Here is a 55,502-nt window from a genome sequence, read left to right on the forward strand (position 1 = left end):
CAGCAGCCTCTGTTGCTGTCAAGCGGTTATTTTCCGAAGTTTTCAAAGTTTCCTTTGCAACTTCAACCACTTGCGCTTTCGATCTCTCGTTAGCGGGAGGCGAATTCTACAGCGTTACTCGCTGCTGTCAACACCTCTTTTACACCGCTTTCGACCGAGAAGATCGAATCGTCAATCAAGCTAAACCACCCTGCGTGACCGACTCCTTCTGGGCTTCGATGACCTGAAGCAACTCGCTGTCGAAAACCTCGTAACTCATTGTTTACCAAGGAGTTTTCCGTTTCGACTGCGCCGGAAGTGGGGCGAATTATAGACTTCCAGAATCTGTCGTCAACACCTATCTTCATAATTCTGTCATATAGATAAAAACAGCCCCTAAACGCAAAGGCCGGCCCCAAGGGGCCGGCCTTCTTCCCTTCTACTTACAAGCTAGGGAATGCGAACTGCGAAGCTTCATGGCTCGCCCGCTGTGGCCAGCGCTGGGTAATGGCCTTGCGACGGGTGTAGAAACGCACGCCATCCGGACCATACGCATGCAAGTCGCCGAACAACGAGCGCTTCCAGCCGCCAAAGCTGTGATAAGCCACCGGTACCGGCAGCGGTACGTTGACGCCGACCATACCGACTTCGATCTCGTCGCAGAACAAACGCGCCGCTTCCCCATCACGGGTAAAGATGCAGGTACCGTTGCCATACTCGTGATCGTTGATCAGCTGCATCGCCTCTTCCAGGCTGTTAACCCGGACAACGCACAGCACCGGTCCGAAGATCTCTTCTTTATAGATACGCATCTCCGGCGTGACGTTGTCGAACAGGCAGCCACCCAGGAAGAAACCTTCCTCATGACCGGCCACGCTCAGACCACGACCATCCACCACCAAGGTCGCACCAGAAGAAACACCGTCTTCTATATAGCCACTGACTTTATCGCGAGCCTGACCGGAAACCAGCGGCCCCATGTCCAGACCGCATGAAGTACCGGCACCGATTTTCAGCGCCTTGATCTGCGGTACCAGTTTGGCCACCAGCGCATCCGCCACCTGGTCACCGACGCACACAGCCACCGAGATCGCCATGCAACGTTCACCGCAAGAACCATAAGCCGCGCCCATCAATGCGCTGACCGCGTTATCCAGATCCGCATCCGGCATCAGCACCGCATGGTTCTTCGCGCCACCCAGTGCCTGAACGCGTTTGCCGCGCTTGGTACCTTCGGCGTAGATGTACTCGGCAATCGGCGTCGAACCAACAAAGCTCAACGCTTTGACTTCTGGCGCTTCGATCAGCGCATCCACCGCAGCCTTGTCACCATGCACAACACTCAGCACACCTTTAGGCAGACCGGCTTCCAGCAACAATTGAGCGATCAACAGCGTGGAGCTTGGATCACGCTCGGACGGCTTGAGGATAAAGCAGTTGCCGCAGACGATCGCCAGCGGATACATCCACAGCGGCACCATGGCCGGGAAGTTGAACGGCGTAATACCGGCCACCACGCCCAACGGCTGGAAGTCCGACCAGGCATCAATGTTCGGACCGACGTTACGGCTGTATTCACCCTTGAGGATTTCCGGTGCTGCACAAGCGAACTCAACGTTCTCGATACCGCGCTTCAATTCACCGGCAGCATCTTCCAGCGTCTTGCCGTGCTCTTCGCTGATCAGCTGAGCGATACGCGCTTCGTTCTGTTCCAGCAGTTGCTTGAAGCGGAACATCACCTGCGCACGCTTGGCGGGCGGAGTGTTACGCCAGGCCGGGAACGCAGCCTTGGCCGAGTCGATGGCTTTTTGAATGGTTTCGCGGCTGGCCAACGGCAGCTTGTGGATCGCCTGGCCGGTAGACGGGTTGAACACATCGGCCGTGCGACCTTCTTCGGTAACCAGTTCGCCATTGATCAAATGCGGGATAAGGCTCATGCAGCACTCCTGAAAAGTTGTCCACAGGCGCCCTTCAAAGGGCGCCTCTATATAGAGGGGAGAATCAGTCGATCTTGTTCAGCACTTCGCCGACCGCGTCGAACAGACGATCAAGGTCTTGCGGCTTGCTGTTGAAGGTTGGGCCGAACTGCAGGGTGTCGCCGCCAAAGCGCACGTAGAACCCGGCTTTCCACAGGGCCATGCCGGCTTCGAACGGACGCACGATGGCGTCGCCGTCACGCGGCGCGATCTGGATTGCACCGGCCAGGCCGTAGTTACGAATATCGATGATGTTTTTCGAGCCCTTCAGACCGTGCAGCGCATTTTCGAAATGCGGCGCGACTTCGGCCACGCTCTGCACCAGGTTTTCCTTTTGCAGCAGATCGAGTGCTGCCAGGCCAGCAGCGCAAGCCACCGGGTGCGCGGAATAGGTGTAGCCGTGCGGGAATTCCACCGCGTACTCAGGAGTCGCCTGGTTCATGAAGGTCTGGTAGATCTCGGAGCTGGCAATCACCGCGCCCATCGGAATCGCGCCGTTAGTGACTTGCTTGGCGATGCACATCAGGTCCGGGGTGACGCCAAAGGTATCGGCACCGAACATTTTGCCGGTACGGCCGAAACCGGTGATCACTTCGTCGAACACCAGCAGGATGTTGTGCTGATCGCAGATTTCGCGCAGACGCTTGAGGTAGCCCTGCGGCGGAACAAGCACGCCAGCGGATCCGGCCAGTGGCTCGACGAATACGGCGGCGATGTTCGACGCATCGTGCAGCTCGATCAACTTCAGCAGCTCGTCGGCCAAAGCAATACCACCCAACTCCGGCATGCCACGGGAGTAGGCATTGCTCGCCAGCAGCGTGTGCGGCAGGTGATCGACGTCCATCATCGCCTGACCGAACATTTTGCGGTTGCCGTTCACGCCGCCGAGGCTGGTACCGGCGATGTTCACGCCGTGATAGCCACGTGCACGACCGATCATCTTGGTCTTGGTCGCCTGGCCTTTCAGACGCCAGTAAGCACGCACCATCTTCACCGCCGTGTCAGCGCACTCGGAGCCCGAGTCAGTGAAAAACACATGATTCAGATTGCCCGGGGTCAGGTCGGTGATTTTCTCAGCCAGCTGGAACGACAGCGGATGGCCGTATTGGAAGCCTGGCGAGTAATCGAGGGTGCCCAATTGCTTGGCGACCGCTTCCTGAATTTCCTTGCGGGTATGCCCGGCGCCGCAGGTCCACAAACCGGAGAGCGAGTCGTAAACCCTGCGGCCCTTGTCATCGATCAGCCAACTGCCTTCAGCCGCCACGATCAGTCGCGGATCGCGCTGGAAATTACGGTTGGCGGTGTAGGGCATCCAGTGAGCATCGAGCTTGAGCTGGCTGGCCAGGGAAGTCGGGTTGTTTTCAGGCAAGTTCATGGGCAAAACCTCGCAGGGCAATAAGCGGCATAGAGATCAAAAGCGTTCTTGCAGCTAAATTGCCACGGGGATAAAGTCTGTGAAATCCAACTCTTCTAACGTTCAGTCAGGTCATCACTAAACTATGAGCAGCCGTCGCCCCGATCCGCTGGCGCAAGTCAGTGACTTTGATATCCGCCTGCTTCGGATTTTTCGCAGTGTGGTGGAGTGCGGCGGCTTCTCGGCAGCGGAGTCGGTGCTGGGGATCGGTCGCTCGGCCATCAGCCAGCAAATGAGCGATCTGGAACAGCGCCTCGGTCTGCGTTTATGCCAACGGGGTCGCGCCGGGTTTTCCCTGACCGAGGAAGGTCGCGAGGTCTATCAATCGGCGTTGCAGCTATTGAGTGCGCTGGAAAGTTTTCGGACCGAGGTCAATGGCCTGCACCAACATTTGCGGGGCGAATTGACCATCGGCCTGACCGACAACCTGGTCACCCTGCCCCACATGCGCATCACCCACGCCTTGGCGCAATTGAAGGAACGCGGGCCGGACGTGCAGATTCAGATCCGCATGATCGCGCCCAATGAAGTCGAACAAGGCGTGCTCGACGGTCGATTGCATGTCGGCGTGGTGCCGCAAGCCAGCGCGCTGTCGGGGTTGGAATATCAGCCGCTCTATAGTGAACGCTCGCTGCTGTATTGCGCGGTCGGTCATCCGTTGTTTTATGTCGACGATAAACAACTGGATGACGAGCGCCTCAATAGCCAGGACGCCATCGCGCCGACCTTCCGTTTGCCTGCGGAAATCCAGGCCCATTACCAAGCGCTCAATTGCACCGCCAGTGCCTCGGACCGTGAAGGCATGGCGTTCCTGATCCTGACCGGACGCTTCATCGGCTACCTGCCGGACCACTACGCCAGCCTCTGGGTACAGCAAGGCCGGTTGCGTGCGCTGAAACCAAAGGTGCGTTTTTATGACCTGAGCCTTGCATCGGTCACACGCAAGGGCCGTCGCCCGCATTTGGTGCTGGAAAGCTTTTTGGAGAGTCTGGCTGCGACACGCTAGGTTTTATCGCGTCAGGACTTGTCTGATGCCGGTGGGTGCGCTATCAACGCACTGGTTGCACCCACTCACTTGCTCGGAAGTGCCTATGACCTTTGAAGTCCCCGCTCACGGCGGCAAACCTGCCAGCCGCATTCGTCAGAAGAACGAAGAGACCATCATCAAAGCCGCCGAAGACGAGTTCGCCCGTCACGGGTTCAAAGGCACCAGCATGAACACCATCGCCCTGAACGCCGGGTTGCCCAAGGCGAACCTGCATTACTACTTCACCAACAAACTCGGTTTGTACGTGGCGGTGTTGAGCAACATCCTCCAGTTGTGGGACAGCACCTTCAACACCCTGACCTTTGATGATGATCCGGCCGAAGCGCTGACGCGTTACATCCGCGCCAAGATGGAATTCTCCCGTCGTCAGCCGCAAGCCTCGCGGATCTTCGCGATGGAAGTGATCAGCGGCGGCGAATGCCTGACCGAATACTTCAACCAGGATTATCGCGCCTGGTTCCAGGGCCGGGCGGGCGTGTTCCAAGCGTGGATCGACGCCGGCAAAATGGACCCGGTCGACCCGGTGAACCTGATCTTCCTGTTGTGGGGCAGCACTCAGCATTACGCGGATTTCGCCACACAGATCTGCCGTGTCAGCGGGCGCACCAAGCTCACCAAGCAGGACATGGAAGACGCCGGCAACAACCTGATCCGCATCATTCTCAAGGGCTGCGGCCTGACGCCCACGATCTAAGACACTTATGCCTTTTACCCTCAGCGGTTTTTGCGAGTACCGCGAAGAGATTCGCAAAAGCCGCTTCATCACTTTCGCCGCGCCGATCAGCAGCCCTGCTGAAGCCCAGGCGTTCATCGAACAGCACAGCGATTTGAATGCCTCGCACAATTGCTGGGCCTGGAAACTTGGCGACCAATACCGCAGCACTGACGATGGCGAGCCCGGCGGCACCGCTGGCCGGCCGATTCTGGCGGCAATCGACGCGCAGGATTGCGATCAAGTCGCGGTGCTGGTGATTCGTTGGTATGGCGGCATTCAACTCGGCACCGGTGGCCTCGCCCGGGCGTATGGCGGCGGCGCCAACAAGTGCCTGCAAGCAGCGGCAAAGGTTGAACTGATCAGTCGGGTGCCGGTGAGTTGTGCCTGTGCTTTTGGTGAGTTGCCGCTGGTGAAGCTTCGGGTGGCGGAACTGGGTGGATTGGTTGTGGAAGAAACGTTCACGGCCAATGGTGTAGAACTGCAATTGGCGATCGGCGAAAGCCAGATAGACACCCTGCAAACGCAGCTGGCGGGCTTGAGCCGCGGACGCATTTTGTTGCAGCACTAATCGCACCAACAACGTTCACCGCCCTTTCGTCGTACCAGTGCATTTGCCCACATCTACTGTGCACCCGGCTGTGGATAACCTGAGCACACCCGGCTGTAACCCTTCTGTCATGCGGCTTTGCGGGCTTTGCTCACTTTTCGTCCAATCTGCCATCAAAAAAACTAAATCCACGCAAAAACAATCAGTTAGCGCGGTTTATCACCTTTAGAAGAAAGCCACACAGTGCTTATGCCCGAGCTTCGGGCTTGCGCACAAATACTGTGGAGCAATCTGTGGATAACCCGTTCATGGCTGTCGCCGCCCCATGTCCGGCATGGCTTGCCGCCGGTTGCTCGTTTTTTGACCAAACACCCTGGGCAAAACCGGAGCCTGATCAACGGCTTTGCCCTCAAGTGGTGCCTGGTTCGGGATCGACATAGGGCGAGGCGCCGTCCTCAAAGCCTTTATCTGTAACGCATTTGATTTTTTCTGACTCAATGGCCAGGAAATTGCTGTGTCCACCGGCATCACTTCAATCGACCCGAGCCTGTCATGCCTAACCCCGTGCCGATCCCCGATCCAACACCTCGTCTGCAACTGCGCAACATCAGCAAGCGCTACCCCGGTTGCCTGGCCAACGATGCTATCGACTTGAGCATAGCCCCTGGCGAAATCCATGCCCTGCTTGGCGAAAACGGCGCGGGTAAAAGTACGCTGATGAAGATCATCTACGGCGTCACCCACGCGGACTCGGGTGAGATGAACTGGCAAGGGCAACGCGTGACTCTGCGCAACCCGGCTCAGGCTCGTAGCCTCGGGATCGGCATGGTGTTCCAGCATTTCTCGCTGTTCGAGACGCTGAGCGTGGCGCAGAACATTGCCTTGGCGATGGGCGCGGCGGCTGGCACACCGAAACAGCTTGAGCCAAAAATTCGTGAAGTCTCCCGGCGCTACGGCATGGCGCTGGAGCCGGAGCGACTTGTCCACAGCCTGTCGATCGGCGAACGCCAGCGGGTGGAAATCATTCGATGCCTGATGCAGGACATCCGCCTGCTGATTCTCGATGAGCCGACCTCGGTGCTGACTCCACAGGAGGCCGACGAATTGTTCGTCACCTTGCGCCGACTGGCGGCCGAGGGATGCAGCATTCTGTTTATCAGCCACAAACTCGGTGAAGTTCGCGCGTTATGTCACAGCGCCACGGTGTTGCGCGGCGGTCGGGTGGCCGGGCATTGCGTGCCGGCCGAATGCTCGGATCGGCAACTGGCGCAGTTGATGGTGGGTGAAGCGGCAGAGTTGATTACCGATTATCCGAAGGTGATCGGCAGTGATGTCTTCTTGAGTGTGAGCGGATTGTCCTGGCACAACCCGGACCCGTTCGGATGCTCGCTGAATGACATCGAGCTTGAAGTGCGCAGCGGTGAAATCGTCGGCATCGCCGGTGTCGCGGGCAATGGTCAGGATGAGTTGCTGGCCCTGCTCAGCGGCGAAGAACCGCTCAGCCGCAACGACGGCGCAACGATCAGTTTCGCCGGGCAACCGGTGGCGCATTTGCGGCCGGATGCACGGCGCAAACTGGGCCTGGCCTTCGTCCCCGCTGAACGTCTGGGTCACGGCGCGGTGCCGGACTTGAGCCTGGCGGACAACGCCCTGCTCACCGCCTTTCAACAAGGGCTGGTCAGCAATGGGCTGATCCAGCGCGGCAAAGTCGAAGCGCTGGCCGAAGAAATCATCCGTCGCTTCGGGGTGAAGACGCCCGACACCCAGACACCGGCCCGGAGCCTGTCCGGCGGCAACTTGCAGAAATTCATCCTCGGCCGGGAAATCCTGCAGCAACCGAAACTGCTGGTGGCCGCGCACCCGACCTGGGGCGTGGACGTCGGCGCTGCCGCGACCATTCACCGGGCGCTGATTGCCTTGCGCGACGCCGGCGCGGCGATTCTGGTGATCTCCGAAGACCTCGACGAACTGTTCCAGATCAGCGACCGCCTCGGCGCCTTGTGCGGTGGTCGATTGTCACCGCTCAAGCCCACGGTCGACACCCGCCTGATCGATGTCGGCGGCTGGATGGCCGGCCAGTTCGACGCTCCTCAATTACGTGCAATGGTTTAACGGAGTTTCACATGCTGCTTTCTCTCGAACCCCGTGGCCAGCAATCGCAACTGATGTTGTGGTGCTCGCCGTTGCTGGCGGCTGTCCTGACGTTGGGCTGTGGCTCGCTGCTGTTTATCGCGCTGGGGCATGACCCGTTACTGACCTTGCACACCTTGCTCATCGCACCGATCAGCGACCTGTATGGCGTCTCCGAACTGCTGGTCAAAGCGCTGCCGATTTTGCTCTGCGCGTTGGGGCTGGCGGTGGCGTATCAAGCGCGAATCTGGAATATCGGCGCCGAAGGTCAGTTGCTGCTTGGCGCGCTGGCCGGCAGTGCGCTGGCGGTGAACATCATCGACATGCAAAGCCGCTGGGCGCTGGTGTTGATCCTGCTTGTCGGCACCCTGGCCGGTGCCGCGTGGGCCGGGCTGACGGCGTGGTTGCGTACGCGATTCAACGCCAACGAAATCCTCACCAGCATCATGCTCAATTACATCGCCCTGAACCTGTTGCTGTTCTGCGTACATGGGCCGTTGAAGGATCCGGCGGGGTTCAACTTTCCCGAATCAGCGATGTTCGGTGATGCCAGCCGTTTGCCGCTGCTGATGGAGGACGGGCGGGTCCACATGGGCGTGTATTTCGCCTTGCTCGCGTTGGTGGCGGTGTGGGTGTTGCTGCAGAAAAGCTTTATCGGGTTCCAGATCAAAGTGCTCGGGCTGGACAAGCGCGCAGCGGGGTTCGTCGGCTTTCGCGAGAAGCGGCTGATCTGGCTGGCGCTGTTGATCAGCGGAGGATTGGCGGGGCTGGCCGGCGTGTGTGAAGTCACCGGGCCGATCGGCCAACTGGTGCCGCAAGTCTCGCCGGGTTACGGCTATGCCGCGATCACCGTGGCGTTTCTCGGACGGTTGAATCCCATTGGCATCCTGTTTTCCAGCCTGCTGATGGCACTGCTGTACATCGGTGGAGAGAGCGCGCAGATGAGCATGAATCTGCCCCAGGCAATCACCCAATTGTTCCAGGGAATGATGTTGTTTTTCCTGCTGGCCAGTGACGTGCTGATTCTCTACCGACCGCGTTTGAACCTGCGCTGGTCCCGTCGCGCACAAGCCACCGCCGTACAAGCAGGAGCGCTGTGATGGATATCGATCTGCTGAGCAATATTTTCTACGCCATGGTCCGCTGTGGTACGCCGTTGCTGTTGGTGGCTTTAGGTGAATTGGTCTGCGAGAAGAGCGGCGTTCTGAACCTCGGTCAGGAAGGCATGATGCTGTTTGGTGCGGTGATCGGTTTTATCGTCGCGTTGAGCAGCGGCAACCTGTGGCTCGGCGTGTTGCTGGCGATGCTTGCCGGGATGCTGTTGTCGTCCCTGTTTGCGCTGGTGGCGCTGGTGTTCAACGCCAATCAGGTGGCCACCGGGTTGGCGCTGACGATCTTCGGCGTGGGCCTGTCGACCTTTGTCGGCGCGGCATGGGTCGGTAAACCGCTGGCGGGTTTCGAGCCGGTGGCGATTCCTTATTTGAGTGAAATCCCGCTGATCGGGCGGATGCTGTTTGCGCAGGATCTGTTGGTGTACCTGTCGTTCGCGCTGTTTGCGCTGGTGGCCTGGGTGATTGTTAAAAGTCGCGTAGGGCTAATCATTCAGGCGATCGGGGAAAATCCGGATGCGGCCAGTGCCATGGGCTTGCCGGTGTTGGGCGTGCGCACGCTGGCTGTACTGTTTGGTGGGGCGATGGCTGGATTGGCCGGGGCTTATTTGTCGCTGGCTTATACGCCGATGTGGGCGGAGAACATGAGCGCCGGCCGGGGCTGGATTGCCCTGGCACTGGTGGTGTTTGCCAGTTGGCGGGTGTGGCGGTTGCTGCTGGGGGCGTATCTGTTCGGGCTCGCCAGCATTCTGCATTTGGTGGCGCAGGGGTTGGGGCTGGCGATTCCATCGAGTCTGTTGGCGATGCTGCCGTATGTCGCGACCATTGTGGTGTTGGTGCTGCTGTCGCGAGATGCGCTGCGTACGCGGTTGTATGCGCCGGTGTCGCTGGGGAAACCGTGGCAGGCTGGGCATTAGGGGTTGGCCGGACGGGCCTATTCGCGAGCAAGCCCGCTCCCACATTTGGACCGAGTCGAGCCTGGATTTTGTGATCAACCCACATCTACTGTGGGAGCGGGCTTGCTCGCGAAAGCGCCCGAACAGGCAACACCTGAGCTACGCCCCACGCCAATTCAAAGAACAGGAAAATCGCCAACAAAGAGCTGGCGCCATGGAGCAAGGCATAGAGCTGCCAAGCCGAAAACAAAAACCGCCCCACCGCGTCATACCGCCCAAACACCTGCTGCGGATCCCGAATCCGTAGCACCGCCCACACGCAGACAATCGACCCCAGCAAATTGGCCATCAGCATGTGCATCGGCTCAAACGGCGGCAGCTCGCCAGACAAGTTGAACGCCTGACTCACACTCAACAAAACGCCATGCAACGCCGCAAAACTCCACGGCGTGACAAACGCCACCATGACGATCAAGTCATACCAGGCGCTACCCTTCACCAACCGGCGATATTGCGTTGAAGTCCACATCCGTCTTGCTCCGTAAACTCAGGGAGCAACAAGGCTAAAGCCTGGAGTATGCTCCAGGGTCAAGCCCTCTCGAGACGTCATGATGCGCATTGGTGAATTAGCCCAGGCCAGCGCCGTCAGCCGCGACACGCTGCGCTTCTACGAGCATCGCGGGTTGATTGCGGCACAACGCAGCGCCAACGGTTACCGCGACTATCCGGCGGACATGGTGCAACTGGTGCAGTACATCAAGACCGCTCAGCGATTGGGCTTTACCCTCGGCGAGATCGGCAACAGCGTCGCCGCGATATGGCAGTCGCCCGATCCGGACAGCGCCGTCACGCAATTGCTGCAAGACAAACTCAAACTGATCGAAACCCGAATGGAAGAACTCGGCGCGCTGCGTCAGGAGTTGCAGCAACGGCTCGGCCAGCGTTGTCCATTAAATCCGTGATCCTCATTTTTCAAGGAAGCCACTTATGTCTACGGCAAAAACCGCACTCATCATCGGCGCCTCCCGGGGCCTGGGCCTCGGTCTGGTGAAAACCCTGCTGGCCGACGGTTGGCAGGTTACCGCCACCGTGCGCAACCCGCAGAACGCCGAAGCCTTGCAGGCCTTGGGCAAGGTGCGGATCGAAAAACTCGATATGGACGATCAGCAGGCGGTCATCGCCCTGAGCCAGCAGCTCAAGGGCGAAGTGTTTGATCTGCTGTTCGTGAATGCCGGGGTCAAAGGCCCGGAAGTTCAGACGCCGGGCGGCGCGACGCTGGCCGAGGTCGGCCAACTGTTCTTCACCAATGCGGTGGCGCCGATCAATCTGGCCCAGCGTTTTGTCGGGCAGATTCGTGCGGACAGCGGCGTGCTGGCCTTCATGAGTTCGGTACTCGGTAGCGTGACCATGCCGGACGCGCCGGAGCTGGCGTTGTACAAGGCCAGTAAAGCGGCGCTGAACTCGATGACCAGCAGCTTCGTCACTCAGTTGGGTGAGCAGAAACTCACCGTGCTGTCGCTGCATCCGGGTTGGGTGAAAACCGACATGGGCGGTGAAGGCGCTGACATTGATGTGGAAACCAGCACGCGTGGGTTGGTCGATCAGGTGAATGCGCATACCGGCAAGGGCGGGCATCATTTTGTGAATTACAGGGGTGAAACCATTCCCTGGTAACACCTCCCACAGGGATTTGTGTTGTCCTGTCGGGCGAGGCTTGTCTGCCGAGCTTTTTTGATTGAAACTCCGCACCTCGTCCGCGCGACGACCCTGGATCAGCAGACAGGGTAATCACTGAGCTGGCTAACCTGAACCCAACTTTCAGAGGAGCCGGCCAACATGCCTGCGACCCGTACCTGGTTAAAAAATCCCCTCGCGATCTTCACTGCCAATGGCCTCGATGCCCGTGGCGGCCTGGTGCTGCAAGACGGTTTGATCGTCGAAGTGCTCGCCGCTGGCCAGCAACCATCCGCACCCTGTGGACACGTGTTCGATGCCCGCGAGCATGTGATCCTGCCGGGACTGATCAATACCCATCACCACTTCTATCAAACCCTGACCCGCGCCTGGGCGCCGGTGGTCAATCAGCCGTTGTTCCCGTGGCTGAAAACCCTCTACCCGGTCTGGGCCCGCCTCACCCCTGAAAAACTCGCCCTCGCCAGCAAAGTCGCGTTGGCCGAATTGCTGCTGTCTGGCTGCACCACCGCGGCCGATCACCATTACCTGTTTCCGCAAGGCCTGGAAAATGCGATCGACGTGCAGGTCGAAAGCGTCCGCGAACTGGGCATGCGTGCCATGCTGACGCGCGGTTCCATGAGCCTCGGTGAAAAGGACGGCGGCCTGCCACCGCAGCAGACCGTGCAGGAAGGCGAAGTCATCCTCGCCGACAGCCAACGCTTGATCGCCGAGTACCACGAACGTGGCGACGGTGCGCAAATCCAGATCGCCCTCGCGCCGTGCTCGCCGTTCTCGGTGACTCCGGAAATCATGTCCGCCAGCGCCGAACTGGCGAACAAACTCGACGTGCGCCTGCACACCCATCTGGCGGAAACCCTCGACGAAGAAGACTTCTGTCTGCAACGCTTCGGCTTGCGCACTGTGGATTACCTGGACAGCGTCGGCTGGCTCGGCCCGCGCACCTGGCTCGCTCATGGCATCCACTTCAACCCGGATGAAATCGCTCGCCTCGGCGCCGCCGGTACCGGTATTTGCCATTGCCCGAGTTCGAACATGCGCCTGGCTTCCGGCATCTGCCCGACGCTGGACCTAACCGCCGCCGGCGCGTTGCTGGGCTTGGGCGTGGACGGTTCGGCGTCCAACGATGCGTCGAACATGATGCTGGAAACCCGTCAGGCGCTGTACATTCAGCGGCTGCGTTATGGCGCCGAGAAGATCACCCCGGAACTGGTTCTGGGGTGGGCGACCAAGGGTTCCGCGAGTTTGCTCGGGCGTACCGATATCGGTGAACTGGCGGTGGGCAAGCAGGCGGATCTGGCGCTGTTCAAGCTGGATGAGCTGCGGTTCTCCGGCAGTCATGATCCGGTGTCGGCGTTGCTGCTGTGCGGCGCTGATCGGGCGGATCGGGTGATGGTCGGCGGCAAGTGGCGGGTGATCGATGGGCAGGTTGAAGGGCTGGATTTGAAGGGGTTGATTGCCGATCACAGCCAGGCGGCTCGGCAGCTAATCGCCGGCACCTAAGCCGACCACGATCTAATGTGGGAGCGGCGGTGCGACGATTCGACTTGCTCGCTCCCACATTTTTGATCCGGTTTCCACAGTGGTTTTGTGGTGATCCTAAAGACCGAGCAGCGACAACATAATGAATGTCGCAAACAACACAAAGTGGGTCATGCCTTCGATGGCATTGGTTTCGCCATCGTTGAGGTTGATCGCGCTGACGATCAGGGTGAGGAAGACCATCACGGTCTGCACCGGGGTCATCGCCATTTGAAACGGCTGGCCGGTATAGAGCGCCATCGCTTCCATCACCGGCACCGTCAGGATCACCGTCGACAGCGACGCGCCCATGGCGATGTTGACCACCGACTGCATGCGGTTGGCCAGAGCCGCCCGCAACGCCGTCAGAATCTCCGGCGCCGCCGAGATTGCCGCCACCAGGATCGCCGTGATCACTGGCGGTGCGCCCGTCCCTTCCAGGCCCAGGTCGAGGGTTTTGGACATCACTTCGGCCAAGGCGCCGATCACCACCACGCCGAACACCAATGTCCCGATACTCAGCGCCAGATTGATGGGTTCAGGTTCTTCCTCCGGGACTTTCTTTCGACGCTTTTCCGGATAGCTGTAGCTGAAGAAATAACTGTGCGGCCCGACCTGCATGCGCAGGAACAGGGCGTAGAGCACGATCATCGCGCCGATGGTGAAGCCTGAATAGAGTTTCCAGCTGGCCTCGGGAATGAACTCCGGCACCACCATGGACACACCCATGGCGGTGAGGATCATCACGCTGTAGCTACGGGCAGAGTCGTCGTTGTAGGACTGTTCGCCGTGCTTGAGCCCGCCCATCAACGCAGCGAGGCCGAGGATGCCGTTGATGTCGAGCATCACCGCCGAATAAATCGTGTCGCGTACCAGGGTCGGCGAGGCTTCGTTGCTCATCATGATCGCCAGGATCACCACTTCCACCAGCACGGCGGCCAGGGTCAGGATCATCGTGCCGTAAGGGTCACCGACTTTTTCTGCGAGCAGCTCGGCGTGATGGGCGACGCGCATGGAGGCAACGACGATGAACGCGATCAACACCAGGCCTGCGGTGAGCGCGATGGGCTGACCGCTGTGCAGCATCCAGTGCTCCAGCGGATAGGCGAAGACGGCGGCGAGCAGGGCCAGCAGCAGAAACTTTTCTTGCTTGAGGAGTATGAGCATTGCGGGCCTTTTTGCCGAGTGAAGCGAAACCAGGGTGATGAGCTACTGACTGTGGGGCGGCGCTAACGTTTCGTTACACCTTAGCGCACCAGTGGATGGCAGCCGTGCAAGGCCATGCACTTTTATCGGCCTTGCGGGCCTCTTCGCGAGCAAGCCCGCTCCCACATTGGATCGCATTCCCCTGTGGGAGCGGGCTTGCTCGCGAAGGCTTCACCACGGTTTCGGCGATTTTGTTGTCCTGTTGGTCAGCAACTTGCATTGGCCTTGCCAACCTCACAACAACATGGAGTTCGAATTCATGCACAAACGTCCGTTGAAGAAGCTGCTTTGCGCCGTTGCGGCGGCCATCGGTCTGAGCGCCAGCCTGACCGCCAGTGCCGCCGACCCGCTGAAAGTCGGCTTCGTCTACATCGGTCCGATTGGCGACCACGGCTGGACGTATCAGCATGAACAGGGGCGCAAGGCGCTGGCGGAAAAATTCGGCGACCAGATCACCACCAATTATGTGGAGAACGTTGCTGAAGGCGCCGACGCCGAGCGGGTGATCCGCAACATGGCCAAGGACAAGTACGACCTGATCTTCACCACGTCCTTCGGCTACATGAACCCGACCCTGAAAGTCGCCAAACAATTTCCCATGGTGACCTTCGAACACGCCACCGGCTACAAGCAGGACAAGAACCTCGGCACCTACCTGGCGCGCACCTATGAAGGTCGCTACGTCGGCGGTTTTCTCGCGGCGAAGATGACCAGGACCAAGAAGATCGGTTACGTCGCGTCCTTCCCGATCCCGGAAGTGATCCGCGACATCAACGCCATTCAACTGGCCCTGAACAAGTACAACCCCGGCACCGAGATCAAAGTGGTGTGGGTCAACTCCTGGTTCGATCCGGGCAAAGAAGCCGATGCCGCCAATGCGTTGATTGATCAGGGCGTGGATGTGGTGTTCCAGCACACCGACAGCCCGGCACCGATCCAGGCGGCTGAACGTCGCGGCGTGTATGCCGTGGGCTACGCTTCGGACATGGCGCACTTCGGGCCGAAAGCGGTGCTGACGTCCATCGTCAACGACTGGGGCCCGCACTACATTCAGGCGACCCAAAGCGTGCTCGACCACACGTGGAAGTCGCTGGATTACTGGGGTGGTTTGAAGGAAGGCACGGTTGAGTTGCCGATCAGCGATCTGGTGCCAGCGCCGGTGAAAGCCGAGGCAGAGCAGATCATTGCCGACATCAAGAGCGGTGCTTTCCACCCGTTCACCGGGCCGATCAAGGATCACGCAGGCGTCGAGAAAATCGCGGCGGGCGCGACGGCCAGCAATGCGGAACTGGCATCAATGAACTACTACGTTGAAGGCATGAAGGCCGACATTCCGAAGTAACTCCCAAGGCGAACACAAATCCCTGTGGGAGCGGGCTTGCTCGCGAAGGCGGTGAGTCAGTCAACAGAGATGTTGAATGTGCAGACCCCTTCGCGAGCAAGTCGAATCGTCGCACCGCCGCTCCCACATTGGACTTTCAGTGTTCTTAAGGACTGTGCATGAACCAACTTCCGATCATCGACGTAAGCCTGCTCTACAGCGATGACGCACATGCCTGGCAATCAATCGCCACGCAAATCGACCACGCCTGCCGCGAGTGGGGCTTTTTCTATATCAAGGGTCACCCAATCCCTTCTGCGCGCATTAATGCCGTGCTCGACCACGTCCAACGTTTCTTCGCCCTGCCCGCCGCCGAAAAACTCAAGATCGACATCACCCAAACCCGTCACCACCGCGGTTACGGCGCCATCGCCACCGAACAACTCGACCCGGGCAAACCCAGCGACCTGAAAGAAACCTTCGACATGGGCTTGTACCTGCCGGCCGATCACCCGCAAGTGCTGGCAGAAAAACCGCTGCGCGGCCCCAACCGTCATCCGTCGATGCCCGGCTGGGAGTCGCTGATGGAGCAGCACTACGTCGACATGCAGGCCTTGGCCCTAACCCTGCTACGGGCCATAACCGTGGCGCTGGGCATCAAGCGCGACTTTTTCGACACACGCTTCGTTGAGCCGGTCAGCGTGCTGCGGATGATTCATTACCCACCGCGCCACACCGCCAGTTCCGAAGAGCAGCAAGGCGCCGGCGCCCACACCGATTACGGCTGCATCACCCTGCTGTATCAGGATGCCGCCGGCGGCCTGCAAGTGCGAAACGTTAAAGGCGAGTGGATCGACGCGCCGCCGATCGACGACACGTTCGTGGTCAACCTCGGCGACATGATGGCGCGCTGGAGCAACGACCGTTACCTGTCGACGCCGCACAGGGTGATCAGCCCGCTGGGCGTGGACCGTTACTCGATGCCGTTCTTCGCCGAGCCGCACCCCGACACGGTCATCGAATGCCTACCCGGCTGTCAGGATGAACGGCACCCGGCACAGTATCCGGCCACCACCTGCGCCGAATTCCTGCTCTCGCGCTTCGCCGAGACCTACGCCTATCGACGGGAACAGGAAGCGCTGTGATGAACCGGCTGGTCAGGTTTTGCTAATTGTTTCCACGGGCATCTGTAGAATGCTCGCCATCTGCACCTGATGAGAAAAGACTATGTACGACTGGCTGAACGCCCTGCCCAAGGCAGAACTGCACCTGCACCTTGAGGGTTCGCTGGAGCCTGAGTTGCTGTTCGCCCTGGCCGAACGCAACAAGATCGCCCTGCCGTGGAGCGATGTCGAAACCCTGCGCAAGGCCTACGCCTTCAACAACCTGCAAGAGTTTCTCGACCTGTATTACCAGGGCGCCGACGTGTTGCGCACCTCTCAGGATTTCTACGACCTGACTTGGGCCTACCTGTTGCGTTGCAAGGCGCAGAACGTGATTCACACCGAACCGTTTTTCGACCCGCAGACCCACACCGACCGTGGCGTGCCGTTCGAAGTGGTACTCAACGGCATCGCCGCCGCGTTGAAGGATGGCGAGCAGCAACTGGGCATCACCAGCGGTTTGATCCTGAGCTTCCTGCGCCACTTGAGCGAAGAAGAAGCCGAGAAAACCCTCGACCAGGCGCTGCCGTTCCGTGATGCGTTTGTGGCTGTCGGTCTGGACAGTTCGGAAATGGGTCACCCGCCAAGCAAGTTCCAGCGCGTGTTTGATCGTGCCCGTCACGAAGGCTTCCTGACCGTCGCCCATGCCGGTGAAGAAGGCCCGCCCGAGTACATCTGGGAAGCCCTCGACTTGCTGAAAGTCCAGCGCATCGACCATGGCGTGCGCGCCATCGAAGACGAACGTTTGATGCAGCGGATCATCGACGAGCAGATCCCGTTGACTGTGTGCCCGTTGTCGAACACCAAGCTCTGCGTGTTCGATCACATGTCTCAGCACAACATTCTCGACATGCTCGAGCGTGGCGTGAAAGTGACCGTGAACTCGGATGACCCGGCGTACTTCGGCGGTTATGTCACCGAGAACTTCCACGCGTTGTACACCCATTTGGGCATGACCCAGGACCAGGCCAAGCGATTGGCGCAAAACAGCCTGGATGCACGGTTGGTAAAACCATAAGCCTCACCGCAATACCCATGTGGGAGCGGGCTTGCTCGCGAAGAGGGCGTGTCAGTCAACATTTATGTAGCTGACACACCGCCTTCGCGAGCAAGCCCGCTCCCACATTTACTCGGTGTTAACTGACGACCGTGGCTTCGCTCAACTCCTCCAGTGTCTTGCCCCGGGTCTCCATCCCGAACACCCACACCACCCCCGCCGCAATCGCAAAACACATCGCCCCCAGCGCAAACACCCCGCCCTGCCCGGTCATCGGGAACACCAGCCCGGTCACCATTGGCCCGAGCAACGAACCCACGCGGCCAATCGCCGAAGCGAAACCCGAGCCCGTGGCCCGCGCCGATGTCGGGTACAACTCCGGCGTGTAGGTGTAAAGCACCGCCCACATGCCGAACAGGAAAAACTGCATCAACAGCCCCGACGCAATCAACAGGCTGACGTTGCCGCCAAACACCGCGCTCTGACCATAGAGAAACGCCATCACCCCGCCGCCGAGTAACGTCACCACGCACACCGGTTTACGCCCCCAACGCTCCACCAGCCAGGCGGCCATCAGGAAACCGGGAATCCCGCCAAGGGAAATCAACACCGTGTAATACACCGACTGGGTCACGGCAAAACCCGACTGCTGCAGCAAGGCACTGAGCCAGGACGTCAGGCCATAGAACCCCAGCAAGGCAAAGAACCAGACGCTCCAGATCATCATCGTGCGCTGGCGGTACAGCGGCGACCAGATCTGCCGCAACGCGGAAAAGAAATGGCCGGGCGTACTCGCCACTCTCGGCAGGCGGATCGGCTCAGGCAGATCCGAACGTCCCAGAGATGTCCGGACCCGATCTTCGATGCGCAGCAAGACCTTGTCTGCCACGTCATGATGCCCGGCCTGTTCCAGCCAGCGCGGTGATTCGGGAATGAAAAAGCGAATCGCCAGGACAAACACCGCCGGCACCGCCAACACCAGGAAGATGTCCCGCCAGCCAATTACCGGCAGCAGGAAGTACGACAGTACCCCGGCAGCGACGAAGCCCAGCGGCCAGAAACCGTCCATCAACGCAATGTAGCGCCCGCGCCGTTTGGCAGGAATCAGCTCCGAGAGCATCGATTGAGCGATGGGAAACTCCATGCCCATGCCGATCCCCAACAGGATTCGAAACAACGTCAGCGTTTCGACGTTCTGCGCCGTGGAGCACAGATAACTGGCGATCCCCCACAACACGATGCTCCACTGGAACACCGGTTTGCGCCCGAAGCGGTCGGCCAGCATGCCGGACAGCGACGCCCCCACAACCATGCCGAAAAAGCTCGAACTGGCCAGCAACCCGGCCTGTGCCGTGCTCAGGCCAAACTCGGTTTTGATCGAGCCGAGCAGGAAAGTCATCATCGCCAGGTCCATGGAGTCGAAGAAAAACGCCAGGGCAATGATGATGAAAATGATCCGGTGATAACCGCTGATGGGCAGCCGTTCCAGTCGTTCTGCCGCGCTGAAGCCTCGAGTTTCCATGCCACATTCCCCCAATCCGAAAGTCCCCGGACGAGTGTGCGCGATAGCTGCTGGGGGTTACTGCTGGATGCGACCTGTTCGCAGCTCTGAACGACGCCCGAAGCTTCGAACGTCGATCTCGATGCGTCTACAACGCCATTTCCAGCTCGGTTTCTTTGGCGAATCGATGGATTTCACGCTGCCCCGCAGCGGTGATCTGCAAGGATCGAGAATCGTTGGGCAGGCTCAACCAACCTGACTGCATGAACAATTGCAGCAACGCCGCACCCAGTGATCCGCCCATGTGCGGGCGTCTTTCGCTCCAGTCCGGACAAGCGCAGGCGACCCGGCTGTTGCGATGAGCCAGCGCCTGGATGAACACCCCCCGCGTCGCCAATTGCGTGGCGCCCTTGTGGGTGATCATGACCCGCTGATCGAACTGTTCGATCCAGCCCGCATCCAGCAGACGCTGGTAAAGATCGGCGGCAAGAGTGCCGCCCAAATGGTCGTCGCAAAGCCTGGCGCGCAAGAGTGACGAAGGCGCCGTCTGAGGTTTGGCGAGGGGGGGCGTGCGCTTGAAAACGTCCGGGACTTCCCGAGGCGTGCTGGCCAGGGTGGCGCTGGCCAGTGCCTCTATCGCCGCACCCACTTCAGGCGCGGCAAGACGGAAGAACCGCTTGCGGCCGCGGAACTCGACTTTCAACAGACCTCCGGCGGACAAACGCCCCAGATGCGCACTGGCCGAAGACGGTGACAGGCCGGCCAACAAGGCCAGCTCTTCGGTTTGCCGCGCCGAGCCGTCCATCAAGGCCCACATCATTGCGCTGCGCTTTGGGTCAGCCAGCAACGTGGCGATCTGGCTGATGCAAGGTGCATGTTCCATGTATTCACTCCCTGTTGAATCGTTTCGTCTACTGCTCAGAGACATCTTGACCAGTAATGTGTCGTCGGCCAAGGCGTGGAAACCGCCATAACCCGGGCAAAGCCGGTCAATCGCACAGGCCATTGCTTCGCAGGTTTCGCAAAGCCGCGGCGATTGACCATGGGCCTGGCTGACTCGGACGTGGACTCGCCATGGCGAGATCGACGGTGCGTACATGAGGCGAGCGCTAGTATATGCGGGTTAACCGCCGGTTCCTGCCCTTGGGAAACCATTGGTGGTGATAGTTCCTGAGTGAAATTTCGCTATTTGCCTGCGACTAATGATCGGCACCCGATAACGTCGGAAATTGGCTACTCAACCGGGCGCATCGGCTGGCGAGCATTTCCCGCAAAAGGTTCACCGGCTTACTCAATTGTGCGCGATGGGCGCACAGCAAATTCAGCGGTGCGCGCTCACAGAGCAGTTCCGGCATGAGCACTTTCAATCGACCGGCCAGCACATCGGCCGCGACATCGAGCCAGGATTTGTAGGCGACCCCGGCACCTGCCACGGCCCACAGCCGCACGACATCGGCATCATCGCTGAAACGATCGCCGCTGACGGTCAGGCTGACCTCGCGTTTGCCGTCGTGAAAACTCCAATGGTCGTGGACCCGGCTGCCGAGCATGAACAGCAGGCAGTTGTGCTGAGCCAGTTGCTCCAGTTGCCGTGGCTCGCCATGCCGGGCCAGGTAACTCGGGGCGGCACAGAGCACGCGGCGATTCTGCGGAGCAATGGGCAGCGCCACCAGGCTTGAGTCTTCCGGCTCGCCGTACCGCAGGGCGATGTCCACCGGTTGGCGGAACAGGTCGGCGATGCGGTCGCCCAACAGCAAACGCACCGTAAGCTTCGGATGCTCTCGCTGAAACTCGTCCAGCCAGGGCAGCAGCAGGTTGCGGCCAAAGTCCGAAGGCGCCGACAGCTGCAAAATACCGCTGACCTGGTCCTGGCCGCTGGCCAATAAACGGCGGCCCTCATCGAGATTGCTCAAGGCAGCCCGAGCGTATTCGAGAAATCCCTCGCCTTCAGCGGTCAGCCGCAGGCTACGAGTAGAACGGGCGAGCAGCCGGGCGCCGAGCTGTTGTTCGATGCGTTTCAACGCCGCACTGGCCACCGCGGCCGACATGTCCATCCCCCGCGCCGCCGCTGACAGACTGCCCAGGTCCGCCGCCCGGACAAACAACTGCAAGTCATCGAAACGCAGCATTGTTCAGCCTCAATTATCAAAAAAATATTGAAAGAGACTGCTCTTTTAGCGGGTTTTATCTTGAAGAGAAATAGCCAATCATCCGTCCCATCGAATTCATCCCGTTCCCGGAGCCGAACATGTCCCAGCCTTTTACCGCTATCGCCACCCTCATCGCCAAAGCCGGCCAGCAGGACGCCCTTGAACAACATCTGCGAGCGCTGCTGGAACCGACCCGCGCCGAGGCCGGTTGCGGTCAATACGATTTGCACCAGGACCTCGCCAATCCTCATGCCTTCTACATGATCGAAAAATGGAGCAGCGACGAAGCCCTGCAAGCCCATGACGCCAGCGCGCATGTCCAGAACTTCCGCGCCAAGGCTGGCGACTTTCTCGAACATTTCGACCTCAAGCGCCTGCGCGCCATCGTCTGATTTCTTCCTTCTTTATTACTTTTCAGGAACTCCAATGAAAGCCATTGCCTACTACGCCTCGTTGCCAATCAGCGACTCAAACGCTCTGCAAGACATCGAACTGCCAGAACCGGTTGCCGGCCCGCGTGACCTGTTGGTGGAAGTCAAAGCCATTTCGGTCAACCCGGTGGACACCAAGGTCCGCCAGAACGTCCAGCCTGAAGCGGGTGCGCCGAAAGTGCTGGGCTGGGACGTGGCCGGTGTGGTCAAGGCCGTCGGAAGTGAAGTGACGCTGTTCAAGGCCGGCGACAAAGTGTTCTACGCCGGCTCCATCGCCCGCGCTGGCGGTAACAGCGAACTGCACGTGGTAGACGAGCGGATCGTCGGCCATATGCCGAAAACCCTCGGCTTCGCCGAAGCCGCCGCGCTGCCGCTGACCGCAATCACCGCGTGGGAATTGCTCTTCGAGCGCCTGCAAGTGCGTGAAGGCAAAACCGATGAAGGCCAGAGCCTTTTGATCGTTGGTGCCGCTGGCGGTGTGGGGTCGATCCTCACGCAACTGGCCAGCCAGCTCACCGGGCTGAACGTCATCGGCACGGCTTCCCGCCCGCAAACCCAGCGCTGGGTTCGTGAGCTGGGTGCCGACCTGGTGATCGATCACAGCCAGCCGTTGAGCGAAGAACTCAAACGCGCGGGTGTCGATCAGGTGACCCACGTCGCCAGCCTGACCCAGACCGATCACCACCTGGATCAGTTGGTCGAGGCTTTGGCGCCGCAAGGCAAACTGGCCCTGATCGATGATCCGAAGGCGCTGGACGTGACCAAGCTCAAGCGCAAGAGCCTGTCGCTGCACTGGGAGTTCATGTACACCCGCTCGCTGTTCGAAACCGCCGACATGATCGAGCAGCACAAATTGCTCAACCGCGTGGCTGAGCTGATCGACGCCGGGACGCTGAAGACCACGGTCGGCGAGCATTTCGGGACCATTAACGCGGCGAACCTGCGTCGCGCCCATGAGCTGCTGGAAAGCGGCAAGTCCAAGGGCAAGATTGTGCTCGAAGGGTTCTGAAACAAACTGACACAGTTGTCGCCCAGATGGGCGACACCGTCAGTCCGAGAGTTGACCCTTGTCACAATTGCGATCGTATTGAGGTCTACAATCGAGACTCTGCGGCACAGTCTTTTACGTAACATCTTTTACGAGAGGAGAGATCAGCAATGAAGATCCTGATAAAAGAATTGGCAAAATCCCAGTGGCAAGTCCGTCTGGACCAACATGCCGTGACGTTCCGCAGTGAAGCCGAAGCCCGCGCCTTCACCCGCACCCTTGAAGCGCGACTACAAGCACCTCATCAAATTATTGACCGCCAGCAGCGTGCCGCTGGCTGAGTCCGTCCTCAGACCTGGGCTTGCGCCAGCGCCCGGGCATTTTGCAAACGCCGGGTGAGCATCGCCACGCTCACCACCAGAATTCCGCACAGGCTGATGACCATGGCCATCGGCATGGCGCTGCCGTCGTGTAAAACACCCACCAGTGCTGCTGCCCCGGCGGCGACGCTGAATTGCAGGCAACCGAGCATCGCCGACGCACTGCCGGCGCGAGCGCCCTGCCCGTTCATGGCGCAGGCCGAGGCGTTGGGGAGGATGCAACCGAGGCTGGCGATGCAGACAAACAGCGGAATCAGCAACGGCCATAGCTGCGCGGTGTGCAGCGAACTGACGGCCAGCAGCGCCAGACCCGCGCCGACGTAGATCCACACGGTGCGCGCCAGGAGAAACGCCGGGCCACGCTTGGCCAGCAGTCGCGCGTTGAGCTGCGCGACCAGAATGAAGCCCGCCGCGTTGGTGCCGAACAGCCAGCCGAAATGCTCGGGCGGCACGCCATACAGCTTGATGAAGACGAACGGTGAACCGGCGATGTAGGCAAACATCCCGGCGATGGCGATGCCACCGGTCAAGGCGTGGCCGAGATAGACCGGATCCGACAACAGTCGACCGTACTGACGCAACGCCCCCGACAACGGTTGACGCGGCACATGGGCCGGCAGACTTTCCGGCAACCCCAGCGCCACGGCCAAGCCTGCCAACGCACTGAAACCAGTCAGCACGAGAAATATCGACTGCCAGCCCGTGGTGTTGACCAACAGCCCGCCCAGCATCGGCGCAAGAATCGGCGCCAGGCCCATCACCAGCATCAGCTGCGAAAAGACCTTCGCCGACCCCACCGCATCGCATTTATCGCTGACAATTGCCCGCGCGATCACCATCCCCGCGCACCCACCCAATGCCTGAACGAAGCGTGCGCCGATCAACCATTCGAGGCTCGGCGCATAGGCGCAGGCCAGGGAGGCCGCGGTGAACAGGCCGACGCCGGTCAGCAAGGGAATGCGGCGCCCGAAGCGATCCGCCACCGGACCGTAAGCCAGTTGACCGATGGACAAGCCAAGGAAATATGCGGCCAAGGTCAGCTGAACGTGTTTTTCATCGGTGGCGAAGGCGAGCGCCATCGCCGGGAAGGCCGGCAGATAGAAATCGATCGCCAGCGGACCGAAGGCGCTCAAGGCGCCAAGAATCAAAATGGTACGGAAATTCATCAGGCATCCAGTTGGACAGGGTCGGCAGCCCCACAGTCTAGCCGCGCATGGACACCTTGAACATTCCGTTAGGTCGCTAACTATTAAAAAGCTTCACGCGACTTTCGCCTCGTAGCCTTCTTCGGTGATCACCGCGATCACCTGATCCGCCGACAAAGCACTCTCGACGCCGACTTCTTTCGCGGCCAGATCGATACGCACGCTGGCCGCAGGATCCTTGGCTTGCAGCGCCTGGGTGATGGCTTTGACGCAGTGACCGCAGGACATGCCTTGAACGTTGAACACTTGCATGGGATGACTCCTTGAGTAAGGTTGCGTGCAGTCTTGAGCTTGCCACCGTGGCAAGGTCAAGTTCTGAAGTGAACTGCCGGGCTGGCAATCAGCGTCGCGCTCGGCCAAGCTGCGTCCATCAATGACTCGACATCAGGAGATTCAGCCATGCGCTGGTCAGCTCTCAGCCTGTTTGGCTTTCTCAGCCTATTTGCCGCGACACCTTCGGTTCAAGCCGCCGGGGAGGACTATGGCGTACTGATCATTTCCCGCGAGCGCCTGGAAGTCGCGACCTCCTGCGAGATCGGCGTGTACATTCACGATCAGCTGTCGGCGCGGTTGTTCCAGGAACAAAGCACCTCGTTCAACCTGCCGCCGGGCAATGTCTCCTTGCGCCTGAAGCTGCTGCCGGGCCAGGCGCCGGGTTGCAACCCGGGCATGCTCGCACCGGGTTCGCAGAACATCACGCTCAAGGCCGGTGACGTGTTGAAGTTCCGGATTGCGATGACGCAGGAAGGGATGTACCTGAAACCTGCCGCTCTCGAGTATTGAGTCGCCTGTAAAAAGATCGCAGCCTGCGGCAGCTCCTACGGGATCGGGTTACCACGCGGTCAATGTAGGAGCTGCCGCAGGCTGCGATCTTTTGATCTGAGACATGGCGCTTGACCTTGCCAGCATGGCAAGGTTGATCCTGTAGATATCTTCTACAGGGAGCGTGACCGATGTCCGAATCCACCACTTTCGATCTGCCGATTGCCGGCATGACCTGCGCCAGTTGCGCCGGACGTGTCGAGCGTGCCTTGAGCAAAGTCATCGGCGCCTCTGCCGTCAGCGTCAACCTGGCCACCGAACAGGCCCGGGTTCAAGCGCCCAGCGACAGCCTGCCGGCCTTGATGGACGCCGTGCAGCAGGCGGGTTACAGCGTGCCGCAGCAGACCCTGGAATTGAGCATCGATGGCATGACTTGCGCCTCCTGCGTCGGCCGGGTCGAACGAGCGCTGGCCAAGGTGCCGGGGGTCAAGAGCGTCAGCGTTAACCTGGCCAACGAACGTGCTCACCTTGAACTGCTCGGTCAGATCGATGCGCAAACCCTGATCGGTGCAGTGACCAAGGCGGGCTATAGCGCCAGCGTTTGGGAAGTCGAACACCCGCAAACCGATAATCAACAACAACGCCTGCACCGCGAGCGTTGGGCCTTGATCATGGCGATCGTCCTTGCCTCGCCGTTGGTGCTACCGATGTTGCTGCAACCGTTCGGTGTGCACTGGATGCTCCCGGCCTGGGTGCAATTCGCGTTGGCCACGCCGGTGCAATTCATCTTCGGTGCGCGCTTTTACGTCGCTGCCTGGAAAGCCGTGCGCGCCGGTGCGGGCAACATGGATTTGCTGGTCGCGTTGGGCACCAGCGCCGGTTATGGCTTGAGTCTCTATGAATGGGCCACCGCCGCCGGGCGCATGCCGCATCTGTATTTCGAAGCCTCGGCGGTGGTGATCGCGCTGGTGCTGCTGGGCAAATACCTGGAAAGCCGCGCCAAACGCCAGACTGCCAGTGCCATTCGCGCCCTCGAAGCCTTGCGCCCGGAGCGGGCGATTCAGGTGATCGACGGCCGCGAGCAGGACGTCGCCATCAGCGCTTTGCGTCTGAATGATCTGGTCATGGTCAAACCCGGCGAGCGCTTCCCGGTGGACGGTGAAGTGGTCGAAGGCCAGAGCCACGCCGACGAAGCGCTGATCAGCGGCGAAAGCCTGCCGGTGCCCAAACAACCCGGCGACAAGGTCACCGGCGGCGCGATCAATGGCGAAGGCCGGTTGCTCGTTCGTACCCAGGCCTTGGGCGCGGAAACCGTGCTCGCCCGCATCATCCGCCTGGTGGAAGACGCTCAAGCGGCGAAGGCGCCGATCCAGAAACTGGTGGATAAAGTCAGTCAGGTGTTTGTCCCTGCGGTCTTGCTGATTGCGTTGGCAACCTTGATCGGTTGGTGGTTGTACGGCGCGCCGATGGAAACGGCGCTGATCAATGCCGTGGCGGTACTGGTGATCGCTTGCCCGTGCGCCCTGGGGTTGGCCACGCCAACGGCAATCATGGCAGGGACCGGGGTGGCGGCACGCTATGGGATTCTGATCAAGGACGCCGAAGCGCTGGAGCGTGCCCATGAAGTCAGTGCGGTGGTGTTCGACAAGACTGGCACGCTGACGTCGGGTACTCCGCGCATCGCTCATTTGAGCGCCATCAACCATGACGAAGCGGCCCTGCTGCAAATGGCCGGCGCCCTGCAACGCGGCAGCGAGCATCCGCTGGCCAAGGCGGTTCTAGACGCTTGCGCCGAACGCGGCTTGACCGTGGCCGATGTCAGCGACAGTCAATCGCTGACTGGCCGAGGCATCGCCGGCACTCTCGACGGTCGTCGATTGGCGCTGGGCAATCGTCGTCTCCTGGAAGAGAGCGGCTTGAGCGCAGGTGAATGGGCCGACTCCGCCACCGCGTGGGAAACCGAAGGCCGGACCCTGTCCTGGCTGATCGAGCAAAGTCCCGAACTTCGTGTGCTGGGCCTCTTCGCTTTCGGCGACACCCTCAAACCCGGCGCGCTGCAAGCTGTGCAACAACTCAACGCACGCAACATCAGCAGCCATCTGCTGACCGGCGATAATCGCGGCAGTGCCAAAGTGGTTGCCGAGGCGCTGGGCATCAAGGATGTTCACGCCGAAGTACTGCCGGCGGACAAAGCCGCCACCGTCGCCGAACTGAAAAAAACCGGCGTCGTGGCCATGGTCGGCGACGGCATCAACGACGCACCCGCCTTGGCCGCCGCCGACATCGGCATCGCCATGGGCGGTGGCACCGACGTTGCGATGCACGCGGCCGGGATCACCCTGATGCGCGGCGACCCACGACTGGTTCCGGCGGCGCTGGAGATCAGCCGCAAGACCTACGCGAAGATTCGTCAGAACCTGTTCTGGGCCTTCGTCTACAACCTGATCGGCATTCCGCTGGCAGCGTTCGGCTTCCTCAACCCGGTGCTGGCCGGTGCGGCCATGGCGTTGTCGAGCGTCAGCGTGGTGAGCAATGCGCTACTGTTGAAAACCTGGAAACCCAAGGATCTGGAGGACAACCGATGAACATCGGCCAAGCGGCCCGCCAAAGCGGCCTGAGCGCGAAGATGATCCGTTATTACGAATCCATCGGCTTGCTCAAGGCCGCCCATCGTACCGACAGCGGTTACCGGGTTTACGGCGATGACGATCTGCACACCCTGGCGTTCATCAAGCGCTCCCGGGACCTGGGGTTCTCACTGGAGGAGGTCGGCAAACTGCTGACCCTCTGGCAGGACCGCCAGCGAGCCAGCGCCGACGTGAAGGCCCTGGCCCGTCAACACATCGACGAGCTGAACCAGAAAATCCGCGAACTCGGCCAACTGCGCGACACCCTGCAGGACCTGGTCGAACACTGCCACGGTGATCACCGTCCCGACTGCCCGATCCTCAAGAACCTGGAGTCGGGCTGTTGCGCACAACCCGCTCGCCCCTGATTGCCAGCCCCTTCACCACCAACAAGGTGGTGAGGGGAATCCCGTGGAACAACAGCACCACGGCCCCCGGCGTCCACCACGAATAGAACGGCGCGGCGATCAGCATGCCGACGCCGAACCCGGTCATTTGCAACAGCGTCAGGAAGCTGAAAATCGGCAGGCGCAGGCTGTCCGGTTCACGTTGCAGCCGTGACATCAAGCCGACTTCCGAGAAGCCGTCGCCGAGGCCCGCCGGCAGCGAAAACAACAGCAGCCCGTAAAGGGTCTGTTGCTGAAACATCAGGATGAAGCCGCAGGACATCAGCAACACACCAAAGAAAAATCGTCGTTCCAGGTTCACGTTGTCCGAGCCTTTCAGCCGGCTGGCGATGCGCGCACCGATGAGTTTGCCGCTGGCCCAGACGGCCAGCATCAGACCCAGCGTGGTGCTGGCGGACTCGGGCGTCAGCAGTCTGGAAATAATCGGAAAACCCACGTTGTGCGCGGCACTGCCAAGGGTGTCAGCCATGGCCACGGCGAGCATCGCCGCCACCACCGGTGTGCTGCGCAGTCCCTGGAGCAGAGCCGCCCATTCACCACGTTCGTGGTTGGGTTTGTCACTGGGCGCAGGTTTTGAGAAGCGCAGCGGCAAGATGAACAATGCGGCCAGCAGATAAGTGACCACGTTCAATGCAAACACTGTTTCAAAGCCGAATGCTGCCACCAATAGCCCTGACACCAGACTTCCACCGACCATGGCTGCCGACGACGCCGAGGTGATCCAGGCGTTGGTCTTGAGCAACTGCTCTGCCTCAATCAAGTGCGGTAACTGGCTGTTGAGGCCGATGGCGAACATCGAGTTGCCGAATCCCAGGCCGAATGCAATTAACGGTAAAAGCAGTACTTGTTGGGTGACAGGCAGCACCAGCAGCAGGCCCAGCAGCCCGGCGCGCAACAGGTCGAAGGCAATCAGCGGCAGGCGCCCGGCCCAGCGGCGATAAAACGTCGTACCGATGAGGCTGGCGAAGATCCCACCGGCCACGCGGCTGGCGAGGAAGATGCCGACGCTCATGGCGCTGTTGCTGAGCAGGTAGACGTAAGTGGCCAGGGCGACCATGTTGAGGAAGGCGCCGAAGTCCGAGACCAGACGGGCGGTGATGATCAGTTGGGCATTGCGGGTGGAGTTCACATTCAGTCCTTGAGTGTGGGGAGCAGCAGGGAGAACACAAAATTCAGCTACACCGAAAATCCAATGTGGGAGCGGGCTTGCTCGCGAATGCGCTAGATCAGTCGACATTGATGTTGAATGACACACAGCATTCGCGAGCAAGACCGCTCCCACACTGGTTCTCCAGCGTTTGGAGGTCAGGTGGCTGGCATCTACAAAAAACCCGGCCGAAGCCGGGTTTTTCGTTAACCGATCACTGCATCCAGGGCGGAGGCGGTTCTTCGGCTTTGCTCGGTGGCGCGTCGTCAGCAGCGCGGATCGCTTGCTTGCGCTCTTCATCAAGGCGTGCCGCCTCGATCTCGCGCATGATCCCGCCAACGTCAGCCAACTCTTCCGGCTCATCGAACTCGCCGGTCAAGACGCTGGCCGGGTGCAAGGTGCCGGCTTCGAACAGGGCCCACATTTCCTTGGCGTACTTGGTCTTTTTCAACTCCGGCGCAAACCGCCCGAAGTAGGACGCCATGTTGCCGACATCACGCTCCAGCATGCTGAACGCGTGGTTGTTGCCCGCCGCGTCGACCGCTTGCGGCAGGTCGATGATCACCGGGCCCGTCGGGGTCAGCAGTACGTTGAACTCCGACAGGTCACCGTGCACCAAACCGGTACACAACATCAGCACGATCTGCGAAATCAGGAACGCGTGATACTCGCGCGCCTGATCCGGCTCCAGCACCACGTCGTTCAGACGCGGCGCGGCATCACCGTACTCATCGGCCACCAGCTCCATCAACAGCACGCCTTCAAGGAAGTCGTAAGGCTGAGGAACCCGCACGCCAGCACCGGCCAGACGGAACAATGCCGCCACTTCGGCGTTCTGCCAGGCGTCTTCGGTTTCTTTCTTGCCGAACTTGGAGCCCTTGGCCATCGCACGAGCCTGACGGCTGTTGCGCACCTTGCGGCCTTCCTGATACTCGGCCGCCTGACGGAAACTGCGTTTATTCGCCTCCTTGTAGACCTTCGCGCAACGTAACTCGTTGCCGCAGCGCACCACATAAACAGCTGCTTCTTTACCACTCATGAGTGGGCGCAGCACCTCGTCGACCAGACCGTCCTCGATCAGGGGTTCAATGCGTTTTGGAGTCTTCATCAGCTTTTATTGGGGGTCCTTTATTACCAAACACGCGAAAGTCATTCGTTATACGGCAATCCACTCATTCGGGGGAGGGGTTGCCGACCTATGAACGTCCTGTGACCGTCAAGAAGCACACAATGTGCCGGTTTAATCAGTCAGCAACCGCCGGTCGTCATCGGCCGCCACAGATCATAGCTGACCCTGCGTCACTTGTTGCTGAAGGGTTAAGCGGGTATTTGCGACAGAAGCTGACATCTCGATTCATACCCTTCGTAGGATTTTTCTTAATAGGCCTCAATTTCCGCCTCGGCCAGCCGAAGTCATCAGAGACAAAGTGATTTGTCCGACAATCGTTTCGACTACAACAACGATGGCGCACTCACGGAACCGGGTCGATCAAAAACGTTTACGGCTGCCAATAATCCGCGAGTCATCTGCACTGCGTGGGCCTACAAGAAAAATCTGGAGCGCGGATGAACATCAAACAGAAGTTGACCTGGGCGTTTGCAATCATCGCCTGCTTACCGGTGGTGCTGGTCGCGACCCTGGTTGTGCTGAACTTGCGCAGTGATGCCAAGGACAGTTTCGTTGACGGCAGTGGCCGCGAAATTCGTCAGGTCAGCAACGCCATGCAACTGTTCTTTGACGGCATCAGCCAGAACGTGGATTACCTGGCGACCCAACCGCTGATCAAGAATTCCGACGACAGCCTCAAGACGTACATGAGCGCCAACGCCGAAAGCATTCCTCAAGGCGAGATGGACAAGAAGGTCTTCGGCCTCCTTCAGGACCTGGGTAACAGTCACCCGTCCTACGCCTATGCCATTCTCGGCACCGCGGCGGGCGGTTATGTGTCCTGGCCGGACGATGCCAAGCTGAGCAATTACGACCCGCGCCAGCGCCCCTGGTACAAGGCTGCCCAGGCCAAACCGGGCAAGCCGTTCCGCACCGAGGCCTATTACTGGGCCCAGGACGACGCGACGTACGTCAGTACCGTGCGCACCATCGACAACAAGTTGGGCACCAATGGCGGCGTGGTCAGCATCGACGTGACGCTCAAGCAGCTCACTGAAATCGTCAAGCAGATCAAGCTCGGTGAAACCGGCTACCTGATGCTGCTGGAAAACACCGGCACCGTGCTGGTCGATCCGAAGCAACCGGAACACAACTTCAAAGCCTTGAGCAGCCTCGGCGAGGGCTACGCACAACTGGCCAAGGCCGGCAAAGGGCTGGTGGAAGTCGAGCTGAACGGCGAACGCTACATGGCCAACGTCTGGCCGTCGGAGCAACTGGGCTGGACCTTCATCGGCCTGATCAAGCAGACCGACGTGATGAGTTCGGCCACTCAGCTGACCTGGCTGATCGCGATCATCGCCGCCGTGCTGGCCGTGTTCTTCGCCATCGTCGGCGCCAGTTTCGCCAGCCTCATCGTGCGACCGATCCGCAGCGTGGCCAGCGGTCTGGAAGGCATCGCCCAAGGTGAAGGCGACCTGACCAAGAACCTGCAAATTCGTGGCAGCGACGAAACCGCGCAACTGGCCAACTGGTTCAACCAGTTTTTGGCGGCGATTCGCAACCTGATCCAGAGCATTGGTGGCGCAGCGACCAAGATCCTCGCCACCTCCAAGAGTTCGACCCAGGTCTCCAGCGACATGGCCGAAGCCGCCGGGCGTCAGCGTGAAGCGGTGGACATGGTCTCCACGGCGTTCCACGAAATGGTCGCCACCGCCAACGAAGTCGCGCGCTCTTGCAGCCAGGCGGCGGAATCCGCCGACAGCGGCCAGCGCCAGGCACGTGAAGGTCAGCAGCAGATTGATGCGGCCGTGACCAGCGTTGATCGCTTGAGCCAGGAAATCGAACAGTCGGCCCAGTCGATGCAACAGCTTGAGCGCGACAGCAACGACATTCAGTCAATCCTCGGGACCATTCGCTCGATTGCCGAACAGACCAACCTTCTGGCGCTGAACGCCGCTATCGAAGCGGCACGGGCTGGTGAACAGGGTCGTGGGTTTGCGGTGGTGGCCGATGAAGTTCGGGCGCTGGCCAAGCGCACGGCGGATTCCACGGCGGAAATCGACGGTTTGCTGGGCAACCTCGCCAAACGCACCAGTCAGGTGACTCAGCAAATGCATGCGAGCCTGGAAGTGTCTCAGCAGTCGGTGAGCCGCATCGGTGAAGCACGCAGCAGCTTCGGGCTGATTCGGGAGTCGGTGGATGTGATCCGCGACATGAACACCCAGATCGCTACCGCGGCGGAAGAACAGCATCAGGTGGCTGAAGACATCAATCGGCACATCAGCCAGATTCATGGTGATGCGCAGTTGGTGGCGGAACTGGCGAACTCGGCACGGCTGGATTCGCAGAGTCTGGCGGGGTTGTCGAATGAGCTGGATGGGTTGGTGCGTCGCTTCAGAACCTAATTCTCAAGAGCGCCGCAAAACAACTGTGGGAGCGGGCTTGCTCGCGAAGGCGGCGTGTCAGTCAACGATGATGTCGACTGGCATACCGCCTTCGCGAGCAAGCCCGCTCCCACATTTGATCTGTGGTGCTACTGCTTGAACAATTCTCCCGGGGTAAACCCGAACAGGCTCTTGAACGCTGCAATAAACGCCGAAGTCGAATCATACCCGCAAGACAGCGCGGCATTCGTCACGCTGTCCCCCTCCTCCAGCAAACTCAACGACGACAGCAACCGCATCCGCTGTCGCCACCCTCGAAAGCTCAACCCGGTTTCACGCTGAAAGAGCCGCATCAAGGTTTTCTCCGAGGTGCCCAACCGCTCGGCCCACGCCTGCAAGGTCACATTGCGCTCAGGGCTTTCAATCAGTTCGTTGCACAACCCCAGCAACCGTTCATGGCGCGGTAACGGCAGCGAAAAGCCAACCTCGGGCAGATGCGCCAACTGATCCAGCAACACACTCACCAGCCGCGCTTCCTGGCTGTCGTCCTGTGGATATTCAACCGGCAGCAAACAAAAACTCTTGATCAGTTCCCGGGCCAACGGCGTTACTTCCAATACCCGGCAACGCCCGTCCGCCCATTCACAATCCTCGCGGCGCACATAGAGGCTGCGCATCTCGGCGCGCATCGAGGTCACCACCTGGTGTTCGAGATCGGCCGGAATCCAGATGCCCCACTGCGGCGGCGCAAAGAAACTGCCTTCGGCGGTGTGCACGCCGAGAACGCCGCTGATCGCGTAGGAAAACTGCACCCAATCGTGCCGATGCGGCGGCGTCCATGAGCCGGCGTTGAGACTCTCCGCACGGGCATACAGCGGACGCGGCAGCGCCGTCAGCGTCGGAATCGTCCGCTCGAGGGAAAGTTGTCCGTTAGTCGGCATTGATTGGCCTTATGTCGCAAGACGGCTGATGGAGCCGACGTTAGGCTAAGTCACCAATTCTTACAAATGTATTCGGTGCCTGTTATGCATGCCTTCAAACACCTCAAACGCGTGGTCACCGACTGGTTCTTGTGCGGCATGTTGATCGCCACGCTGCTGGCGTATTTCTTCCCGACCTTTGGTGCCACCGGCGGCGGAATGCACGCTGAATACGTGATCAACATCGGCGTGTTCCTGGTGTTCTTCCTGCACGGGGTCAACCTATCCAGTGAGCAGATCACTCGCGGTCTGAAAAACTGGAAGCTGCACGTGATGGTTCAGGGGTTCACCTTCGCGGTGTTTCCGCTGATCTGGCTGCTGAGCGACACGCTGTTGGGCTCGCACATTCCGTCGCTGCTGATGCTCGGTTTCCTGTACCTCTGCGCCCTGCCCTCGACCATCTCCTCGTCCGTGGCCCTGACCGGCAGCGCGGGCGGCAACGTACCGGCGGCGATTCTCAACGCGAGCCTGTCCAGCGTGCTGGGGATTTTCCTGACGCCGTTGCTGGTGAGTTTCGTGGTCGGCAGCGGCGCTGGCGGCATCGATCTGGGCGCAACCCTGCTCGACCTCTGCGCCATGTTGCTGTTGCCGCTGGTGCTCGGCCAATTGGTTCGGCCGTTCCTCGGCAAGTTCTTCGCCCGCCACAAGCGCTACACCAACATCGCCGACAAGTTGGTGATTCTGTTGCTGGTCTACGCGGCGTTCTGTAATTCGATGGTCTCGGGGATGTGGCAAAAACAGGGCAACAGCGTAATTCTCACAGCACTGATCGGCAGTGCGATCCTGCTGGCGATCATCCTGTGGATGACCACCCGCACCGCTCGCGCGTTGAAATTCAGCCCGGCCGATGAAATCGCCGCGGTATTCTGCGCCAGCAAAAAATCACTGGCCGCCGGTGCGCCGATGGCAGCGCTGATCTTCGGCGCCAACCCGGGCCTTGGGCTGATTCTGCTACCGATCATGATCTACCACCCGTTGCAGCTGATCGTCTGCTCGGTCATGGCCGAGAGTTATGCCAACCGCAACCGGCAGCTGGCCCAACAGCAAAGCGCCGCAGTCCTCAGCGCTCAATAATCACTGTCACCCCCTGGCCACCGGCGGCGCAGATCGAGATCAACCCTCGGCCCTGCCCCGCCGCATCCAGCAACTTCGCCAGGCTCGCGACGATGCGTGCGCCGGTCGCGGCAAACGGATGCCCCGCCGCCAGTGAACTGCCTTTGACATTGAGGCGGCTGCGGTCGATGGAGCCCAGTGGCGCATCGAGACCGAGGCGGGTTTTGCAATATTCCGGATCCTCCCAGGCCTTCAGCGTGCAGAGCACCTGCGCGGCGAAGGCTTCGTGGATTTCGTAGTAATCGAAGTCCTGCAAGGTCAGGCCGTTGCGCGCCAGCAAACGCGGCACTGCATACACCGGCGCCATCAACAATCCTTCCGCACCGTTGACGAAATCCACCGCCGCCACCTCGCCATCGCGCAAATAGGCAAGGACCGGCAAGCCGCGCTCCTTGGCCCATTCTTCACTGCCCAGCAGCACCAGCGATGCGCCATCGGTGAGCGGCGTCGAGTTGCCCGCCGTCAGGGTGCCCTTGGCGCTTTTCTCGAACACCGGTTTGAGTGAGGCGAGTTTTTCCAGGGTCAGGTCCGGGCGCAGGTTGTTGTCGCGGGTCAGGCCGAGGAACGGCGTCATCAAATCGTTGTGCCAGCCTTCAGCGTAGGACGCGGCCATTTTCTGGTGACTTTCCAAGGCCAGTTGGTCCTGTTCGTCGCGCGGAATGTTCCAGGCCTGGGCCATCAACTCGCAGTGCTCACCCATCGACAGGCCAGTGCGTGGCTCGTTGATGGTTGGCAGATCCGGGATCAGGTGACGGGGGCGCAGTTGCAGGAAGGTTTTCAGTTTATCAGCGGTGGTTTTGGCGCGGTTGGCTTGCAGGAGGATTTTGCGCAGGCCTTCGTTGACGCCCATCGGCACGTCGGAGGTGGTGTCGACGCCGCCGGCGATTCCGCATTCGATCTGGCCCCGCGCGATTTTATTCGCCACCAGCAACGTCGCTTCCAGACCGGTGCCGCACGCCTGTTGAATGTCGTAGGCCGGGGTGGTTGGCGACAGCCGCGAGCCGAGCACACATTCGCGGATCAGGCTCATATCCCGGGAGTGCTTGGCCACCGCCCCCGCCGCCACTTCGCCCAGGCGCAAACCGTGCAGGTTGTAGCGTTCGATCAGGCCTTCGAGCGCGGCGGTGAGCATCGCCTGATTACTGGCGGTGGTGTACGGCCCGTTGGAACGGGCGAAGGGAATACGGTTACCACCAATAATCGCAACGCGGCGCAGTTGAGTCATGAAAAGCTCCTGATGAAATATTCAAATTGAGAACCGCCCTCCTACAATGTTCTAGCGTAGGCCTTATCTCGTGGATCGAACGACTGATTGCCATTCATGGTCCACACTTTGAACCCCAGCTGCTGGAGCGCGTTCCATGTCTGACCGCTATATCGACTTCGCCAATTCGTCCATCGGCCATCGTTTGGTCGGGGCCCTGGGTCTGCCGTCGCCGGTTCGACTGGAGCGCTGGCAAGCAGGCCGGCTGCGGCCTGTCGAGGGGGCGCTGTTGTTAGGCGGTGGCCCGTTGACGGAGAAAATCGGCACCTTTGCCAACCGCCTGACCGACGCGATTTACAGCTACGGCACCGAGCCTTCGCTGGCCACTGCGTGGATTCCCGGCCACGGCCCCAAACTCAAAGCCGTGGTGTTCGACGCCAGTGACCTGGTGCAGACCGATCAACTCAAACAGCTGCGCGAATTCTTCCAGCCGTTGATTAAAAACCTCGACCACAGCGCGCACCTGGTGATTCTGGGGCGCGCGCCGGAAACCTTGAGCGATCCGTTCGCCTCCAGTGCCCAGCGAGCGTTGGAAGGTTTCAGCCGTTCATTGGCCAAGGAGCTGCGCAGCGGCGGCACCTTGCAGCTGATTTATGTCGGCGAAGGGGCGGAGGATCAACTTGAAGGCCCGCTGAGGTTTTTCCTCTCGCCCAAAAGTGCATTCGTTTCCGGGCAAGTGATTCGCTTGAATGCCTGCGACACACAAGTGACGGACTGGACTCGCCCATTGTCTGGCCGTAAGGCTCTGGTCACCGGTGCTGCACGCGGCATCGGCGCCTCCATCGCCGAAACCCTGGCCCGTGACGGGGCCGACGTGATCCTGCTCGACGTAGCACCGGCCAAGACTGATCTCGAAGCCCTCGCCGCACGCCTCGGCGGGCGCAGCATCACCCTGGATATTTGCGCGGAAGACGCCGCCGCGCAGTTGATCGAGCAACTGCCCGACGGCATCGACATCGTGGTCCACAACGCGGGCATCACTCGGGATAAAACCCTGGCCAATATGACCCCGGAATTCTGGGACGCGGTGCTGGCGGTCAACCTCAATGCCCCGCAAGTGCTGACCAAGGCACTGCTCGACAGCGGCACCCTGCACGACAACGGCCGGGTGATCCTGCTGGCGTCCATCAGCGGCATCGCCGGCAATCGCGGGCAAACCAATTACGCAGCGAGCAAGGCCGGGCTGATCGGTCTGGCCCAAGCCTGGGCGCCGCTGCTGAATGAGCGCGGTATCAGCATCAATGCGGTAGCACCCGGCTTCATCGAAACCCAGATGACCGCGCATCTTCCGTTCGGCGTGCGTGAGGGCGGGCGGCGCATGAGTTCGCTGGGCCAAGGTGGTCTGCCGCAAGATGTCGCCGAAGCGGTGGCGTGGCTGGCTCAACCGGGCACCGGCGCGTTCACCGGGCAAGCGCTGCGAGTGTGCGGACAAAGTGTTTTGGGGGCTTAGGCATGATCATCGATTGGCACATACTCAACCGCGAACCCAGCCTGTCGGGACTGTACGTGCGGGCCGCGACGCGACGCAAAATCACCGGCACCAGCCTGCCCGATTCGGGGTTGCGCTGTTGGATCAATGTCGACCCTAAGCGCCTGGCGGACTATCGCAAAGTCTGCGGTTTTGCCGAGAACGGTTTGTTGCCGCCAACCTATCCACACATCCTCGCGTTCGCCTTGCAGATGCAATTGCTGACGGCCAAGGAATTTCCATTTCCGCTGCTGGGGTTGATTCACCTGAGTAACCGCATTCGCATCTTTCGCCCAATGGGCAGCGTAAATCGCGTTCGGGTCAGCGTTCAGGTGCAAAACCTTCAACCCCATGAAAAGGGCGCGACGTTCGACCTGGTGACCACGCTCGACGATCAGTTGGGGGCGTTGTGGGAAGCTGAAAGCCAGATGTTGTGCCGCGGGGTCAAACTCGCAGGCGAGCCCGTCCAGGACGTGTTGGCATCGACACTGGAGATGTCGGAAGTGGCTCGCTGGAAAGCGCCGTCGGACATTGGGCGCCAGTACGCCAAAGTGTCCGGCGACTACAACCCGATTCACCTGAGTGCTATCAGCGCCAAACTCTTCGGTTTTCCTACCGCCATCGCCCATGGGTTGTGGAACAAGGCCCGAACCCTGGCGGCGCTTGCCGATCATCTGCCGGCGGCGAATGTCGAGATTGCGGTGCAATTTCGCAAACCGGTGCGGTTGCCCAGTGAGGTGACATTGCTAGCCAGTGCGGCAGGGTCGAGCGGGGATTTGCTGTTGGTGGGTGCGGGGGATTTTGAGCATATGGCGGGGCATTGGCGGCCGGTTGCCTGACCCGATCGTTCCTGTGCTCTGCGTTCGGCTCTTGGGACGCAGAGCGTCCCTGGCTGCATTCCCACGCAGAGCGTGGGAACGATCAATCACGGACTTACTAAATCCATGCGAGGCTGCGGAAACAAATTATTCAACGTCTCCAACAGCCGCACGTGATAAATCGGCTTGCGAAACAGGTCGAGCACCTGCAACCGCAACATGTCACTGACATCCTCCATGTCCGCATGCCCAGACGTCACAATCACCGGCAAATGCTGGCGGGACGTATGCTCGCGCAACCGTTTGATCAACGACATGCCGCTCTCCTCCGGCATCCGCAGATCAGTGATCACCAACGCAATATCAGGGTGGCGCGTCAGATGTTGCAACGCGAGTTTGACCGAGGTGGCGGTAAAACAATTGAAGCCCTCGCCCTCCAGCAATTCCGCCAATTCCAGCAACGCATCCTCCTCATCATCGACCAGAAGCAGCTGTTGGCGTGGAAGTGAGGGAGCGTTCATGGGCAACACCTGCAATGGACTAAGCGCTGACGTTAGAAGCCCTTTGGGACATTAGCAAGTTGCCTCTGCTCTCGTCATGAGAGTGCAGTCTTGATACTTGTAAAAAGCGTGGTAACCGCGGTTTCAATGCCCGAGCTCAGTCCAGCAATCACCAGCGCAACCATCGCGGCAACGACTGCGTACTCAATACCTGAAGCACCCTCGGTATCTTTGGCCAGGCCTTTGTAAAAAGCGATTTCGGATTTGATCTTCTGAGCAATCTTGGTAAAGGACATGGCAGCTCTCCTGAAAGACGGCGGGTGTTGCACAGTCGCAACATGATTCCCCTTTGCCAGCATCAGCATTGTCGGCATTCCCCGTACCCACAACTGTAAGAACGAATTATCACTAAAGTATTAGTCGCTTCGTTGACGCCAAAAAAGCCACGTTTTCACCCTAGTTACTTACTTTCGTTCGTTATTTTCAGTCCCGTAATGGCTTTTTGCTCTAGCTGAGCTACCGTCAAATAGCGAAATAGTTCCATGTTCATAGCTGCCTGATTGCGAAGTTGTCTCGTTGGATGCGACGAGGTCTCAAGCAGCAGGAAAGGGAGAGCCGTCATGAACAGTCGTATCACTCTGGGCCTGGCCGGTTTGTTTCTGGTGGGCGCCATTATTGCTGGTTACTGGGGCCTCATACTGAGCCGCCAACCCGCTCCCGAGCCTGTCGTGCAACCCGGGATTGTCACGCCTGCACCCATCGCCCAGACGCCTGTCCCCGTGGACGATCCCACCCGCCAACCGGTGGTGGTGTTGCTGCATGATGTGCCACCGTTCGTGCCGATCAGCGCAACCGACGTGACCGTGGAAAAACTCCGTACCGTCCCGGCCGGCAGCCTGAGCAGCCTCGATCAAGCGATTGGCCGAACACCCTGGCGCGCCCTCAGCGCCGGCACTTGGCTCAATGATGAAAGCTTTGAAGCCGGCGGCAGACTGGCGCGGATGATTCGTCCCAATGAACGCGCCCTCGCCGTCGCGGTGGATGAAGTGATCAATGCCGGTGGGCAGCTGACACCGGGGGACTATGTCGATGTGCTGCTGTTTCTACGCATGGACAACAACAACCTTCAGCCTTCGGCACAACTGGTGGTGCCAGCCCTGCGGGTGCTCGGGGTGGGCGAACAGATGGGGCTGACCAACGACGGTCAACCCGCAAGCCCGGTACGCAGCATCGAAGAAAAACTCAGGCAGGAACAATTGCGCACCAGCGCCCGCAGCGTCTTGCTTGCCGTCCCCGAACAACTATTGAGTCGCCTGATGTTGGCGGCCCAGGCCGGCGTGTTGCGCCTGGCCGTACGCAGCGCCGATGAAAAGCGTCTGGCTCGTTACTGGGCTGGCGAAAGCGATTCATCGGCCAACCTTGCCAGTGCCAACCGCGAGTTGATCCAGTTCAGCCAACTGGCCATGACGCCCCCACCCAAACCAGTCGTCACCCACGGCGGCACAGCACCGCGCAAGATGAGCGTGGAAGTCATCCGCGGCAACGAAATAACCCAACAAACCCCCTGAATCGAGCAAGGACGCATCTAAATGCGCAGTCGTTCCATGCCCCTGTTTCAAGGCCTGCTCTGGGTCTCTTTACTGAGCGGTGTGCCGCTTGGCGTAACGTTCGCAGCCGCCGGCAATTGCGCCGCGCTGGGTCCGTTGCCTGCGGTGCTGGAAGTCAGTGAAGGGCTGCAACAGGAGGTGCAATCGCCGGTAGCAATCACTCGGGTGGCGGTGGGTGACCCGAAAATCGCCGACGTGCGAGTTAACGGTAATCAAGCGTTTTTGCTAACCGGGATAGCCCCTGGCGCTACCAGCCTGATGGTCTGGACCGCCTGCGCCAGTGCTCCGCGCCAGAGCATGGTGTTCGTTCAGGGCAAGGCCACCGCGGCGATGACCACCGCGACACAGTTACCCTCTGATGACCCACTGCTACCGTCGCAAGTACAGACCGACATTCGTTTCGTCGAAGTCAGCCGGACCAAACTGAAAGAGGCCGGCACGTCGATTTTCGGCAAGGGCTCGAACAACTTCCTCTTCGGCGCACCCGGTACGGTGCCCAACACGGCCGTGACGCCAGGCGTGGTGCCGCTGCACAACATTGATCCGCGGATCGCGGTGCCCAGCATTCCGCTGCTCAACGACAGTTTCAACATTGTCTGGGGCGGTGGCAGCAGCAAAGTCCTCGGTATCGTCAACGCCCTGGAAGGCAGCGGCTTCGCCTACACCCTGGCACGGCCAAGCCTGGTGGCCCTCAGCGGGCAGAGCGCGAGCTTCCTGGCCGGGGGTGAAATTCCGATCCCGGTGCCCAGCGCCAACAGCAACAGCTACTCCATCGAGTACAAGGAATTCGGTATCCGCCTGACGCTCACACCGACCGTGGTCAGCCACGACCGCATCACCCTCAAAGTGGCGCCGGAAGTCAGCGAACTCGACTTCAACAATGGCGTGACCATCGGCGGCACCACCGTCCCGGCGTTCACCATTCGCCGCACCGATACCAGCATCTCGCTGGCCGATGGCGAGAGTTTCGTCATCAGCGGTTTGATCAGTACGCATAACATTTCGCAAGTCAGCAAGTTTCCAGGCCTGGGCGATATCCCGATTCTCGGTGCGTTTTTTCGCAACTCATCGGTCAACCGCGAAGAGCGTGAGCTGCTGATGATCGTCACGCCGCACCTGGTCCAACCGTTGGCTGCCAACGCACAGCTGCCGTCGTTGCCGGGTGAAAAGCTGCGCAACTATGACCCGAACTGGTATCGCCTGTACTTCCTCGAAAACGGCAACTTCGATAAACGCAGCGGATTATCGCAATGAGCCAGAGCCAGAACCTGAGCCAGACCTTTCTCGCGATCACCCGTAACAGCACCGACCTTGAGTGGCTGCAAGGCGCCCTCGCCCCGTTGGGCCAAGTGGTCAGCGCCGGCGGTGGCAGCCTCGACGAATTGCTCGCGCTGGTGGACGTGACCTTCGCCAGCCTGGTGTTCATCGGCCTGGACCGCGAACACGTGGTGGCCCAAAGCGCACTGATCGAAGGTGCCCTGGAAGCCAAACCGATGCTGGCGATCGTCGCGCTGGGCGATGGCATGGACAACCAACTCGTGCTCAATGCCATGCGCGCCGGCGCACGGGATTTCGTGGCCTATGGTTCGCGCTCCAGTGAAGTCGCGGGCTTGGTGCGACGGCTGAGCAAACGCCTGCCGCCCGTGGCCTCGAACACCCAACTGGGTAGCCTGACGGTGCTTTACGGTGTGCAGATCAACGCCGACGGCGCGCTGCTCGCCACGCACATGGCGCAAGTGGTGCAGAAGAGCGGACAGCAAACACTGTTGCTGGACCTGGGCCTGCCGCGCGGTGACAGCCTGGCCTTGCTCGGGCTGGAGAGTTCGTTCCACTTCGGCGATGCACTCCGACACTTGCGGCGCCTCGACGCGACGCTGATCGACAGCGCGTTCACCAACTGCGCCGCCGGGTTGCGGATCCTCGCCTACGCCCACCACGATGAGCCGCTGGAACACACCAGCACCGCCGAGTTGTACATGCTGCTCAGCGCCCTGCGCCAACACTTCCAGCACATCGTGGTGAACCTGACGGGCCAGCCGGACAGCGAAGCGCTACGCACCTTCGTCACCCATTGCGACAAGTTGCTGTGGTACACCGATCAGAACGTACTCGACTGCCGTCGCAACCTGGCGGTACTCAACCTGTGGCGTGAAAAAGGCATGAAGCTCGATCACGCCAGACTGCTGGTGGATCGCTACCTGCGCAACGTCGCACCGGACTCCGACACCCTGAGCAAAAGCTTCGGCATGGAGATCATCGCGACCCTCGTCTACAGCCCGGAAGTTCGGCTTAACGCCAAGAACCAAGGTATGACGCTGTTTGAACTGGCCCCCCGCGAAGGCCTGACTCAAAGCCTGCGCGCCCTCGGCGAGCTGTTGGCCAAGCGCTCCGAGGGCGTGGCCAAACCCAAGTCTGGCTGGTTCAACCGGTTGAGGGGTGCGCAATGAGCGGTGAAAAACTCTTCGGTGCCCCTGTGCGCACCACCACAGGCAACACTGACCACGAAGGTCTGAAACTGGTGCTGCACCGCTACATCATCGACGCCATCGAGGAGTCCGGCAAAAACCTGCTGGAGGGTTCGCGGCAGGTGCTCTCGCAGTTCGTCATCGACAAGGTTGCCGAGTACATCGCCCGGCTGCACCTGGCGATTTCCCGCTATGAAATGGAGCGTCTGGCCGAAGAAATCGTCGACGAACTCACCGGTTTCGGCCCCTTGGAAGTGCTGCTGCGGGACCCGGCGGTGACGGAGATTCTGGTCAACGGCCCGCACCGGGTGTTCATTGAACGCGACGGCGTACTGCATCAAAGCGACCTGCGCTTCATCGATGCGCATCACGTCGAACGGGTCATGCAACGGATCCTCGCGCCCCTCGGTCGACGGCTCGATGAGTCGTCGCCAATGGTCGACGCACGACTGCCCGACGGTAGCCGGGTCAACGCGATCATTCCACCGATTGCGCTCGATGGTCCCTGCCTGTCGATACGTAAATTTCGCAAGGACATGCTCAAAAGTTCGGACCTGATGGCGATGCAAACCATCGATCAGGCGATCTTCGACTTTCTTCAGGAGGCCGTGGGCAAGCGCTGCAACATCCTGATCAGCGGCGGCACCGGCACCGGCAAGACCACGCTGTTGAACATTCTCAGCCAGTTGATCAACCCTCACGAGCGACTCGTCACCATTGAAGACGTCGCCGAACTGCACCTGGGCCACCCTCACGTGGTGCGCCTGGAAACCCGACCGCCGAATGCCGAAGGCCACGGCGAAGTGAAGTCCAGTGACCTGATTCGCAACGCCCTGCGGATGCGCCCGGACCGAATCATCCTCGGCGAGATTCGTGGCGTCGAAGTGGTAGACGTTCTCACCGCAATGAACACCGGCCACGACGGTTCGATGAGCACCGTGCACGCCAACAACGCCCAGGATGCGCTGTTGCGCCTGGAGACATTGGTGGGCCTGACGGGCCGCACCATCGCCGAACGTACCTTGCGGCAAATGATCTGCGCCGCACTGGATGTAGTGATCCAGCTGACGCGCATGCCCGACGGCCGCCGCTGCGTCAGCGAAGTGGTGGAGGTGATCGGCTTGCGTGATGACGTGTATGTCACCAACACGTTGTTCCGGCTCGACCGACGCAGCGGTTTCGGATTCATGCGCGAGGCGGTCAACCCCGCCGGCGACAAACTGCGCCGTGAGTTGGCGCTCTCTCCCTCTGCGTACTGAAGGCCACGGCATGCTCAAACCGGTGCTGCTCATCCTCGCTTGCCTGGTCTTGCTCGGACTGTCGATCCGCCTGTTTTATCGCGGATTGCGCCAGACCGGCACCGAGCGGGTACTGGGACGCCTGACCCAGGGGCAACCGCAGCCGGTACTGACGAAAACCTCCTGGGCGGGTCTGGATCGGGCTTTTCTGCGGGCCGGCCTTGGGCGTCCCTCCAAGCGCCTGGGGGTATGGCTGTTGCTCTGGGCCTTTGGCATCTTGCTCGGATTTGCTACCGGTGGCTGGGGCGGCTTGCTGGTTCTGTTACTGCTACCGCCGTTGATGCTGCGTCTGTATGTCAATTGGCGTTATCAGCGCCGACTCCAGCGCATGATCGAACAACTGCCACAAATGCTCGATCACACCGTGCGCAGTCTGAAGTCCGGGCGCACCCTGGCCGATGCGGTGCTGGGCGCCATCGACGCCGCTGAAGACCCGCTGAAAAACGCCATGGGGCGGATTCAGCGCAACGTGCAGTTGGGGGTCAGCCTGCCGGATGCCGCGGCAGACCTCGCCGAGCTGTATGAGAAAGACGAACTTCGCCTGTTTGCGCTCGGCTTGAAGGTCAATCACCGCTATGGCGGCAATGCCAGCGAATTGCTGGAAAACCTGATCAAGATGATTCGGGAGCGCGAGCAGGCTTCGCGCCAGCTCAGGGCCATGACCGGTGAAACCCGGGTGACCGCGTGGGTCCTGGGCTGTTTGCCGATTTGTCTGGCCGGCTATTTCCTCGCGACCAACCCTCATTACTTGCTCGCCATGTGGCACGACCATTCAGGGCAAATCATGCTCGCGTCCGCGTTCGGCTTGCAGGTGGTCGGCAGCCTGGCGCTCTGGCACATGTTGCGCAGCGTATGAAAGTGCCTTTGCTGATCTGCGCATTGCTGTTTCTGGGGGCAACGCTGTTGCTGCTCAGCGGTTTGCTGGAACACCGTCGGCGGGTTCGCCAGGTGGCGCAACGACTCGACGGCAAACTGGCGAGCGACAACCGGGTAAACCAGTGGCTACAGCTGCTGGGCAGCAGCCGGATCGGTCAGCGCTCGGTCAACCTGGATAACGAAACCCAGGCATTGCTTAACCGTCTCGGCTGGCGCAGCGCCCGGCGACGTTCACTGTTCGCGGCGTTCCAGGTAGGCGCCCCGGTGCTGGCGCTGGCCCTGACCTTGTTGATCCAGGGCGTGTTCTTCCCTCACACAGACAACCACTGGATGGCCCCGATGTTCGCCACCGGCATCGGCTATCTGTTGCCCAAACGGTTGCTGGCCGCAGCCGCGCTGCGTCGGCAAAAACAACTGGCGACCGAGATTTCCACCTTCATCCCGCTACTGCGCATCCTGTTCGAATCGGGCATGGCGGTGGAGCAGTCGCTGCGCGTGTTGAGCAATGAAGGCAAACAATTATTGCCGGCCCTGACCCATGAATTGCGTCTGATACTGGCCAGGGTCGATTCCGGCCTGGAACTGGGCGAAGAACTGAACAAAGCCACCCGATTGCTGGCCGTCGACGAGTTCACCGACACCTGCGTCATCCTTGAGCAGTTGATCCATCAGGGGGGCGGTGCGATGAAATCCCTGTTGTCCCTCAAGCAATTGCTCGATGACCGGCGCCTGACGCGCCTGCAGGAATACATCTCCAAGATGTCCGCCAAAATGTCCGTCGTGATGATGCTGTTTCTCTTCCCGGCGTTATTGATCGTACTGGCCGGCCCGGGCTTCACCGCCCTGTCCCATGCCTTTGGTTCTTAGAGGGATCGTTATGAAAGCAATAATTGCCGGTTTGACTCTGCTGCTATTAGGCGGTTGTGCGAGCAACGGTGCGACGCCCTGGAGCGCCCTGACCAATACGGCCAGTTGCGCCAAGCTGACCTCCGAGGAGCAGCTGTCGCTGAACCTCGCCGATGACATGGCCAATGACGGCAAACTGCACGCCAGCCTCGCCAACCTGCAAAGCCTGCCCGACAACCTGGCCGACGTGCGCCTGCGCAAGGCCAAGGTCTATCGACTGCTGGGCCGCAGCGAAGCCGAGCCGTTGTACCGCAGCCTGCTCGGCAGTTGCCTGGCCGCCGAAGCCGAACACGGCCTCGGCCAACTTGCCGCCGCCAAGGGCGACAACGGCCTGGCACAAGCCCACTTGCAACGGGCCGCACGGCTAGCACCGACCGACGAGAAAATCCGCAACGACCTCGGTGTGGTGTACCTCAACCAATTACGTGTCGAGGATGCGAGCTTTGAATTTCTGACGGCCATGGAACTCAAGCAAAGCGATCAACTGGCCGCGTTGAACCTGGTAACACTGCTGATCTACCAGGACGACTGGAGCCGCGCGGCCGAACTCGTCAGTCGTCTCGGCCTGAGTCCCGCCCAAGTCACCGAAGCCCAGGCCCGCGCGCAAAGACTCAAGACACCGAGCAAGTCCGGCCCGACCGCCGTAAACCAGGTCGCCGTCGCCACACCGACACTTCAATAGGGAGAGGCTTTTGATGAAACCGACCATCCTCTGCTGCATCGGCCTGCTGGCCCTGCCCCTCACCACTTACGCCATCGACCCCGGTCCCGCCTCGGCCCAACAACAGGAAACCGAAGGCTGGCTGCAACTGCAAAGAAGCAACAAGGCGGCGTCCCAGAAACCGCAAACCTCAACCGCGACCGAGCGCGAGCTGAGCATGCAGCGTTGGTTGAAAAGCTATCAGCATGAGATCCCGGAGTACTTTGATCAGTATGAGAGCGGGCAGGTGGACAGTGGGACGGGGGGGTAGTCTTGATCCGGGAACTGGACGCTTGGGGATAGCGTTTTTGGGCTGACTGCACACCAACAAAACCTAATGCGCAGTCACCCCCTGACGCAATCCAGAATGACTGGGTAACAAAGCCAGCGCCAACTGCGTCCGATTATGCATATGCGTCAACCGCAAAACCTGCGACACATAAAGCTTCACCGTGTTCTCGGTAATTCCCAACTCACAGGCAATCTGATAATTCGTCTGCCCCTTCCCCACCAACCGCGCCACCTCCAACTGCCTTGGCGACAGCTGACTGAAAATCGCCGGAATCTCAACCCGGCCCACAGCACTGACATCGTCATCTGGGGAAACCGACAACCGCGGCCCACGCCGAACCTTATCCAGATCCTGATACAGATCATCGATCGACTCGGCAAGATACTGCAGCTTCTGATCCAGATGCCCTAGCTGCAGACTCTTCTGCCGTTCCTGCAAAACCACTGCCTGACGCGCAATCCCTTCGAGCAACTCACCCAGATTAATCGGCTTCTGGTAGTAATCGGCAAACCCGGCCCGCAAGGCCTTGATCACATCCTGCTTGTCCGCACGCCCAGTGAGCATGATTGCTTCAAACACACGGTGCTTGCCGGATAACCGTTGCAGCTCCTGAACCAGTTGAATCCCGTCCAGACCGGGCATGTGCAAATCGCAAAGCACCAGGCTGATCGCTTCGTCTTCATTGAAACGCTCGACGGCCTGTTCGCCAGTCTCGCAAGAAACGCAACGGTAACCGCGGCCTTCAAGAAACCCACAGAGCTCTGCGGCAATCAACGGCTGGTCGTCGACCACAAGGATTTTTACTGCCGAAGATAGCTTGTTCACGTGCGACTCCCTGCAAGGTCAACGTTGACCATTCCTCTACGGCTGTACAACTTCTGAGTTGAAAGTAGACGTACTTTCCGACTCTGTACATAGAGCAGGCGACTAGTGAAACCAGGCGAGTGTGAGCAACAGGCCCACCAATACGAAGGGTGCAAAGGGCTGTTTCTTTGACATTCCAGGCCCCAGATATTGAAGACGATTTCTAAGCCCTTGGCCCATATGAAGCCAGACTCTTGGCGCCAGCAGCAGCCACAGCACACTGGCCAATCCGGCACCGATGAACACGCCGAGCAGGTGCATGCCGTCCGTCGCCAGGCCCAGGCCGGTCATTAGTTTCACATCGCCTGCGCCCAAGCGTCTCAGCGCATAACCGGGCAAGGTAAAGGCCAGCGCCAGCAAAAAAGCCCAGCCGCCCTGCACCGCCTCGGCCCCCAGCCAGGTAGTGCCCGTCCACAGGAGATACGCCAGCGCCAACACCCCTGCGCCAAGGGTCAGGCCATTGGCGATGTGCCGTTCTCGAGCATCCTGTGCTGCGCATAGCGTCAGCCAGATCAGTAATACAAAGCTCTGCATCCGGTAAAAAACGTCCGTTTTGGCTGAATGATTCTATGCTGATATCACGTTGTGAATATCAGGGTAGACGCAGTCATGAAAATAGGCCTCCCCCGTAAGCAAAAAGGCGCAGTAGCGATTGAATTCGCTTTGGTGTTTCTTATCTTTTTCGCCGTGTTTTATGGAATTGTCACTTACAGCTTGCCGCTGTTGCTGATGCAATCGTTCACCCAGTCGACCGCCGAAGCGGTGCGCCGAAGCGTGGCGCTGGATCCGAGCACCCCCGGGTACGACACCGCGGTAAAAACCATTGCCACGACAGAACTGAGCCGACAGCTGGCCTGGATTCCTGCCGCACTGAATTTCAATGTCGCCACCGACACCAGCGCCACCTACGTGGGCGGGGTGTTGAAGGTCAGCATCAGCTACCCCACCAGCAAATTGCAGCAGGTCATCCCGTTTCTGAACTTGCCGGGGATTGGCCAAGTGCCGAATCTGCCGGCAAACCTCACCGCCAGTTCGAGCCTGCAATTTTGAGTTCCGCAGACAAACTCTTCGGGCGCCTGCTCAACCGCCATCCGCCTCAGCCAGTGGACACGCCAGACACCCTGAGCGTGCAAAGTGTCGGTTTGCAGATGCACCTGGATGCCGAAGGTCGAGTGATTCACCTGACCGGCCCGCTGCGGCATGTGCTGGCCCAGCAGACGCCCGCGGCGCAAGCACCGCACCTGCTCGATTTCCTCATGCCTCACAGCGGCCTCGCCGTTGAAGGCTCGCCCGTCGACTGGCAGGGACAGAGTCTGGACCTGGACTTTTACAGCCTCAGCGGACAACCCCTGCACTTGCGTGGCTGGGTCCAGCCATTGGCCGATGCCTGGCTGTTGCAGTTGCTGGACATCGGTGACTTGTTGCTCGATCGCCGGCAATCACGCAGCCGCGAGCAATGCCAATTACTCGCAGCGCAGATCGGCGAACAGTTGCGCCGGTGCAACCTGACGCGCCTGCCCGAGGTGTTGGCGGAACAACTGCAAGGCCTGGCCCAGCGTTTCCACATGCCATGCATTGCGGTGGCGCTACTCGATGAACAGGAAGAAGGCTGGCAGATACACCAGCAATACACGGCCTTCGATGCGCCCCACCTGTGGCAAAACACTCAGCGCCTGGGCACCGGGCTCGACAGCCTGAACGGCTCTGCGCCGCAATGCCTGACGCCCGCTGAACACCCCCGTTTGCAAGGCATCTTCGGCAATGCCGAAGGGTTCGCGGTGCCCTATCACGATGCTCAGGGTGTGGTCGCCTGGTTGCTGTGTGGCCTTTATCCGGTGCAGCAACAGGCGCCCGACCTGAATGATCGCGACTGGTTACAACTGACCGCCGCGCTGGCAGGTCCGTTGCTTGAGCGCCTGCGCGAGCACCGGCACCAGCTGCAACTGGAACGGCTGGAGTCGCTGCAAGCTTTGCTCGGCACCGGATGGTGGGAGGTGTTCAGCGACAGTCGCGAGGTGCAATTGGCGCCGTCGCTGGCCAGTCACCTGAACCTTGCGATCGATCGTTTGCCGCTGCACGACTGGCTTGATCGGGTGCACCCCGCCGACCGGGAAGAGCTGAGCAGTCGTCTGCAAACCTTGCAAGACGACGGCACCCCGCTGCTGCTGTGCGTGCGTTTGGCACAAACGCCGAACTGGTATCGCCTGCAGGGCCAGGTTCTGGGCATCGGTAAAAGCCGGCGGTTGGTGGGCTTCATGCTCGACATCAGCGACATCAAAAACCAGGAGCAAAACGCCGCGGCAGCCCATGCCCGACTGGACAATCTGATCGCCAGCTCGCCGGCGGTGATCTACGTGCAACGCTATGTCGAAGGTGCGCTGCAACCGACGTTTTTCAGTGACAGCCTACTGCCGCTGCTCGGCTGGACACTGGCTGATTGCGCGACGGGGACCTTGGTTGAAAGGGTCCACCCGGAGGACCGCGATCGGTACTTCGAACGTACCCGACATTTGCTGCGTGAAGGTTCGGTGCGCGCCCGCTATCGGCTGCGCGACAGTCGTGGCGAATACCACTGGCTACTCGATGAAGCCAAGCTACTGCGCGACGACCTTGGCTTGCCGGTGGAAGCCGTCGGCCTGTGGCTGGACGTCACCGAAGCTACCCTGGCCGCCGAACAGGTGAAGCAGAGTGAAGAACGCTACCGGATCCTGGTGGAAGACTCTCCGGCGATGATCTGTCGCTACCGCCCGGACCTGACCCTGACCTTCGGCAACCGCCCGCTGGCGACTTACCTGGAGTGCCAGCCCGAGCAACTGCCCGGGGTGAATCTGGGCAGCTGGATGTCGCAGGAACAGCGCGAAGCGTTTCTCCAGCGGCTCAGCCGACTCAGCCCGGAATTCCCGGTCAGCACCGCGGAAATCAACCTGCAACTGCCGGGACGGGAACATGCCTGGTGGGTGTGGTCGGATCGCGGGGTGTTCGATGAACACGGCCATTTGCTGGAGATTCAGGCCGTGGGTCGCGACAACACCGAGGTCCGCCGCGCCCAGCAGCAGCTCACCCAAAGTGCAAAAATGGCCACCCTCGGTGAAATGGCCACAGGGCTGGCCCATGAAATCAATCAGCCGTTGAATGTGATGCGCATGGCCATCGTCAACGTACTCAAGCGTTTGAGCAACGGCGATGCGCAGATCGACTACCTGACCGACAAGCTCAACCGCATCGATGCACAGGTCCAGCGCGCCGCGCGGGTGGTGGATCATATGCGGGTATTTGGCCGCCGCTCGGAGATCGAGCAGCATCCGTTTAATCCGGCGCAAGCCATCGAAGGCACGCTGTCGCTGCTGGCCGAAGGGATGCGCGGCAAAGGGGTCGACCTGCGGGTCAACGAGACCGGGTTTGAAGTGCAAGTGCGCGGTTACGTCGATCAGCTCGAACAGGTGTTGATCAATCTGATGGTCAACGCGCGGGATGCGTTGCTCGGCAAACGCGAGGCCGACCGCGAGTTCAAACCGTGGATCTCGGTGTACGCCGAACGTGATGAGTATACGGTGCGACTGTGGGTCGAGGACAACGGCGGCGGTATCGATCCGCGGTTGCTGGAGCGGATTTTCGAGCCGTTCTTCACCACCAAACCCGTGGGCGTCGGCACCGGGCTCGGGTTGTCGGTGAGTTACGGCATCGTCGAGAACATGGGTGGAAAACTGAGCGTCAGAAACTCGGTCGAGGGCGCACGGTTTTGTATCGAACTGCCGATTGCCGCCGACGATCAGATCACCAGTGTCGCTCGTCCTGAGTGACAACTGAGGTTGGCGCCGACATCAACCTTGTTCAGATCGATCCCCAGGCTGAGCAGCAGGGTGTTGATCAAGGTGTCGAGTAACGGGCTGAGCACGCTGTTGATCGCGTTGACCAGCAATGTCGTGACAGTGCTGAGGATCGCTCCCAGACCACCGACCAGACTGCCCGTCGGGCCGTACATGTTGACCTTGATATTGGTCAGCGTGTCGGTAAGGCTGCTGACGATATTGCTGGTGGAATAGGAATAGTAGAACGGTGGCTGGTTGATCTCCGGCAGGCTGGTGGCCGGCGGTGCGGAATAAACGTGCGGCATGTTGGCGCTCTGCGCCACGGTGGTGTCGGCCATGATATCGATGCCACCGCCGACGCCTGGAATTCGCGGGTCGCAGGAGATGGGCAGGAACAGAATCCTCAGACAGGTTTTCACCCCGATATCGATCACCTTCAACGGCTGCACCACTACCGCCGGTGGCGTGGTGTTGCTACCGAAAGCGGTGGCTGGATCGATCTTGCCGATCTTCAGATTTACCAGCGAAGTGCTGGTGTTGGTGGTCAGGGTTTTGTTGGTGGTACTGACGCAACTGTAGGCAGTGACATAGCTGTTGGCGCTGGCAACGTCGAGCGCCACGTCGATACGTATCGGTGGCGGCAGCACGATGATGTCGGGAGTCTGACAGGGCACGAGCAAGGCACAGGTCAGTGAGTTGAGCACTCCCACCAGGTTGAGATTGAGCAAGGCGTTGAGTGTGTTGGTCAGCGGGCCTGCCAGATCAGCCGCCGCATTGATTAGCGCCACGATGGAATCGAGCACCGGCAAGTCGATCGACAGCAATGTACGCACCTGAGCGGTTTTCACATAGATCCGGTTGGGCCCCAACGGCGCGAGCGCGGCGCTTTTCGGATTGCCGATGGCCGAGAGCTGTGGCGGCTCCAGTATCTGCACCCGAGCGGTGATTTGCGCCAGCCCCGCGAGGTTGATCGGCAGGGTCGCCACCAGGCCGTTTTTCTTGTTGGCCAGTTGCACGACCGCTTCAATCAGGTCGAACACTTTCAGGTTGGTCCCCAGCGCCGTCACGGTGCTGCCCGCCTCGACGTGCAGCACGTTGCCGAGTACGACGGTGGTTGCACCTGCCGCTACCTTCAGCGCTTGAAGACTCGCAATGGTGGCGGTCGCGCCGAGTGTGCCGCCGGGGTCCAGTACATTGACGGCGGTCTGAATCAGCTGGCTGACGGCAATCGTATTGCCCAATACCTGGTTATACCCGGCAGCGCTGAGGTTAAGGTCGACCTTCAATCGATCGAGGTAACCGAGCAGGCTGATGTTGGTGTTCACCAATCCGTTCCAGCCCGCCGCGTTGATGTTCAGGTTACCCCCGAGCAAACCACCGAACAGCGCGTTGAGCGTGGCCGACTTGCTGGTGTCGACGCTCAACGTCGTGCTGCGCAGGGTCAGCGAAGCCTGCGGTGGCGGTAATGCGGCGACAGCGCTGGCCGTCAGGTTGATGGTTGCCGCGCGTGGAGCGCCACCGAACAAGGCGCCGATACCGCCGGCGAGGCTCTGCTGGACCGAATGGCTGGCGATCACCCGAATGGCTTCGCTCTTGCTCGGGTCGGCGCCAAATACTCGAAGGTTATTGGCATCCAGGGTCAAGGCGCCGCAAGCGACCAGCAGATTGTGATTGGGGTCAGGAAGGGTGAAGCCGTTACGGTTTGCGCTGGCGGTGGCATAGACGGTGGCGGTGTTGCCAGCGGAGCAATCACCCCCTCGGGTGGAAGCTTCAAGTGCGGCCATGTCCGCTACGCGCTGCAGGTCACGTTTTTTCAGGTACAAACGACCGCTGTCGACCACGACCAGCAAGAACATCAGGGCCATGCCCAATGTCAGCGCCGCCATCAAACCGATCGCCCCCCGTTGCCGGGACGGGCTGCGAAACTGCAAACGGGGAGACATCGCGCACTCCTTTGCCGGTGCACAGCCGAGGGTTACCTCCATGGGTGAACAGCAGTGTAGTTGGCGCTTTTCCGGGCTGCTCGCAGATCGCAAGCAAAAGATCGCAGCCTTCGGCAGCTCCTACAATTGGATTGATGTACCCCTGTAGGAGCTGCCGAAGGCTGCGATCTTTTGATCTTCCAGCTGTTTATTTGGGTGGGTAGTTGGCGAGAATTCGCCCGACCGTTTCGCGTATCGCCGTGCTGCGATCCGACGGGTTCGGTGTGCGGCTGAGTATCTGCTCGTCACTGCCGCGCCACACCAGTTTTCCGTCCTTGCCGTCGAGCAGGTCGATCTGGATGATTGCCACTTTGTAGCTGACGTTACGGGTTTCGTTGTACATCGGCCCACCCCAGTAGCCGTTCCATGGATTACCCCAAGCGCCGCCGTAGTTGGTGGTTACTTGTTGCTGGCGCTGCTCGACGATCAGATAGGTCTGCACGCTCAAATCGCCCTTTTGGCCACCCGCAGCCGGACGCAGGCCTCGCTGATCCAGCTGATCGGTCACCGATTGGCGGATGCGTTGCTCAGTCAGGTCACTCTTGATCCGTGGGTCATCGGGGCGATATTGCAGGGCGGGTTCTTTCCAGCTCCAGCTGCGATAGGTGGCGAAGTCGCGGCTGGCATCGAAGTCATGATTGACCTGGCTGCCGGCGCAGGCAGTGAGCAGCACGGCCACAGCCAGTAAAGCGAGACGGCGGAACATGATATTTCTCCGGTTGAAGACATGAACCTGCGCAATGCTTCTTAACGACAGAAGCTAACTAGGAGGATACGCCGACATCGCCTTTTCTACAGCCTCCCGTATGGCATCGGCACGCTCGCTCTGGCTGTCGCGATTGCTGGTTTCGGCGCTGGCACTCCACACCGGTTGACCGCTCTGGGCGTCAAACAAATCAACCCGCACCACCACGACCTGTTCCTGATAAGTCCGAACGATCGGCACGGTGTTGTACATGCCATAACCGCTGCCGTAGCGGTTGTAACCGCCATAACCGCCGCCGTAGTAACCATAGTCGTCCCGAACCTGACGCAGGCGGGTTTCCAGGTGCAGGTCGGCGCTGACAAACAGGTCGGCCGGGCGATTATCGTGCAGCGGGCGCAAGCCACGTTGATCAAGGGCATTGCTGACGGCTTCGGCGACCTGCGCCGAATCCGCCCAGGCGCTGCCCGGCGGCAGCTGCCCGTTGAGCCAGGCCCAGCTGCGATAGCGCCCGTAGTCGCGCGGCGGGGCCGGGTAGGCGCTGTGGTCAAAGGTGTTGGCCGCCTGAGGCGGCGCGGGTGGCAAGGGGTTGGATGACGCCACATAAGGGTTGCTGCCCTGGCACGCCGCCAACCCGAGACAGATCACCAATAACCCTGAACGACTGTTCATTTCGCGCTCCGATCAGACCGGCCGACAGATCCAGTGCAAGTAGCGCCCAAGCCCGGCAAAGCTTGGGTGACGACGGTGGGCCAGCTCCATTTCCAGCAAATCCACCAGTTCGGCGCGGGCCTGGAATTCCACTGGCATGTAATCGTGAAAAACCCGCACCCCGCTCTGGGTTTCGACCTGCCACATGCCCTCAAGTTGCGCCGCCAGTTCCCGTGGATCAAGGGGCTGCTGCGGGGTCAGGCTCTGTTTCTCGCCGGCCATGTCGTTCTTGCGCATCTTGCGAAAATGGCCTTTGAGCAGGTTGCGATAGATCAACGCATCGCGGTTGTAGAAGGCCAGGGACAACCAGCCATCTGGTTTGGTCAATTGATGCAGCACCGG

At 60.3% G+C, this 55,502-nt stretch carries 53 protein-coding genes and 2 pseudogenes (1 of these 55 running past the window's edge); 34 read left to right on the forward strand and 21 right to left on the reverse strand.

Annotated elements, in window-relative coordinates; genetic code table 11:
- Positions 1–227 (forward strand): annotated as a pseudogene (locus ASC74_RS32330) (hypothetical protein); the annotation flags it as partial.
- Positions 228–422: 195 nt separating this feature from the next.
- On the opposite strand, the gene ASC74_RS28660 reads toward ASC74_RS32330, so the two are convergent.
- The gene (locus ASC74_RS28660; protein WP_056746113.1) at positions 423–1,916 is read right to left on the reverse strand and encodes a CoA-acylating methylmalonate-semialdehyde dehydrogenase; all 1,494 of its coding nucleotides are present in this window, start codon (positions 1,914–1,916) and stop codon (positions 423–425) included.
- A 64-nt stretch (positions 1,917–1,980) separates the two neighbouring features.
- Complete coding sequence (locus ASC74_RS28665) at positions 1,981–3,330, reverse strand: aspartate aminotransferase family protein (RefSeq protein ID WP_056746115.1); 1,350 nt, start codon at positions 3,328–3,330, stop codon at positions 1,981–1,983.
- A 124-nt stretch (positions 3,331–3,454) separates the two neighbouring features.
- Here ASC74_RS28665 and ASC74_RS28670 point away from each other — a divergent pair, with 124 nt between their 5' ends.
- The 6 genes from ASC74_RS28670 to ASC74_RS28695 all read left to right on the forward strand — a co-directional run bounded on the left by ASC74_RS28670 (position 3,455) and on the right by ASC74_RS28695 (position 9,835).
- Entirely contained in the window at positions 3,455–4,375 is a 921-nt protein-coding gene (locus tag ASC74_RS28670; RefSeq protein WP_056746118.1) for a LysR family transcriptional regulator, read from the forward strand.
- 85 nt (positions 4,376–4,460) lie between these two features.
- Positions 4,461–5,111: a TetR/AcrR family transcriptional regulator gene (locus ASC74_RS28675; RefSeq protein ID WP_056746120.1), complete on the forward strand. Its 651-nt coding sequence runs from the start codon at positions 4,461–4,463 to the stop codon at positions 5,109–5,111.
- 7 nt (positions 5,112–5,118) lie between these two features.
- A complete protein-coding gene (locus ASC74_RS28680) occupies positions 5,119–5,700 on the forward strand; it encodes an IMPACT family protein (RefSeq protein ID WP_056746121.1) in 582 nt (193 codons plus the stop codon).
- Positions 5,701–6,231: 531 nt separating this feature from the next.
- Positions 6,232–7,791: an ABC transporter ATP-binding protein gene (locus ASC74_RS28685; RefSeq protein WP_056746122.1), complete on the forward strand. Its 1,560-nt coding sequence runs from the start codon at positions 6,232–6,234 to the stop codon at positions 7,789–7,791.
- A gap of 11 nt (positions 7,792–7,802) precedes the next feature.
- Positions 7,803–8,909, forward strand: a complete 1,107-nt coding sequence (locus tag ASC74_RS28690) for an ABC transporter permease (RefSeq protein WP_056746124.1) — start codon at positions 7,803–7,805, stop codon at positions 8,907–8,909.
- Positions 8,909–9,835 carry an ABC transporter permease gene (locus tag ASC74_RS28695; RefSeq protein WP_056746126.1) on the forward strand — a complete coding sequence of 309 codons (927 nt, stop codon included), beginning with the start codon at positions 8,909–8,911 and terminating at the stop codon, positions 9,833–9,835. The genes ASC74_RS28690 and ASC74_RS28695 overlap by 1 nt, the downstream gene beginning before the upstream one ends.
- 85 nt (positions 9,836–9,920) lie before the next feature.
- Here ASC74_RS28695 and ASC74_RS28700 read toward each other — a convergent pair whose 3' ends face one another.
- On the reverse strand, positions 9,921–10,343 hold the full coding sequence (locus ASC74_RS28700; RefSeq protein ID WP_056746127.1) for a hypothetical protein: 423 nt from the start codon (positions 10,341–10,343) through the stop codon (positions 9,921–9,923).
- 82 nt (positions 10,344–10,425) lie between these two features.
- On the opposite strand from ASC74_RS28700, the gene ASC74_RS28705 reads away from it, so the two are divergent.
- From ASC74_RS28705 to ASC74_RS28715, 3 genes are all read left to right on the forward strand, one after another.
- Positions 10,426–10,776, forward strand: a complete 351-nt coding sequence (locus ASC74_RS28705) for a MerR family transcriptional regulator (protein ID WP_056746497.1) — start codon at positions 10,426–10,428, stop codon at positions 10,774–10,776.
- A gap of 25 nt (positions 10,777–10,801) precedes the next feature.
- On the forward strand, positions 10,802–11,488 hold the full coding sequence (locus tag ASC74_RS28710) for an SDR family oxidoreductase (protein ID WP_056746131.1): 687 nt from the start codon (positions 10,802–10,804) through the stop codon (positions 11,486–11,488).
- A gap of 162 nt (positions 11,489–11,650) precedes the next feature.
- Positions 11,651–13,009 (forward strand): 8-oxoguanine deaminase, encoded by a 1,359-nt coding sequence (locus tag ASC74_RS28715; RefSeq protein ID WP_056746134.1) that lies wholly within the window; start codon positions 11,651–11,653, stop codon positions 13,007–13,009.
- 96 nt (positions 13,010–13,105) lie between these two features.
- Here the strand turns inward: ASC74_RS28715 and ASC74_RS28720 are convergent, their stop codons facing one another.
- Complete coding sequence (locus tag ASC74_RS28720; RefSeq protein ID WP_056746136.1) at positions 13,106–14,194, reverse strand: calcium:proton antiporter; 1,089 nt, start codon at positions 14,192–14,194, stop codon at positions 13,106–13,108.
- A 298-nt stretch (positions 14,195–14,492) separates the two neighbouring features.
- Between ASC74_RS28720 and ASC74_RS28725 the strand changes: the two genes are divergently transcribed.
- The 3 genes from ASC74_RS28725 (at position 14,493) to ASC74_RS28735 (ending at position 17,735) form a co-directional block, all read left to right on the forward strand.
- On the forward strand, positions 14,493–15,575 hold the full coding sequence (locus ASC74_RS28725; RefSeq protein WP_056746138.1) for a BMP family ABC transporter substrate-binding protein: 1,083 nt from the start codon (positions 14,493–14,495) through the stop codon (positions 15,573–15,575).
- Positions 15,576–15,733: 158 nt separating this feature from the next.
- Positions 15,734–16,699, forward strand: a complete 966-nt coding sequence (locus ASC74_RS28730; RefSeq protein WP_056746140.1) for a 2-oxoglutarate and iron-dependent oxygenase domain-containing protein — start codon at positions 15,734–15,736, stop codon at positions 16,697–16,699.
- An 82-nt stretch (positions 16,700–16,781) separates the two neighbouring features.
- Entirely contained in the window at positions 16,782–17,735 is a 954-nt protein-coding gene (locus ASC74_RS28735) for an adenosine deaminase (protein WP_056746142.1), read from the forward strand.
- A gap of 118 nt (positions 17,736–17,853) precedes the next feature.
- Here ASC74_RS28735 and ASC74_RS28740 read toward each other — a convergent pair whose 3' ends face one another.
- The 3 genes from ASC74_RS28740 to ASC74_RS28750 all read right to left on the reverse strand — a co-directional run bounded on the left by ASC74_RS28740 (position 17,854) and on the right by ASC74_RS28750 (position 21,344).
- The gene (locus ASC74_RS28740; RefSeq protein ID WP_056746144.1) at positions 17,854–19,236 is read right to left on the reverse strand and encodes an MFS transporter; all 1,383 of its coding nucleotides are present in this window, start codon (positions 19,234–19,236) and stop codon (positions 17,854–17,856) included.
- Positions 19,237–19,363: 127 nt separating this feature from the next.
- Positions 19,364–20,098, reverse strand: a complete 735-nt coding sequence (locus tag ASC74_RS28745) for an ArsR/SmtB family transcription factor (RefSeq protein WP_056746146.1) — start codon at positions 20,096–20,098, stop codon at positions 19,364–19,366.
- A gap of 316 nt (positions 20,099–20,414) precedes the next feature.
- Complete coding sequence (locus ASC74_RS28750) at positions 20,415–21,344, reverse strand: LysR family transcriptional regulator (protein WP_056746148.1); 930 nt, start codon at positions 21,342–21,344, stop codon at positions 20,415–20,417.
- Positions 21,345–21,463: 119 nt separating this feature from the next.
- Between ASC74_RS28750 and ASC74_RS28755 the strand changes: the two genes are divergently transcribed.
- From ASC74_RS28755 to ASC74_RS31905, 3 genes are all read left to right on the forward strand, one after another.
- A complete protein-coding gene (locus tag ASC74_RS28755) occupies positions 21,464–21,757 on the forward strand; it encodes a putative quinol monooxygenase (protein ID WP_056746150.1) in 294 nt (97 codons plus the stop codon).
- 34 nt (positions 21,758–21,791) lie between these two features.
- Entirely contained in the window at positions 21,792–22,805 is a 1,014-nt protein-coding gene (locus tag ASC74_RS28760) for a zinc-binding alcohol dehydrogenase family protein (protein ID WP_056746152.1), read from the forward strand.
- Between the two features lie 149 nt (positions 22,806–22,954).
- Positions 22,955–23,125: a hypothetical protein gene (locus ASC74_RS31905; protein WP_165353242.1), complete on the forward strand. Its 171-nt coding sequence runs from the start codon at positions 22,955–22,957 to the stop codon at positions 23,123–23,125.
- An 8-nt stretch (positions 23,126–23,133) separates the two neighbouring features.
- On the opposite strand, the gene ASC74_RS28765 is transcribed toward ASC74_RS31905, so the two are convergent.
- Positions 23,134–24,330 carry a multidrug effflux MFS transporter gene (locus ASC74_RS28765; protein WP_056746154.1) on the reverse strand — a complete coding sequence of 399 codons (1,197 nt, stop codon included), beginning with the start codon at positions 24,328–24,330 and terminating at the stop codon, positions 23,134–23,136.
- A gap of 93 nt (positions 24,331–24,423) precedes the next feature.
- A complete protein-coding gene (locus ASC74_RS28770) occupies positions 24,424–24,621 on the reverse strand; it encodes a heavy-metal-associated domain-containing protein (RefSeq protein WP_046044719.1) in 198 nt (65 codons plus the stop codon).
- Between the two features lie 147 nt (positions 24,622–24,768).
- Between ASC74_RS28770 and ASC74_RS28775 the strand changes: the two genes are divergently transcribed.
- The 3 genes from ASC74_RS28775 (at position 24,769) to cueR (ending at position 28,126) form a co-directional block, all read left to right on the forward strand.
- Complete coding sequence (locus tag ASC74_RS28775; RefSeq protein WP_046044720.1) at positions 24,769–25,152, forward strand: hypothetical protein; 384 nt, start codon at positions 24,769–24,771, stop codon at positions 25,150–25,152.
- Between the two features lie 170 nt (positions 25,153–25,322).
- On the forward strand, positions 25,323–27,716 hold the full coding sequence (locus ASC74_RS28780; RefSeq protein WP_056746156.1) for a heavy metal translocating P-type ATPase: 2,394 nt from the start codon (positions 25,323–25,325) through the stop codon (positions 27,714–27,716).
- Entirely contained in the window at positions 27,713–28,126 is a 414-nt protein-coding gene (gene cueR / locus ASC74_RS28785) for a Cu(I)-responsive transcriptional regulator (RefSeq protein WP_008156539.1), read from the forward strand. Before ASC74_RS28780 ends, cueR begins: the two co-directional genes overlap by 4 nt.
- Here cueR and ASC74_RS28790 read toward each other — a convergent pair.
- Together ASC74_RS28790 and ASC74_RS28795 are read right to left on the reverse strand one after the other, a co-directional pair.
- Entirely contained in the window at positions 28,080–29,294 is a 1,215-nt protein-coding gene (locus ASC74_RS28790; RefSeq protein WP_056746158.1) for an MFS transporter, read from the reverse strand. The genes cueR and ASC74_RS28790 overlap by 47 nt on opposite strands.
- A gap of 232 nt (positions 29,295–29,526) precedes the next feature.
- Positions 29,527–30,420: a PA4780 family RIO1-like protein kinase gene (locus ASC74_RS28795; RefSeq protein ID WP_056746159.1), complete on the reverse strand. Its 894-nt coding sequence runs from the start codon at positions 30,418–30,420 to the stop codon at positions 29,527–29,529.
- A gap of 458 nt (positions 30,421–30,878) precedes the next feature.
- Between ASC74_RS28795 and ASC74_RS32795 the strand changes: the two are divergent.
- A pseudogene (locus ASC74_RS32795) lies at positions 30,879–31,967 on the forward strand (cache domain-containing protein); the annotation flags it as partial.
- Positions 31,968–32,096: 129 nt separating this feature from the next.
- The gene (locus ASC74_RS32800) at positions 32,097–32,825 is read left to right on the forward strand and encodes a methyl-accepting chemotaxis protein (protein WP_409201440.1); all 729 of its coding nucleotides are present in this window, start codon (positions 32,097–32,099) and stop codon (positions 32,823–32,825) included.
- A gap of 128 nt (positions 32,826–32,953) precedes the next feature.
- Here the strand turns inward: ASC74_RS32800 and ASC74_RS28805 are convergent, their stop codons facing one another.
- Complete coding sequence (locus tag ASC74_RS28805; RefSeq protein ID WP_056746163.1) at positions 32,954–33,745, reverse strand: AraC family transcriptional regulator; 792 nt, start codon at positions 33,743–33,745, stop codon at positions 32,954–32,956.
- Positions 33,746–33,829: 84 nt separating this feature from the next.
- Between ASC74_RS28805 and ASC74_RS28810 the strand changes: the two genes are divergently transcribed.
- Positions 33,830–34,858, forward strand: coding sequence for a bile acid:sodium symporter family protein (locus tag ASC74_RS28810; protein ID WP_056746499.1), 1,029 nt, complete (start codon positions 33,830–33,832; stop codon positions 34,856–34,858).
- On the opposite strand, the gene ASC74_RS28815 is transcribed toward ASC74_RS28810, so the two are convergent.
- Positions 34,845–36,122 (reverse strand): acetyl-CoA C-acetyltransferase, encoded by a 1,278-nt coding sequence (locus ASC74_RS28815; protein WP_056746165.1) that lies wholly within the window; start codon positions 36,120–36,122, stop codon positions 34,845–34,847. The genes ASC74_RS28810 and ASC74_RS28815 overlap by 14 nt on opposite strands.
- Before the next feature lie 136 nt (positions 36,123–36,258).
- Here ASC74_RS28815 and ASC74_RS28820 point away from each other — a divergent pair, with 136 nt between their 5' ends.
- The gene (locus tag ASC74_RS28820; protein WP_056746167.1) at positions 36,259–37,611 is read left to right on the forward strand and encodes a 3-oxoacyl-ACP reductase; all 1,353 of its coding nucleotides are present in this window, start codon (positions 36,259–36,261) and stop codon (positions 37,609–37,611) included.
- A 2-nt stretch (positions 37,612–37,613) separates the two neighbouring features.
- On the forward strand, positions 37,614–38,468 hold the full coding sequence (locus ASC74_RS28825; protein ID WP_056746169.1) for a MaoC family dehydratase: 855 nt from the start codon (positions 37,614–37,616) through the stop codon (positions 38,466–38,468).
- An 86-nt stretch (positions 38,469–38,554) separates the two neighbouring features.
- Here the strand turns inward: ASC74_RS28825 and ASC74_RS28830 are convergent, their stop codons facing one another.
- Positions 38,555–38,968, reverse strand: a complete 414-nt coding sequence (locus ASC74_RS28830; protein ID WP_008156557.1) for a response regulator — start codon at positions 38,966–38,968, stop codon at positions 38,555–38,557.
- A gap of 74 nt (positions 38,969–39,042) precedes the next feature.
- Positions 39,043–39,243, reverse strand: a complete 201-nt coding sequence (locus tag ASC74_RS28835; RefSeq protein ID WP_056746171.1) for a Flp family type IVb pilin — start codon at positions 39,241–39,243, stop codon at positions 39,043–39,045.
- A 324-nt stretch (positions 39,244–39,567) separates the two neighbouring features.
- Here ASC74_RS28835 and cpaB point away from each other — a divergent pair, with 324 nt between their 5' ends.
- From cpaB to ASC74_RS28875, 8 genes are read left to right on the forward strand one after another with little or no spacing between them, the layout of a single operon-like run.
- Positions 39,568–40,515, forward strand: a complete 948-nt coding sequence (gene cpaB, locus ASC74_RS28840; RefSeq protein WP_056746173.1) for a Flp pilus assembly protein CpaB — start codon at positions 39,568–39,570, stop codon at positions 40,513–40,515.
- Positions 40,516–40,536: 21 nt separating this feature from the next.
- Complete coding sequence (locus ASC74_RS28845; protein ID WP_056746175.1) at positions 40,537–41,808, forward strand: type II and III secretion system protein family protein; 1,272 nt, start codon at positions 40,537–40,539, stop codon at positions 41,806–41,808.
- A complete protein-coding gene (locus ASC74_RS28850; protein WP_056746177.1) occupies positions 41,805–43,001 on the forward strand; it encodes an AAA family ATPase in 1,197 nt (398 codons plus the stop codon). Before ASC74_RS28845 ends, ASC74_RS28850 begins: the two co-directional genes overlap by 4 nt.
- Positions 42,998–44,278: a CpaF family protein gene (locus ASC74_RS28855; RefSeq protein ID WP_056746180.1), complete on the forward strand. Its 1,281-nt coding sequence runs from the start codon at positions 42,998–43,000 to the stop codon at positions 44,276–44,278. Before ASC74_RS28850 ends, ASC74_RS28855 begins: the two co-directional genes overlap by 4 nt.
- Positions 44,279–44,288: 10 nt before the next feature.
- Positions 44,289–45,173 carry a type II secretion system F family protein gene (locus ASC74_RS28860; RefSeq protein WP_056746182.1) on the forward strand — a complete coding sequence of 295 codons (885 nt, stop codon included), beginning with the start codon at positions 44,289–44,291 and terminating at the stop codon, positions 45,171–45,173.
- The gene (locus ASC74_RS28865) at positions 45,170–46,060 is read left to right on the forward strand and encodes a type II secretion system F family protein (RefSeq protein ID WP_056746183.1); all 891 of its coding nucleotides are present in this window, start codon (positions 45,170–45,172) and stop codon (positions 46,058–46,060) included. The genes ASC74_RS28860 and ASC74_RS28865 overlap by 4 nt, the downstream gene beginning before the upstream one ends.
- 10 nt (positions 46,061–46,070) lie before the next feature.
- Entirely contained in the window at positions 46,071–46,781 is a 711-nt protein-coding gene (locus ASC74_RS28870) for a hypothetical protein (RefSeq protein WP_056746185.1), read from the forward strand.
- A 13-nt stretch (positions 46,782–46,794) separates the two neighbouring features.
- The gene (locus tag ASC74_RS28875; protein ID WP_056746187.1) at positions 46,795–47,070 is read left to right on the forward strand and encodes a DUF3613 domain-containing protein; all 276 of its coding nucleotides are present in this window, start codon (positions 46,795–46,797) and stop codon (positions 47,068–47,070) included.
- 63 nt (positions 47,071–47,133) lie between these two features.
- On the opposite strand, the gene ASC74_RS28880 is transcribed toward ASC74_RS28875, so the two are convergent.
- Both ASC74_RS28880 and ASC74_RS28885 read right to left on the reverse strand, forming a co-directional pair.
- A complete protein-coding gene (locus ASC74_RS28880; RefSeq protein WP_056746189.1) occupies positions 47,134–47,916 on the reverse strand; it encodes a response regulator transcription factor in 783 nt (260 codons plus the stop codon).
- A gap of 102 nt (positions 47,917–48,018) precedes the next feature.
- Complete coding sequence (locus tag ASC74_RS28885; protein ID WP_046044738.1) at positions 48,019–48,489, reverse strand: prepilin peptidase; 471 nt, start codon at positions 48,487–48,489, stop codon at positions 48,019–48,021.
- 75 nt (positions 48,490–48,564) lie between these two features.
- On the opposite strand from ASC74_RS28885, the gene ASC74_RS28890 reads away from it, so the two are divergent.
- The gene (locus tag ASC74_RS28890; protein WP_056746190.1) at positions 48,565–49,005 is read left to right on the forward strand and encodes a TadE/TadG family type IV pilus assembly protein; all 441 of its coding nucleotides are present in this window, start codon (positions 48,565–48,567) and stop codon (positions 49,003–49,005) included.
- Positions 49,002–51,755 carry a PAS domain-containing sensor histidine kinase gene (locus tag ASC74_RS28895; protein ID WP_056746192.1) on the forward strand — a complete coding sequence of 918 codons (2,754 nt, stop codon included), beginning with the start codon at positions 49,002–49,004 and terminating at the stop codon, positions 51,753–51,755. Before ASC74_RS28890 ends, ASC74_RS28895 begins: the two co-directional genes overlap by 4 nt.
- Here ASC74_RS28895 and ASC74_RS28900 read toward each other — a convergent pair.
- The 4 genes from ASC74_RS28900 to ASC74_RS28915 form a co-directional block, all read right to left on the reverse strand.
- Entirely contained in the window at positions 51,725–53,707 is a 1,983-nt protein-coding gene (locus ASC74_RS28900; protein WP_056746194.1) for a pilus assembly protein TadG-related protein, read from the reverse strand. The genes ASC74_RS28895 and ASC74_RS28900 overlap by 31 nt on opposite strands.
- Before the next feature lie 187 nt (positions 53,708–53,894).
- Positions 53,895–54,452 carry a DUF4136 domain-containing protein gene (locus ASC74_RS28905; protein ID WP_056746195.1) on the reverse strand — a complete coding sequence of 186 codons (558 nt, stop codon included), beginning with the start codon at positions 54,450–54,452 and terminating at the stop codon, positions 53,895–53,897.
- A gap of 54 nt (positions 54,453–54,506) precedes the next feature.
- Positions 54,507–55,121, reverse strand: coding sequence for a DUF4136 domain-containing protein (locus ASC74_RS28910; protein WP_056746198.1), 615 nt, complete (start codon positions 55,119–55,121; stop codon positions 54,507–54,509).
- 12 nt (positions 55,122–55,133) lie between these two features.
- A protein-coding gene (locus ASC74_RS28915) for a methyltransferase domain-containing protein (protein ID WP_056746201.1) crosses the window boundary here: on the reverse strand, positions 55,134–55,502 show its 3' portion. It continues 381 nt past the right edge of the window; the window shows 369 of its 750 coding nt (coding positions 382–750); its start codon lies off the right edge, out of view; the stop codon is at positions 55,134–55,136.

Origin of the sequence: Pseudomonas sp. Root329 (genome assembly GCF_001424925.1) — a bacterium.
GTDB lineage: Bacteria > Pseudomonadota > Gammaproteobacteria > Pseudomonadales > Pseudomonadaceae > Aquipseudomonas > Aquipseudomonas arabinosi.

Excerpts from the sequence above, each read along its gene's own strand:
- ASC74_RS28860 (WP_056746182.1), top strand. The coding sequence starts at position 44,289 with ATGCTCAAACCGGTGCTGCTCATCCTCGCTTGCCTGGTCTTGCTCGGA.
- ASC74_RS28695 (WP_056746126.1), top strand. The coding sequence starts at position 8,909 with ATGGATATCGATCTGCTGAGCAATATTTTCTACGCCATGGTCCGCTGT.
- ASC74_RS28875 (WP_056746187.1), top strand. The coding sequence starts at position 46,795 with ATGAAACCGACCATCCTCTGCTGCATCGGCCTGCTGGCCCTGCCCCTC.
- ASC74_RS28910 (WP_056746198.1), bottom strand. The coding sequence starts at position 55,121 with ATGAACAGTCGTTCAGGGTTATTGGTGATCTGTCTCGGGTTGGCGGCG.
- ASC74_RS28685 (WP_056746122.1), top strand. The coding sequence starts at position 6,232 with ATGCCTAACCCCGTGCCGATCCCCGATCCAACACCTCGTCTGCAACTG.
- ASC74_RS28810 (WP_056746499.1), top strand. The coding sequence starts at position 33,830 with ATGCATGCCTTCAAACACCTCAAACGCGTGGTCACCGACTGGTTCTTG.
- ASC74_RS28820 (WP_056746167.1), top strand. The coding sequence starts at position 36,259 with ATGTCTGACCGCTATATCGACTTCGCCAATTCGTCCATCGGCCATCGT.
- ASC74_RS28815 (WP_056746165.1), bottom strand. The coding sequence starts at position 36,122 with ATGACTCAACTGCGCCGCGTTGCGATTATTGGTGGTAACCGTATTCCC.
- ASC74_RS28775 (WP_046044720.1), top strand. The coding sequence starts at position 24,769 with ATGCGCTGGTCAGCTCTCAGCCTGTTTGGCTTTCTCAGCCTATTTGCC.
- cpaB (WP_056746173.1), top strand. The coding sequence starts at position 39,568 with ATGAACAGTCGTATCACTCTGGGCCTGGCCGGTTTGTTTCTGGTGGGC.
- ASC74_RS28725 (WP_056746138.1), top strand. The coding sequence starts at position 14,493 with ATGCACAAACGTCCGTTGAAGAAGCTGCTTTGCGCCGTTGCGGCGGCC.
- ASC74_RS28720 (WP_056746136.1), bottom strand. The coding sequence starts at position 14,194 with ATGCTCATACTCCTCAAGCAAGAAAAGTTTCTGCTGCTGGCCCTGCTC.
- ASC74_RS28680 (WP_056746121.1), top strand. The coding sequence starts at position 5,119 with ATGCCTTTTACCCTCAGCGGTTTTTGCGAGTACCGCGAAGAGATTCGC.
- ASC74_RS28905 (WP_056746195.1), bottom strand. The coding sequence starts at position 54,452 with ATGTTCCGCCGTCTCGCTTTACTGGCTGTGGCCGTGCTGCTCACTGCC.
- ASC74_RS28750 (WP_056746148.1), bottom strand. The coding sequence starts at position 21,344 with ATGCTGCGTTTCGATGACTTGCAGTTGTTTGTCCGGGCGGCGGACCTG.
- ASC74_RS28890 (WP_056746190.1), top strand. The coding sequence starts at position 48,565 with ATGAAAATAGGCCTCCCCCGTAAGCAAAAAGGCGCAGTAGCGATTGAA.
- ASC74_RS28780 (WP_056746156.1), top strand. The coding sequence starts at position 25,323 with ATGTCCGAATCCACCACTTTCGATCTGCCGATTGCCGGCATGACCTGC.
- ASC74_RS28825 (WP_056746169.1), top strand. The coding sequence starts at position 37,614 with ATGATCATCGATTGGCACATACTCAACCGCGAACCCAGCCTGTCGGGA.
- ASC74_RS28755 (WP_056746150.1), top strand. The coding sequence starts at position 21,464 with ATGTCCCAGCCTTTTACCGCTATCGCCACCCTCATCGCCAAAGCCGGC.
- ASC74_RS28700 (WP_056746127.1), bottom strand. The coding sequence starts at position 10,343 with ATGTGGACTTCAACGCAATATCGCCGGTTGGTGAAGGGTAGCGCCTGG.
- ASC74_RS28855 (WP_056746180.1), top strand. The coding sequence starts at position 42,998 with ATGAGCGGTGAAAAACTCTTCGGTGCCCCTGTGCGCACCACCACAGGC.
- ASC74_RS28715 (WP_056746134.1), top strand. The coding sequence starts at position 11,651 with ATGCCTGCGACCCGTACCTGGTTAAAAAATCCCCTCGCGATCTTCACT.
- ASC74_RS28830 (WP_008156557.1), bottom strand. The coding sequence starts at position 38,968 with ATGAACGCTCCCTCACTTCCACGCCAACAGCTGCTTCTGGTCGATGAT.
- ASC74_RS28660 (WP_056746113.1), bottom strand. The coding sequence starts at position 1,916 with ATGAGCCTTATCCCGCATTTGATCAATGGCGAACTGGTTACCGAAGAA.
- ASC74_RS28795 (WP_056746159.1), bottom strand. The coding sequence starts at position 30,420 with ATGAAGACTCCAAAACGCATTGAACCCCTGATCGAGGACGGTCTGGTC.
- ASC74_RS28730 (WP_056746140.1), top strand. The coding sequence starts at position 15,734 with ATGAACCAACTTCCGATCATCGACGTAAGCCTGCTCTACAGCGATGAC.
- ASC74_RS28735 (WP_056746142.1), top strand. The coding sequence starts at position 16,782 with ATGTACGACTGGCTGAACGCCCTGCCCAAGGCAGAACTGCACCTGCAC.
- ASC74_RS28835 (WP_056746171.1), bottom strand. The coding sequence starts at position 39,243 with ATGTCCTTTACCAAGATTGCTCAGAAGATCAAATCCGAAATCGCTTTT.
- ASC74_RS28675 (WP_056746120.1), top strand. The coding sequence starts at position 4,461 with ATGACCTTTGAAGTCCCCGCTCACGGCGGCAAACCTGCCAGCCGCATT.
- ASC74_RS32800 (WP_409201440.1), top strand. The coding sequence starts at position 32,097 with ATGGTCTCCACGGCGTTCCACGAAATGGTCGCCACCGCCAACGAAGTC.
- ASC74_RS28765 (WP_056746154.1), bottom strand. The coding sequence starts at position 24,330 with ATGAATTTCCGTACCATTTTGATTCTTGGCGCCTTGAGCGCCTTCGGT.
- ASC74_RS28665 (WP_056746115.1), bottom strand. The coding sequence starts at position 3,330 with ATGAACTTGCCTGAAAACAACCCGACTTCCCTGGCCAGCCAGCTCAAG.
- ASC74_RS28900 (WP_056746194.1), bottom strand. The coding sequence starts at position 53,707 with ATGTCTCCCCGTTTGCAGTTTCGCAGCCCGTCCCGGCAACGGGGGGCG.
- ASC74_RS28870 (WP_056746185.1), top strand. The coding sequence starts at position 46,071 with ATGAAAGCAATAATTGCCGGTTTGACTCTGCTGCTATTAGGCGGTTGT.
- ASC74_RS28845 (WP_056746175.1), top strand. The coding sequence starts at position 40,537 with ATGCGCAGTCGTTCCATGCCCCTGTTTCAAGGCCTGCTCTGGGTCTCT.
- ASC74_RS28760 (WP_056746152.1), top strand. The coding sequence starts at position 21,792 with ATGAAAGCCATTGCCTACTACGCCTCGTTGCCAATCAGCGACTCAAAC.
- ASC74_RS28770 (WP_046044719.1), bottom strand. The coding sequence starts at position 24,621 with ATGCAAGTGTTCAACGTTCAAGGCATGTCCTGCGGTCACTGCGTCAAA.
- ASC74_RS28705 (WP_056746497.1), top strand. The coding sequence starts at position 10,426 with ATGCGCATTGGTGAATTAGCCCAGGCCAGCGCCGTCAGCCGCGACACG.
- ASC74_RS28885 (WP_046044738.1), bottom strand. The coding sequence starts at position 48,489 with ATGCAGAGCTTTGTATTACTGATCTGGCTGACGCTATGCGCAGCACAG.
- ASC74_RS28805 (WP_056746163.1), bottom strand. The coding sequence starts at position 33,745 with ATGCCGACTAACGGACAACTTTCCCTCGAGCGGACGATTCCGACGCTG.
- ASC74_RS28865 (WP_056746183.1), top strand. The coding sequence starts at position 45,170 with ATGAAAGTGCCTTTGCTGATCTGCGCATTGCTGTTTCTGGGGGCAACG.
- ASC74_RS31905 (WP_165353242.1), top strand. The coding sequence starts at position 22,955 with ATGAAGATCCTGATAAAAGAATTGGCAAAATCCCAGTGGCAAGTCCGT.
- ASC74_RS28690 (WP_056746124.1), top strand. The coding sequence starts at position 7,803 with ATGCTGCTTTCTCTCGAACCCCGTGGCCAGCAATCGCAACTGATGTTG.
- ASC74_RS28850 (WP_056746177.1), top strand. The coding sequence starts at position 41,805 with ATGAGCCAGAGCCAGAACCTGAGCCAGACCTTTCTCGCGATCACCCGT.
- ASC74_RS28670 (WP_056746118.1), top strand. The coding sequence starts at position 3,455 with ATGAGCAGCCGTCGCCCCGATCCGCTGGCGCAAGTCAGTGACTTTGAT.
- ASC74_RS28740 (WP_056746144.1), bottom strand. The coding sequence starts at position 19,236 with ATGGAAACTCGAGGCTTCAGCGCGGCAGAACGACTGGAACGGCTGCCC.
- ASC74_RS28710 (WP_056746131.1), top strand. The coding sequence starts at position 10,802 with ATGTCTACGGCAAAAACCGCACTCATCATCGGCGCCTCCCGGGGCCTG.
- ASC74_RS28745 (WP_056746146.1), bottom strand. The coding sequence starts at position 20,098 with ATGGAACATGCACCTTGCATCAGCCAGATCGCCACGTTGCTGGCTGAC.
- cueR (WP_008156539.1), top strand. The coding sequence starts at position 27,713 with ATGAACATCGGCCAAGCGGCCCGCCAAAGCGGCCTGAGCGCGAAGATG.